The organism is Collinsella sp. AF39-11AT (assembly GCF_003474585.1).
Classification (GTDB): domain Bacteria; phylum Actinomycetota; class Coriobacteriia; order Coriobacteriales; family Coriobacteriaceae; genus Collinsella.
This window is the reverse complement of record NZ_QROG01000005.1, coordinates 74,114-119,721: the sequence shown is the minus strand read 5'-3', so window position 1 is coordinate 119,721 and position 45,608 is coordinate 74,114. Positions and strand designations below refer to the sequence as shown.

Genomic DNA, 45,608 nt, shown 5'->3' with positions numbered 1-45,608 from the left:
AAACGCGGGGTCCGTTCAGGCTGTTGCGTTGAGATTGAAAATCAACCGACAACATATGCGACAAATCCGTGCTTGGGGGGGTGTTTGCCTAAGTTGTTCACGTTGACGCAGGTTAATGGGGTGTTGTAACGGGCGCCCGAGTAAATGCAGGCAAACCTCGGCTTTAATACGCAAAAGGATTTACGTGGTGCTTACGAATAATGTACAGAACTGGGAAATTAATTGCACAACATTTTGCGGGCGTGTGGGCATGGGCGTTGCATTGTGAAGATGCTCATCGCACACTAGGCACGCCCGGCTACAGATTAAACGCATTTTGAGGCGGCTTGTTGGACAACTACTGCAGACGGCAAACTTGAACAGGAAAGCAACTTGCAAATTTTGCAAAAATGCAGTTCAGGCCGTTAAAAATCATATGCAAATAAAAAAAGGCCACTCAATTGAGTGGCCTTACATTCACAATGGTGGAGACGAGGGGGATCGAACCCCTGACCTCTTGACTGCCAGTCAAGCGCTCTCCCAGCTGAGCTACGCCCCCGTGACGAGGTAGTAGTATAGGGGAAGACCTTCTTTGATGCAAGGACTTTTTTGGGTTGTTGGGGTGACTTACGGGATTTTTGGGACTGGCCTTAAAATTTCACCCTGGCCTTCGGCCAGTGCGCAATTTTAAGGCCAGTCCCAAAAATCCCTGCTCCGTCCCGATAAAACCCTCACGCGAATAGGAATCCGATTGCGGTTCCTTGGTGGACGGTTATGTTGGCTGTTGTTCTTACTATGTTGCTGATGCCCGTGTCCGCCAACAGGCCCAGGGGGCTGTGGTCTAGCTCCCATTCTAGGCCGTGTTCGCTTACCTTGGTGTTGGGGACAATGGCGATGATGGAGAATGTCTTGCCTTCGGCACCTTCGATAGCCCACGATTCGCCTCTGTGCAGAATGCGGGCCGTGGTCTCGTCCTCGACAATCCAGACGGGGGCCTCTTTGTAGCTGGCTAGTAGACCTAGGACGCTTAGGGCCATGTCCGGGCGGCCGCCCGTGGCGCAAGTCGCCACCACTTCGGCACCTGGCCAGCGGCGACGGACGGAATCGAGGGCCAGTGCTAAATCGGTATAGTCCTTGTACGGGTCGTGGCGCTCTACCTCAAAGGCTTCGGTGGCATCGACCAACGCACGACCCGCATCGCTCACCGTGTCGGCATCCCCCACATAAACGTCGCAGCCCAGACCGGCGCCCAGCAGCGCGTCGAGTCCGCGGTCCACGGCGACAACGTGATCGCACTCCCCTGCTAACCTACGCAATAGATCCTCGCTCGCCAACACGGGCGAGCCACAGACTATTAGTACTTTGCAAGCCACAGACCTCGCCTATCCCTCAAACGAAAGCACGCGAGCCAAATCCAGCTCCTCGTAGCTGTCGATAAAGATATCGCAGTTGGCGCGCATGTCGTCGCGCTTCATGCGGCCGTGCGGGTCATAAATACCCACACGTTTAAAGCCGGCGGTCCCAGAGCTCTTAAGGCCAAAGACCGCGTCCTCAAACACCCACGCGCGCTCAAACTTGCACCCATGGCGCTCCTCCAGGCGGCGCAGCGCCAGCTCGTACACATCGGGGAACTGCTTGGAACGTCCTGCCTCACCCGTCGTGTTAACAAACTCCATGTAAGCGTCGAGCCCGGCTCCAGCGAGCGCGGACTGCACCAGCGCGGCCGGCGTGGACGTGGCCACGCACATGGCAATACCGGCCTCCTGGGCCTGCTTCAAAAATGCAAGGAGACCCTCGCGTGGCGGCACCTTAGAATAGCCATCGATCAGAATGTCGCTCAGCTCGCGATACAGTTCCTCGCCATTCGCTCCAATGCCCCAGGTGTCGTGGTAGGCCTGGCACTCATCCTCGAGCGACAAATGCTCAAACTGGGCAAAATCGTCGACCGTCACGTCAATACCGTGGCGGTGCAATAACTCGGGCTGGGCATAGGCCCAAACGGGGGTGCTATTAACCAGTGTGCCGTCGCAATCGAAAATAAAAGCGACATTGTGAGCGGCGGTCTGGGACATAAACATACCTTTCGATGTCAAATGGTAAACAACCTGCTAAAAACGTTTTACCAAACGTTAATCTACTAGTCTAGAAACCCTATTTGATAAAACTGTCAAGAGTTTTACCATCGCAATTCTGCCAGTGGTATAAACATGGCGCTCGCCGATTAAACGCCGCCGCAAATCCACTTTTCTCCATAAAAGTAACGAACAGGTGTTATCGTATTTCGTGCCGAAAGTTCCACCGAGCACGCGAGGTGGAACGAATCATAGAACTATCGCCGTCCCCTCGATTCGTGCAGCCTTGGACCTTTCGCATCTAGTCACCAAGGCAACACGCTGCCGCGTCATGATGGGATCAAACGTGAGCGATACAAAGCTAAAGCCAGCAACCAAAAAGCCTGCTACCCGTAAAGCCGCCCCGCACGCACCGGAGCTCTCTAAGGACGATGTCTACCTGTTTGGCATTGGCATGTGGGAGCGCAGCTGGGAAAAGATGGGCGCGCACCCCGACACGCAGAACCGTACGCGCGGCTGGCGCTTTTGCGTTTGGGCGCCCGATGTAAAGAGCGTGCATGTCATTGGCGAATTTAACGACTGGGATGAAGAAGCCAACCCGTTGGTGCCCGTGCATACGAGCGCTATTTGGGAAGGCTTTATTCCTGGCGCCGAGCAGGGCCAACTCTATAAATATCTCATCGAGACCAACGAGGGCGAAAAGCTCTACAAGGCCGATCCGTATGCCTTTAAGGCCGAGTGCCCTCCGGGTACTGCGAGCGTGCTGTGGACACTCGACGGCTATAAGTGGAACGATGCCGCGTGGCTCAAGCGCCGCGCTGACCACAACCACATGTCGCAGCCGCTCAACATCTACGAGGTACATATCGGATCGTGGAAGCGCCACGGCGATACGCCGCAGGGCGAGCCGGACGAGTACGGCAACTACCCAGGCCCCATGGACCCCTTCCCCGCACAGCGCGGCGAGTTTTACACCTACGACGATCTGTCGGTAGAGCTCGTGGACTACGTGCGCGACATGGGCTACACGCATATCGAGGTCATGCCGCTCATGGAGCATCCCTTCGATGGCTCCTGGGGCTATCAGACGACCGGCTACTATGCCGCCACGTCGCGCTACGGCAACCCGCAGCAGCTCATGCACTTTATCGATGCGTGCCACGAGGCAGGCATTGGCGTGATCATGGACTGGGTACCCGGCGGTTTTTGCGCCGACTCCCACGGCCTTGCCACCTTTAACGGCCACATGCTGTTTGAGCACGAGATTCACCCCAACTGGGGAACGCACAAGTTTGACTTCGCCCGCGGCGAGGTCCGCTCCTTCCTGGTCTCCAACGTGCTGTATTGGCTCGAGAACTTCCATGTTGACGGCATTCGCATGGACGGCGTGTCCAGCATGCTGTACCTCAACTTTGGCATCGACGATCCCGGCCAAAAGAAGTTCAACAAATACGGTACCGAGGAGGACCTGGACGCCAGCGCGTTTATCCGCCAGGTCAACTGCGCCGTGGAGGCCCACTTCCCTGACGTGATGATGATGGCCGAGGAGTCCACCGCGTGGCCGCTCGTGACCTATCCGCCGCAGGACGGCGGCCTGGGCTTCCACTACAAGTGGGACATGGGCTGGATGAACGACACCCTGCACTACATGCAGACCGATTTTCCGTGGCGCCCCGGCAACCACGGGCTGCTCACGTTCTCCATCATGTACGCCTTTACCGAGAACTTTATTTGCCCGCTGAGCCACGACGAGGTCGTCCACGGCAAGTGCTCGCTCATCGGCCGCATGCCGGGCGACTGGTGGCGCCAGTTTGCCGGCCTGCGCACGCTGGCTTTCTACCAGATGACGCACCCCGGCGCCAAGCTCAACTTTATGGGCAACGAGATCGGCCAGTTTATTGAGTGGCGCTACTACGAGTCCATCCAGTGGTTCCTAACCGAGGAGTACGAGACCCACCGTCATCATCAGGCGTTTATCAAGGCGCTCAACCACCTGTACACCGCCGAGCCCGCCCTGTACGAGCGCGGCTACAACGACGACGGCTTTACCTGGATCGACGCGGACAACTCCAAGCAGTCCATCGTGAGCTTTGTGCGCCAGGGCGAGGACGTCGATGACGACCTGGTGATCCTGATCAACTTTGATCCGGCAAGCTACGAGAGCTTCCGTGTGGGCGTGCCGCGCGAGGGTGACTGGGAGGTCATCTTCGATTCCGACCGTCCCGAGTTCGGTGGCAGCGGATACGCCGGTGAGGAGCCCTACACCTGCTCGAGCGAGCCCTATCCCTGGAACGGGCAAATGGACTCCATCGAGATTAAGGTTCCCGGCCTGGCAGGCGTGGTGCTTAAGCGCCGTGGTCCCAGCAGCTACAAGCCGCCCGTGGTCGAGGAGCCCAAGAAGGCAACGCGCAAGCGTACGTCCTCGGTGAAGCCCAAGGCCGCGGTTGCTAAGAAGGCTCCGGCCAAGACGAAGGCGACCAAGCCCGCCGCCAAGGCTTCGGCCAAGTCCGCCACGGCCAAAAAGGCAGCCACTAAAAAGGCTGCTCCCAAGGCCAAGGCAGCCGCTGTTAAGGCTTCTGCCAAGAAAGCGTAACAAAGGCGTTACCACTGTAATTACCCGCCCCGCGGGGGCGTAGGATACAAGTCATAACCGTTCCGGGAGAAACATCCCCGGGGGAAAGGAACGTATGAATAAGATCTTCGACAACAAGCAGGAGTTTACCGAGCTCTATCGCGATGCCGTCATGAGCATCAGTGGCAAGAGCGTCGAGACCGCGAGCGACCTCGATCGCTTTAACGCCCTGGCCAAGCTCGTGGCCGAGAAGGCGCGCACCGTTGCCACCAAGAGTGACGCCCGCGTCACCGCCGAGGGCAAGAAGCGCGTGTACTACTTCTCGATCGAGTTTTTGATCGGCCGTCTGCTCGACAACTACCTGCTCAACTTTGGCGTGCGCGACATGGTCGCCGAGGCGCTCGACGACATGGGCTTCGACCTTTCCGTTATCGAGAACCAGGAGCCCGATCCGGCTCTGGGCAACGGTGGCCTGGGCCGTCTGGCCGCATGCTTCCTGGATTCCATGGCTGCCGAGGGCATTGCCGGCTACGGCAACGGCATGCGCTATCGCTACGGCCTGTTTAAGCAGGAGATCGTCAATGGCAGTCAGGTCGAGACCACCGACGAGTGGCTCACCCACGGCTATCCCTGGGAAGTCCGTCGTCAGGACAAGGCCGTGACCATCAAGTTTGGTGGCCATGTCGAGGGCTTTGAGGAGGACGGCCGCACGTTCTACCGCACGGTGGATACGCAGGACATCCTGGCTGTCCCCTACGATATCCCCGTGGTGGGCTATGCCGGCGAGACCGTCAACAAGCTGCGCGTCTGGGCTGCCGAGCCGGTCGAGGAGCACTTTGACCTGGAGGCCTTCAACCGCGGCGACTACGCCCTGGCCGACGCCGAGCGCGCCGAGGCCGAGGCCATCAGCGCCATCCTCTACCCCAACGACGCCGGCGAGCACGGCCGTCTGCTGCGCCTGAAGCAGGAGTACCTGTTTGTGTCGGCCGGCATCTACAGCCTGCTCGACACCTTTGAGAAGGAGCACGGCGAGAACTGGGAGCTGCTGCCGCAGTTTGTGGCCATCCACACCAACGATACGCACCCCGCCATGTGCGGCCCCGAGCTCATGCGCATCCTCATTGACGAGAAGAAGCTCGAGTGGGACGACGCCTGGAACATCGTGACGCAGGTCGTGAGCTACACCAACCACACCATCCTGCCCGAGGCTCTGGAGAAGTGGCCCATCGGCACGTTCTCCAAGCTCCTCCCCCGCGTGTACCAGATCATCGACGAGATCAGCCGTCGTTGGCACGAGTCGTTCGACACCACGCAGGAGGGCTGGCAGGAGCGTCTGCGCCAGACCGCCATTCTGTGGGACGGCGAGATTCGCATGGCCAACCTGTCTGTGATCTGCAGCCACAGCGTCAACGGCGTGGCAAAGATCCACTCCGACATCATCAAGAACATCGTGCTCAAGGACTTCTATGCCCTGACGCCCGAGAAGTTCAACAACAAGACCAACGGCATCTCGCACCGTCGCTTCTTTGCCGAGGCCAACCCCACCTACGCCAAGCTCGTGACCGAGGCCATTGGCGACGGCTGGCTCAAGGACGCCTTTGAGCTGGAGAAGCTCAAAGAGTTCCAGAACGACACCGAGTTCCTGAAGGCCGTGGGTGCCTCCAAGCGCGCTAACAAGGAGCGCCTGGCCGCCTACGTTAAGGCCGAGACCGGTCTGGTCATTGACCCCAACACCGTCTTCGATGTTCAGGTTAAGCGCTTCCATGCCTACAAGCGCCAGCTCATGAATATCATGAAGGTGATGGACATCTACAACCGTCGCATCGCCGATTCCAACTTCCACGTGACGCCGACGACCTTCATCTTTAGCGGCAAGGCCGCCTCGAGCTACACCTTTGCCAAGGAGACCATCCGCCTCATTAACTCCGTGGCCGACGTCATCAACAACGATGCCCGCGTCAATGAGGTCATGAAGGTCTGCTTTATCCCCAACTTCCGCGTGAGCAACGCCCAGCTCATCTACCCCGCCGCCGAGATCTCGGAGCAGATCTCCACGGCCGGCAAGGAGGCCTCGGGCACGTCCAACATGAAGCTCATGATGAACGGCGCCATTACGCTGGGTACCCTTGACGGCGCCAACATCGAGATCGCCGATCTGGCCGGCCGCGAGAACGAGGCCATCTTTGGCCTGACCGCCCCCGAGGTCGAGCAGCTTTGGGCATCCAACAGCTACTTTGCGTGGGATACCCTCAACGGCGACCGCGAGCGTCTGGGCCGCGTGATGAACGAGCTCAAGGACAACACGTTTGCGGGTCTTTCGGGCAACTTCGAGAGCATCTACAACGAGCTCATGAACAACAACGACCCCGACCTAGTCATGGCTGACTTCCGTAGCTACGTGGATGCATGGGAGAACCTCACGGGCAGCTACGGCGACCAGGAGACCTGGAACCGCAAGGCCCTGCTCAACACCGCCTCGAGTGGCTGGTTCTCGTCCGACCGCACCATTCGCGAGTATCGCGACGAGATCTGGCACGCATAAAGCGCGCGAGCTCCCTTTGCCGCACGGCATTACTCGACGGGCGTGACAGTGTGCCGCGCCCGTCGCTAATGGGTTAGGAACATGGATGACAGAAGGAGAAATCGATGAGTAAGAAAGAATGCATCGCGATGCTCCTCGCAGGAGGACAGGGCAGCCGATTGGGGGCACTCACCCAAAAGATCGCCAAGCCGGCGGTTAGCTTTGGTGGCAAGTTCCGCATTATCGACTTTTCGCTGTCCAACTGCTCCAACTCGGGCATCGACACGGTGGGCGTTCTGACGCAGTACCGTCCCTACCTGCTGCATGCCTACGTGGGCTCCGGCGAGGCGTGGGATCTGGACAGCCGCGACGGCGGCGTGTCGATCCTGCCGCCGTACGAGACGCAGACCGGCGGCGCCTGGTATGCGGGCACGGCCGACGCCATTACGCAGAACCTCGACTACATCAAGGCGAACGACCCCAAGTACGTTCTGATTCTTTCGGGCGATCACCTGTATCGCATGGACTACCGCAAGATGCTCAAGACGCACATTGAGAACAACGCCGACCTCACGGTGAGCGTTATGCCCGTGCCGTGGGAGGAGGCCAGCCGCTTTGGCATCCTGACCACCGACCCCGAGGACGGCCGCATCACCAAGTTCACCGAGAAGCCCGAGAAACCCGATTCGAACCTTGCGTCCATGGGCATCTACATCTTCTCGGCCGACGTGCTGATCGAGGCGCTCGAGGAGGACGCTCAGGACCAGCGCTCGAGCCACGACTTTGGCAAGGACATCATCCCCAAGCTGCTCGGCGAGAACAAGCGCCTGTACAGCTACGAGTTCCACGGCTTTTGGAAGGACGTCGGCACTATCGCCAGCTTCCACGAGACCTCGATGGACCTGCTGGGCAACAACCCCGAGTTCGATCTGTTTGACAAGAACTTCCCCATTATGTCCAACATCACCACGCGTCCGCCGCACTACATTGGCCCGGACGGCCGTCTGGACGACTGCCTAGTCTCCAACGGCTGCAAGATCTACGGCACCGCTCGCCACTCGATCCTTTCGACCGATGTCATCATCGAGGAGCGCGCCGTGGTCGAGGACTCCGTGCTGCTGCCGGGTGCGCACGTTAAGAGCGGCGCGCACATCTGCCGCGCTATTTTGGGCGAGAACTCCACGGTCGAAGAGGGCGTGAAGCTCGGCTCTGTCGATACCACCAAGGATACGGCCGTCGTTGGAAATGACGTCGTTATCGGGAAGGGGGAATGATCCGATGATCAATCGCAAGGCCATCGGTTATATCACCGCTAACTACTCTTCGACCTACGGCAGCGTCCTGCTCAAGGACCGCCCCATCGCGTCCGTTCCGTTTTTGGGCCGCTACCGCCTGATCGACTTCCCGCTGTCCAACATGATGAATGCCGGCATTAAGACCGTCGGCGTCGTCATGCCGGGTAACTACCGCTCGCTGATCGACCATGTGGGCTCGGGTAAGGACTGGGGCCTGGACCGCAAGAAGGGCGGCCTGTTCATGGTGCCCGGCAACGCGTATGGCACCACCAAGGGCGGCATGCGCTTCCTGCTGCGCGACATCATCTCCAACAAGACGCTGTTCCAGCGCTCGGAGAATCCCTATGTCGTGATGATGGGCACCAACATCATCTTTAACATGGACCTCAACACCATCATCGAAGCGCACGAGAACTCCGGTGCCCAGATGACCGTGGTGTACTGCAAGGCCACGCGCAATGTCGAGGACGAGACCAAACTCGAGATTAACGAGAACGGCCGCCTGACGGGCGTGAGCGCCGGCGTCGCGTACGGCGACAACGCCTCCATGGACTGCTGCATCGTCAACCGCGAGACGCTCCTCGAGATCATCGACCACTACCAGGCCGCCGACTATCTGGACCTGCTCGAGGCACTCCAGGGCGACTTTGGCAACATCGACGTGTGCAGCTACGAGTACAAGGGCGAGGTCGTGGGCGTGTTTAGCGAGAAGTCGCTGTATCGCCGTAGCATGGACCTGCTCGACCAGACCGTGGCCGACCAGCTCTTTGACCCCGAGCGCCCGATCCTGACCAAGGCTCACGACGTGCCGCCTTCGCGCTATGCGACCGGCAGCCACGCGTGCAACTCGATCATCTCGGCCGGCTGCATCATCAAGGGCACCGTGCGCAACTCGATCCTGTCGCGCGGCGTTGTGGTCGAGGAAGGCGCTTCGGTCACCAATTCGATCATCAACCAGAGCTGCATCATCAAGAGCGGCGCCCGCGTTGAGAACGCCATTCTGGACAAAAACAACGTGGTTCCCACCAACACCGAGCTTCGCGGCACGCCCGAGAACATCCTGGTGCTGGGCAAGGCTCCGTTAACTTGCGACACCACCATCGTACGTTAACGTTGGCACCGCAACATCGCTCGTAACATGTAGAATAGCCGCCCGGTTTGTGCCAGGCGGCTATTCTCGAATTGCAACATGGGAGACAATATGGCAGATTCCAGCAAAAAGATGCAGATCGTGTTTGCCTCGGCCGAGTGCGCACCGTTTGTGAAGACCGGTGGCCTGGGCGACGTGGCGGGCTCGCTGCCTGCGGCGCTTGTGCGCGCCGGCGCCGAGGTCATCGTCATGGTGCCCAAGTACGCCACCATCAAGGACGAGTACAAGGCGCAGATGGAGCACTTCTCCGACTTTTACGTGAGCTTGGGCTGGCGCAACGAGTACTGCGGGCTCGAGAAGCTCGAGCACGACGGCGTCACCTATATGTTCATCGACAACGAGCGCTACTTTGCGCGCGACTATCCGTACGGCTTCTTTGACGACGGCGAGCGCTTTGCGTTCTTCTCCAAGGCCATCACCGAGAGCCTGCAGCACTTGCCCGCCGGCTTTGAGTGCGACATCCTGCACTGCAACGACTGGCAGACGGCACTGGCGCCCGTGTTTTTGCGCGAGTTCTACCAGGGCCTGCCGCTGTACGACCGCGTAAAGACCGTGTTCTCGATCCACAACGTGGCGTTCCAGGGCCAGTTTAGCGACACCGTGATGGAGGACATCCTGGGCGTGGCGCATATTCCGGCGGCCGCCTCGCAGCTGCGTTGCGACGCCTGCAGCATCAACTACATGCTGGGCGCGCTGCGCTATGCCGATGCCATCACCACGGTGAGCCCCACCTATGCCAACGAGATCCAGACGCCCGAATTTGGCGAGGGCCTGGACGGTGTGCTGCGCGAGCGCTCCTATGCGCTACAGGGCATTTTGAACGGCATTGACGTGGCAGGCTTTGACCCGGCGACCGAAAAGCGCATTGCCGCCAACTACACCGTCGAGGACCGTTCCGGCAAGGCCGTGTGCAAGGCCAAGCTGCAGGAAGAGCTGGGGCTCGAGGTTCGCGACGACCGTCCGCTCATGGTGATGGTCACGCGCCTGACGCGCCAAAAGGGCATGGACCTGGTCATGTACGCACTCGACCGCATCCTGGCCGGCGGCGTGCAGGTGGCCGTGCTGGGTACCGGCGACCGCGACTACGAGGACGGTCTGCGCTACTTCCAGGACAAGTACCCCGGCACCATGGCCGCGCGCATCGAGTTCGATCCGGCGCTGTCGCAGCGCATGTATGCCGCCGCCGACATGTTCCTGATGCCTTCGAAGTTTGAGCCCTGTGGCCTGTCGCAGATCATCGCCATGCGCTACGGTACGCTGCCCATCGTGCGCGAGACCGGTGGCCTGAAGGACACCGTGATCCCGTATAACGAGTTTACCGGCGAGGGCACGGGCTTCTCGTTTAGCAACTTTAACGGCGACGAGATGGGCGACGCCGTGTTCCGCGCGGCACGCCTGTTCTGGGACAACCGTGACGCCTGGAACCAACTGGTCACGCAGGCCATGAGCCAGGACTTTAGCTGGACGCGCTCGGCCGACAAGTATCTGGATCTGTACTTCTTTATGCACCCGGAGATCAAGAGGCCGGCGGCGGTTGTCGACGAGCCTGTGGTTGTGGCTGAGAAGGCTGAGGCCGAGCCCGAGCCCCAGGCCGAGGTTGTGGCCAAGCCCGAGCCTAAGGCTGAGGAGAAGCCGGTTGAGGCTAAATCTGAGGTGAAGGTTGAGACAGCTCCCGAGGCTGCTCCCGAGGCTGAGGCTAAGCCGGCTGCGAAGCCTGCTGCCAAGAAGACCACGACGCGCAAGACGACGGCCAAGAAGGCTACGACAACCAAGGCCGCTGCCACCAAGACCACCGCTGCCAAGGCAACTACCGCCAAGGCAACGACTACGCGCAAGCGCACGACCGCCGCTGCCAAGAAGGCCGCCGAGGCCGAGGCTGCTCCCGAGGTAAAGGCCGAGACCGCCGAGACCAAGCCGGCCAAGAAGACTCCGGCCAAGACTGCAGCCAAGAAGACGACCGCGACCAAGACCACGACCGCCAAGAAGGCCACGGTCACAAAGTCGACCAAAACCAAGGCTGCCGCAAAGCCGGCCGCCAAGGTCGAGGAGACGCCTGCCGAGTCCAAGGCCGAGGCAGCTGTCGAGGCCAAGCCGGCCGCCAAAACCACAACGCGCAAGCGCGCTACGACGACGGTCAAAAAGGCCACGGCCAAGACCGCTGCTCCCAAGGCAGAGGCTAAGGCCGAGGAAAAGCCCGCAGTAAAGGCCGAGCCGACTCCGAAGGCCGCTGAGGTCAAGACCGCTCCGAAGGCTACGGCAAAGACCGAGCCCGCCAAGGAGGTCTCGGTCTCCCCCGCCGCTCCCACTGAGGAAAAGGCTCCTACCAAGAAGACCTCCGTCCGCAAGGCAACGGCCGCCCGCAAGCGCCGCTAATCCGGACGATTAAAACTTAATCCTCAACGCAAAAGAGGGCGCTCAACCAGGCGTCCTCTTTTGCGTTGAACTTCTCTATTAAAAAGAGGGCTGGTTTACTACGACAAAATGGCTCCGGCCGACCACGGCTGGTAATCTACGAAATTGGCAACGCCTCTACCTGCGGTTTTAATATCACCAAAATGACCGTAGTTGAGATCATTCAATTTATCGTAGTAAACCGGGGTACTTTTGTTTGGCTACAAATAGTATCGGTATAGGCATTTTTGAATATCGCGATAATTTGAATGGTAAAACGATTTTCTAGGACAACCGTTCGCCGATGGTAAACGGATGTTGTTTATACAGCCTGTGTACAACAGATATACTTACATCCTGTGCGTAAAGCCCATGGCCCGCAGGCCGTGATTCTATTGAACTGGACCGTATTATGAGATTGATTCACAACAGCCGTCTGTCGCAGTTTCGTACTCCGTTTGGCGCTGTGACCACAGGAACTTCCGTTTCGCTCTCGGTGATTTTGGAGGATGCCGACCCCAACCAGGCAACGCTCACCCTGCGCACCTGGGTCGATGAAATCGGTGAGTCCCTGTATCCCATGACGCACGAGGGCGACGGCATATTTACCGTAGAGCTTGAGTGCACTGAGCCCTGTCTTATCTGGTACAGCTTTATCTGCAACATCGAGGGCCAGCCTGTGGTACGCCTGGGTGCACCGCAGGGTCGCACCGGTGGCGAGGGTGTGACCTACAACTACGCCGAGGTTCCGTCCTTCCAGATTACCGTCTACAAGCACCGAGAGAACCGTCCCACTTGGTACGAGCGCGGTATGGTCTACCAGATCTTCCCCGACCGCTATGCACGCGACGAAAACTGGCGCGAACGCACGCTTGCCGAAGTTGAAAAACCGCGCAACGGAATCCAGCGCCGCATGGTCGAGGACTGGAACGAACCGCCCGAGTACGAGCGTGCCGAAGACGGCTCCATCAAGACCTGGGATTTTTACGGCGGCTCGCTCAAGGGTATCCAAAATGACCTGCCCCGCATTGCCGAGCTAGGCTTTACGGCCATCTACCTCAACCCCATCTTTGAGGCCGCGAGTAACCACCGCTACGACACGGCCGACTACACCAAGATCGACCCGATCCTGGGCACCGAGCAGGACTTTACCGAGCTGTGCAAGGCAGCCGAGAAGCTGGGCATCTCCATCATCCTGGACGGCGTCTTCAACCACACGGGCGACGATTCGATCTACTTTAACCGCTACGGCAATTATCCCGGCGTCGGTGCTTGGCAAAGCGAGGACTCGCCGTGGCGCGATGCGTTTTACTTCCATGAAGACGGTTCGTATGACTGCTGGTGGGGCGTGGGCAACATGCCCGCCATCAACGAGAGCTCCGAACTGGTGCGCGAGCGGCTCCTGGGCAAGGACGGCGTGATCCGCAAATGGCTGCGCGCCGGTGCCCATGGTTGGCGCCTGGACGTGGCCGACGAGCTTTCGGACGACTTCCTGGCCCAGATCAAGAAGGCGGTACTTGCCGAAAAGCCCGACGCACTGTTGCTCGGCGAAGTCTGGGAAGACGCCTCCAACAAGATTAGCTACGGCCATCTGCGCCGCTACCTGCAGGGCTCCGAGCTGGACTCTGCCATGGATTACCCCTTCCGCGACATGGTCATCGGCTTTTTGATGGGCTACAAGAACGCCTACGAGGCCGCCGAGGATATCGAGACCCTGCGCGAGAACTACCCGAGCGAGGCATTGTCCTGCGCGCTCAATCTGCTTTCGAGCCACGACCGCCCGCGTATCATCTCGGTGCTCGGCGGTGGCCCCGACGAGTCGCAGCTGCCCGAGAGCGAGCGCAGCAAGTGGCGCCTGGACGAGAACGCGATGGGACTGGCCAAGAGCCGCTTTTGGCTCGCCACGCTTATGCAGATGACGTTCCCCGGCGTGCCTTCGATCTACTACGGCGACGAGTACGGCCTTGAGGGTCTGACCGATCCGGGCAATCGCCGCACGCTGCCGACCAAGGACCAACTGCACGACTTCGACACGCTGGCTATTGTCAAGAACGCCTCCGCCATGCGCCGCGCCCTGCCGTTTATGATCGATGGCGAGATCAAGGCCTTTGCGCTCAATGATGAGGTGCTTGCTTACAACCGTACGGACAAGGACGGCGAGTCTGCGACGGTTATCATCAACCGCAGCCTGCGCAACTCGCACCGCGTAACGATTCCGGCGCTCGGCGAATGTGCGAGTGACGTGATTAGTGGCCACGAATGCGAAATCCACAACGGTACCGTCACACTCGATCTGTATCCGCTGGGTTCGTCGATCATCTATCACCATGCCGAGCAGCGTCTGCAAGAGCCGCTCGATCACGGCGCGGGTGTCGTTTGTCATATCACCTCGGTACCGACTGACGATGGCAAGCCGGGTACGATCGGCGTGCCCACGCGTCGCTTTATCGACCATCTGGCCGCCATGGGCATGCGCTACTGGCAGGTTCTTCCCGTCAACCCGACGGACTTCTTCCGCTCCCCTTACGCTGGGCCTTCGGCCTTTGCAGGCAATATTGACCTGCTGCCCGAAAGCCAAGAGGAGCTGGCGGCCGACTTTGAGACTTGGAAGGCCCGTGGCGGCGAGGATGCAGACCCGCTCTACACGGCATTTAAGCATCGCAACGCCGATTGGCTCGAGAAGTACTGCGTCTACATGGCCGTCAAGAAGTACTTTGAAGGCGAATCGCGTCATGATTGGCCGGCAGATGTCGCACGCTACAACGAGCATCTAATCGACGACAAGCGCTTCCACGACGAGGCCGAGCATCAGGCGTACATGCAGTACCGCTTTGACCTGGCTTGGTGCGAGCTCATGAACTATGCGCACAAGAAGGGCATCGAGGTCATCGGCGATATCCCGATGTATGTCTCGGACGATTCGGCCGACGCGTGGAGCGAGCCCGAAAACTTCTGGCTGTCCGATACCGGCAAGGCAATCGAGATCTCCGGTGCGCCGCCCGACAATTTTGCGCCCGAGGGCCAGGTGTGGGGCAACCCCACCTTCCGTTGGGATCACATGAAGGAGAACGGCTACCGCTGGTGGATGGACCGTCTGCGTCGCGCGTTCTCGCTCTACGACCGTGTGCGCCTGGATCACTTCCTGGGCTTCCACAGCTACTTTAGCATTCCCGCGGGTAAGGCCTGCGCCGACGGGCGTTGGCTGGCAGGCCCGGGCAAGGACCTGTTCCAGACCGCCTATGACGAGCTGGGGCCGCTCAACTTTATCGCCGAGGACCTGGGCTACCTGACGCCCGGCGTTCGCGCCATGGCTTCGACTTGCGGCTTCCCCGGTATGGACGTACTGGAGTTTAGCGATTACGACGTTCGTTGCGGCGTGCACCCTACGCCCGGCAAGATCCTGTACACATCGACGCATGACACGTCGACGCTCGCGGGTTGGTGCACGCGCTCCTTTGCGGGCGGCGACGAGCCGAGCGGTGTTGAGGTGGCAGCCAAGCTGATGAGCGACGCGCTGACAAGCGACGCTCCACTGGTGATGATGCCGCTGCAGGATGTCCTGGGGCTGGGCGACGACGCGCGCATGAACGTACCGGGCGTGGCCACGGGCAACTGGACCTGGCAGGCTGACGAGGCCGACGTTGCGGCCGCCGAGAGCAAAACCGCACAGCTCCTGCGCAACACGCATAGATTCTGGGGCGAAGCGTGATAAAACGCCCGATATAGGGTACAGTTACAGACGTTTGAATTATTGCGGGCAGAGTAATCTGCCCGCTTTGTGCTGAAAAGGAAGTATTATGGCGCGCTACGATTACAAGTGCTCGAGCTGCGGCAACGTGTTTGAGGTTGAGCATCCCATGTCCGAGACCCCCGAGGTCGTGTGCCCCAACTGCGGCGCTCCGGCCGCCAAGACGTTCTCGGCCAGCGGCATCAAGTTTGAGGGCAGCGGCTTCTACAACACCGACCAGCGAAGCGGCGGCTCCAGCACCAGCGCCACGAGTGGCTGCTGCGCCAACTGCCCGCACAGCCACTAGAAACCAATCAGCCCCGCGATCAACACCGATCGCGGGGCTATTTCTTTGCGCAATGGGTAGCTAATTATCAGGCCAGGTTTCCTTATGAATTGCGGTGAAATAAGGACAGTTTGGCAGGTAGAAGCCGCTATTCAATCCCTATTTCACCGCAAATTAGTAGTTAGTTGTGGATCAGGCGAGCGCAGAAGTGGCCGTCGTAGGAGTCGGCGTTTACGGGGACGCTTTGGAAGAGGCCACGGTCGTTTTGACGGACGGCTACCAGTTTCTTGGCCTGCTCGAAATCGGGGAGTTGCAGAATCTGCGCCTCGGAGAGCGGCTCCAGGCTAAAGTCCGCACCCTCGGGCGACGCCAAGAACGCATCCACAACCTGCGTGTTCTCCTCATCAAAGACCGAGCACGTCGCATAGATGAGCTCGCCGCCGGCAGCCACACGCGCAGCGGCTTCCTTGAGCATCGTCAGCTGCAGCTTGGGTAGCTCAACCGTCACATCCTTTTCGGTCAGGCGCCACGGGATCTCGGGATGACGGCGCATGGTGCCGGTGCCAGAGCACGGCGCATCGATAAAGACCGTGTCGAACTTAACCGGCTCGCCAAGCATGGCATCAAACGATGTGAGCACCTCATCAAGCTCGCAAGCATCACCCGAAACCGTGCGAACGCCCTGAATACCAGCCTTATGCAGGCGAGCGAGATTCAAATCGCACTTGCGATCATGCAGATCGAGCGCCGTATGCTGACGCTCATAGCCCGTACGCTTGGCCTGGCACATCATCACATAGGTCTTGGTGCCACGACCGGCACCAATCTCAAGGCAGCTACCAGGGCGCGTGGCAGCTGTGGCGATAAGTTGCGCGTTGAGATCAGATGCCACCGCGGCAGCACGTTCAAACGCACCCGAAGCAACGGTAACCTGGGCATCAACCGGGGCATGGCAACCCGGGAACACGGGTGCCACAAGCTGCGAGATATACGGATCGGGATTAGTCGCAAAGGCGTTCTCATGCAGGGCCAGCGGCGCGGGGGCCAGATTGCCGGCAAAGTTAAGCGCACCCTCTGGCGTGTCAAACGACGCCATAATGCGAGCGCACAGCCAGCGAGGAAGACCCATCAGACGCGACAGACGAACCAAGCGTCGCTCAGACTCATCCACATCGGACGCAGTAGCAAAGTCCTCAACATTGTCTGAAACCTTATGGAGTACAGCATTGGCCAAGCCAGCGGCGGACTTAGCACCGCAGCGAACCAGCTCAACTCCCTGACTTACGGCAACGCGGCCAGGCGTATGCAGGTAGAGCATCTCGAAGGCCGAGATACGAAGCGCCATGCGCACACGCGGAGCGACCTTTTTGGGCTTATCGAGAAACTGGTCGAGCAGCTCGTCCAAAATACCCTGCGTGGCGGCAACACCCAGCGCCAAGCGGGCGGCAAAAGCGGAATCGCGCTGGTCAATGGCCCTGGCGGAAGCACGGGACAAGAGCACGTCGCGCGCGTACATGCCGCGGCGATCGGCCTCCATCAGCACATCGAGCGCAAGCTTGCGCGCGGGAGACAGCTTGCTCATGACAAAACACCCCACGAAAGATCGGCACCCTGCAGGCCAGCAGCCCAAGCAGAAGCGGCCATAGCACGCTTGCCATCAGGCTTAACCTCGAGCAACTCAACCGAGCCATCGGAAAGGCCAAGGTAAACACGCTTAGCCTGAATGGCGACGAGCCCCTCACCAAGCGACACATCAGCCGGCGCAGCGTCGAGCACGCGCACGGTCTTGCCGGCAATCACGCAACGAGCAGGCGCGGTATCGGACGAGGCCAGCACATGACGCACGCAATCAAGCGCCGCCATGTGCGGATCCAGACGCATCTCTTGCTTGGAGATCTTGGCAGCATGGGTAACGAGCGCCTCATCCTGTTCAGTCCACACGGCGGTGCCATCGGCAAGAGAAGGAAACGTATCGGCAAGCAGTTTGCCGCCCAGCTCGCCAAGCTCCGTAGTCAGTGCCTCGGCATGCTTGCCTGCAACCGACGTAGACGCCTGGGCGCAATAAGCGCCGGTATCCACGCCATGCCCAATGCGCATAATGGAAACGCCAACAACCTCATCACCAGCAAGAATGGCACGCTGAATAGGAGCAGCCCCACGCCAACGAGGCAGCAAGGACGCATGAACATTCACAATGCCGAGCGGTGCCATATGCAGCACCTCATCGGGCAAAATGCAGCCATAGGCAGCCACACAGAAAATATCAGCCTGGGCAGCCTGGAGCACCTCAACAACCTCAGGCGTCATACGATTCGCCTCAATGACCGGCAACCCCAGCTCCAGCGCCTTAGCCTTAACAGGAGACGGCTCCAGCTTCTTACCACGCCCACGAACAGCATCAGGACGAGTAACAACAAGCGCAATCTCATTCCCAGCCTCAACAAGCGAAGTCAAAGAAGGCACAGCAAAATCAGGCGTACCCATAAACACAATACGCATAAAAGTTAGTCTCCTCTCAATAACGAGCCGAGACGGCTACAAAAAAGCGTTCCTGGTCGCAAGCGCGCCCAGCCGCAAGAATAGTTCAACAGAAACAAATATACCCAAAAACAAAGAAAGAGCCGCATAAAAGCAGCCCTCCCAAGAAAGCACCTATCAGCGAAGACGCCCCTCCCTGGCCCGACGGCACCCGGGCGAAACGAAGAGCGACAACGTAGTCCCTGGGATGGGGCCCACACATATCGTCCCGCGCGCAGTTTCGCAGCAAAGCGAGAATGTTTGAGCACGGGATGATATGTGTGGGCCCCATCCCAGGGACGGACAATTAACCTACTCCGTCTCGCCCGGTCGAGCGCCGCGGGCCAGGGCGTCCTGGTACTCCTTGACGGCCTTGAGCCTCTGCATGGGCTTCAGTCGCTCGAACATAGTGTTGCCATGCAGGTGATCGATCTCGTGCTGCAGGCACACGCAGAACAGGTCGCCCGTAGCCTCGTAGCGAATCAGGTTTGCGTCCAAGTCGTACGCCTCTACGACGACATGGTCGGGACGCTCGATCTCGCAGCTAATGCCAGGGATGGACAGGCAGCCCTCGCTAAACGGCACCAGATGGTCACTCTGCTCAACAATGACAGGGTTGATGAGCACGTACGGGTCGTAGTCGTTCTTGTCGCTGTAGTCGCAGTCAATGGTGACGAGCTGAATAAGCTCGCCGATCTGCGGAGCAGCCAGGCCGCAACCGCCGTTGTCGAACATCATCTTCTTCATCTTCTCGGCAAGCGCCTCGATCGCTGGGGTGATCTCCTCGATCACGGCGCACTCCTGACGCAGGCGAGGGTCGGGCGACAGTACGATTCCGTTGGCTTCCATGGCCATCCTTTCGGGTTGTTACATCAAATCATAGGCATCGACGTCAACGCTCACGCTCACGCCGCGCACAGAGCCCACCTCTTTGAGGCAGGCGTCGATATCATCAGAGACATGGTACCCCACAGGCGACTTCACAAGCAGATGGAAGCGGTAACGGTCCTTGGCTCTCTCGATTACACACGAAGCCGGGCCCAGCACCTGGGGCACGGCGCTCCCCGCCCGCAAAAAGTCGGGCGCGGCGGCATGCCAGCGGCGCTTAAGAAGCTTTGCAATGCGCCCGATATAATCCTGCGCATCGTCGCGGCTTGCCGACCACACCAAAATGTTAACCAGGCGCACGAACGGCGGATACAGTGCGTCGCGGCGCTGGTCCAGGTCGTAGTCGGTAAAGATCGAGCGATCGTGCTCGGCGACGGCGCGAATGACCGGATCCTCGGGCAGATACGTCTGGATGATGACCTCGCCAGGGCGGTCGCCGCGACCGGCGCGACCGGCGACCTGCTCAAGCAAATCGTAGGCGCGCTCCCCTGCGCGGAAATCCGGCAGCTTGAGGGCGAAGTCAGCATTGACCACACCCACGAGCGTGACCTCGGGAAAGTCGAGGCCTTTGGCGATCATCTGGGTGCCCAGCAACACGGCGCAATCGGCAGCATCGAACTGCTCGAGCAGCTTTTTGTGCGCATCCTTGCCGCGCGTGGAATCGGCATCCATGCGGATGATGGCGACGTCCTCGGGCAGCATCTGGTGCAGTGCGTCCTCGATCTGCTGCGTGCCCAGCCCCATTTTTGCCAGGTAGCGACTGCCACATTTGGGGCAACGACTCGTGGGCGCGGGATACGGCTGCACGCGCCAGGAGGATCCGCATGTGTGACATTGCAGCGTGTGCGTGCGCTCGTGATACGTAAGCGCGGTGGAGCAGTGGTTGCAGGTGGGAACGCAGCCGCACTCGCGACACATCAGGAACGGCGCAAAGCCACGGCGGTTATGCAGCAGCACGGCCTTCTCGCGGTGCTCTACAACGCGCTCCAAACCTTCCATCAGCGGTTTAGAGAACATTGAACGGCTACCGTGCGAAAACTCGCGGCGCAGGTCGGCAATGCGGACCTCGGGCAGCACGGCGTGTCCCGGGCGCTCGGGCATCTCGACGCGCGTCCAAGTGGTGCCGTTATACGTTCCACGGCGGCAGTGGTCGAGGGCCTCGGCCGAGGGCGTGGCGGAGCCCAACACGAGCGGGCAGCGGTAGCGCCGCGCCATCTCGGCCGCCACCTCGCGCGCGTGGTAGCGCGGACTGGACCCCTGCTTGTAGCTGGTCTCGTGCTCCTCGTCAATGATGATGAGGCCCAGGTCGCCAAGCGGGCAAAAGAGCGCCGAACGTGCGCCGACGACCACGCGGGCCGCACCGCTGGCAACCATATCCCACTGGTCCAGGCGCTCGCCGGCCGAAAGCCGCGAATGGAACACGGCGACCGTCTCGCCAAAGCGCGAACGGAAGCGGCCGACGGTCTGGGCCGTCAGCGAAATCTCGGGCACCAGCACGCAGGCCGAGCGACCGGCTGCGAGCACGCGCTCGATGGCGGAGAGGTAAACCTCGGTTTTGCCGGAGCCGGTGACGCCGTCGACCAGCACCACGTCGCCATGAGCGTCCAGACGGGCGCGCTCAATCTGCGCGAGTGCCTGTTGCTGGCCACTGGTAAGGGAGACCGGCGCTTTGCCGCTTGCCGAGGACAGCGTGGTCTGCTCGCCGCAGCCACGCCAGGCGCGGCGCTCTTCCACCACCACAACGCCGCGTTTTTCGAGCGCCTTGATGGTCGCCGACATGCTGTTATAGAGAAGGTTGAGGTCGCGCGTCGTGACCGGTCCGCACTGGAGCGCCTCGATGAGTTGGCGCTGGCGGACCGCGGTCTTGGGTGGCGTGTAGTCAAAGCCTTCGGGCGTAAGCATCACCCAGCGGTTTTGGATGGGTTTGACGGCTGGACGTTCAACCGTCCACACGCCGTCGTCGCCCTTGACCACACGCGGGCTGCCGCCCGGTGGCAAAAACAGGCGCAGGCACTCGGAAAGCGTCGCGACATACTCGCGGCTCATCCAGCGCGCAATGCGTGCAGCCTCGGCGGTAAAGAGCGGTTTGCTGAGGATGGCTTCGACAGGCTTGATGCGCGAAAGGTCAAGGGCGTTGTTGCCCGGCAGATCGCCCAGATCAGGCGCAATGTCGACGACATAGCCCGCGGCGGCACGGTTACCAAAGTGGACCAGGACCGTGGATCCGATCTGGACCTCGTTGGCAAGGGACTCGGGGATGCCGTAAGCAAACGGTTCCGACAGCGCACGGGTGGGGATGTCGAGGACCACGCTCGCGTAGGCGGCAGGGGGCTCGGACGAAGGCTTAGACTGAGCCGAGGCAGCGGCAGGCTTGGGCTTCACCGGAGCTTCCTCCGGTTCCGGCAAACCAAACAGCGACAGTTGTTGAGCCATACACCACCTCTAACGAACGGACCTGAAAGGGGTGGGACAAAATAATCAGTAGAGTTTGTCCCATGGCCGATACGAGTGTCGAGCTCGTTGCGTCACTCGAACATGGGACAAACACTACTGATTATTTTGTCCCAGCAACCCACTCATCGGTACAGAAACAAGAGCCCCGCTCGGGTGAACGGGGCTCGGATACATGCATTTGCGCGTCTACTACAGCGCCATCGTGCGAGCGCGGTCGATACGCGCCAGGCAGTCGTCGCGGCCGACGAGCGCCATGGTCTCGCCCAGCGGAGGGCTAACCATGTTGCCGCAGACGGCGACGCGCACGGCCTGGAACACCACGCGCTTCTTGAGGTCCATCTGCTCGGGCAGCGGCTCAAGCGCGGCGTCGATGGCCCCGGCAGTCCACTTGTCCACGCCCTCGAGCGCAGCCTTGGCGACATCCAGAATGGCGCCCATGCCTTCCTTAGCCAGGCCCTTGTTAACGGATTTCTCGTCATACTCGAGCGTCTCGGCCGTAGCAAAGATGGGAGCGGCGACGGTCACGGCGTCGGTCGGCATCTTGGTGCGCGGCTTGACGATGGCGGCAAGCGCATCAATCCAGTCCTCGCCGTACTCGACGTTGCCCTCGATGAGACCCGCCTCGTGCAGCTTGGGGACCATGATCTCATCGGCAAACTGCGCGTCGGACATGCCGTTGATGTACTCGGCATTGACCCAATCGAGCTTCTTGGGATCGAAGGTCGCCGGGTTCTTGGAGATGCGGTCGAGCGAGAACTTGCTGGCTAGGACATCGCGCGGGATGATCGTGGTCTCGCCGTCGAGCGACCAGCCGAGCAGCGCCAGGTAGTTGACGAAGGCGTCGGAAAGGTAACCGGCGTCGCGGTACTCCTCCACCGAAGTTGCGCCGTGGCGCTTGGAGAGCTTCTTACCGTCGGCGCCCAGGATCATGGAGATGTGGGCGAACGTGGGCACGGGCGCGCCGAGGGCCTCGTAGACCATGACCTGGCGCGGGGTGTTGGACAGGTGGTCGTCGCCGCGGATGACATGGGTGATCTTCATCATGGCGTCGTCGACGACGGTCGCGAAGTTGTACGTGGGCGTGCCATCGGAGCGGAAGATGACAAAGTCGTCGAGCTCCTTGGCGTCGAAGGTCACCTCGCCGTGGACGGCATCGTGGATGACGACGTCGCCGCGGTCCACGGGCACCTTGATGCGCAGGACGTAGGACTCGCCGGCCTCGATGCGGCGGCGGGCCTCCTCGGGATCAAGATCGCGGCAACGACGCTGATAGCCCTGGAAGGGGTCCTTGCGCTCCTGCGCGGCCTTGCGGTCGGCGTCGAGCTGCTCCTTGGTGCAGAAGCAGGGATAGGCCTTGCCCTCGTCCCAAAGTTTCTGGGCGGCCTGCTTGTACAGGTCCAGGCGCTCGGTCTGGGCATAGGGGCCAAAGTCTCCGCCCACCTCGGGACCCTCGTCCCAGTCCAGGCCCAGCCAACGCATGGCGCGCAGGATGATCTGCGTGTTCTCGTCGGTAGAGCGGGTGGGATCGGTGTCGTCAATGCGCAGGATGAACGTGCCGCCGTTAGCACGGGCGAAAGCCCAGTTATAGATAGCGGTGCGGGCGCCGCCGATGTGCAGCTTGCCCGTCGGTGAGGGTGCAAAGCGGACGCGAACGTCTGATGCCATGGAAATCTCCTCGATTGCAGGATGGATGTCTAACCGCACCAGTATAAAGCAACAAAGCAACCTCCGCACAAAGGGCACCGACCCACTCATTGGGGACAGACTTAAATGAGTAGGTGCGGAAAGGGTGTGAATGTTTGATTTACGCGCTATGATGTGCCCTTGCATAGAGAGCCCGGCGGAATGGTAACGGTCGCCGGAACACGTTTTTGAAAGGACAATCATGTCAGAAGAACTTCGTTCCATTCCACCCCAACACGGGTCCTTTGTTTTTACGTCGGAGTCGGTGACCGAAGGTCATCCCGATAAGATCGCTGACCAGATCAGTGACGCCGTCCTCGACGCAATCCTCGCCAAAGAAATAGAGCTCCAGGAGCAGGGCTACATCGCCCCCAACGGCGTGCCTGCCAACGTGGAGAACGTCCGCTGCGCCTGCGAGACCCTCGTGACCACCGGCACCATCATCGTTGCCGGCGAAATTCGCACCCAGGCCTACGTCGACGTACAGGAAATCGCCCGCGGCGTTATCCGCCGCATTGGCTACAACCGTGCCAAGTTCGGTTTTGACTGCGACACCTGCGGCGTTATGAGCCTCATCCACGAGCAGTCGCCCGATATCGCCCAGGGCGTTGACGAGTCCTTCGAGACCCAGACCGGCGCTACCACCGACCCGATCGACCTGATCGGCGCCGGCGACCAGGGCATGATGTTCGGTTATGCCTCCAACGAGACCAAGACCCTCATGCCCATGCCGCACTACCTGGCAAGCCGCCTGGCCGAGCGCCTGGCTGCCGTGCGCCATGACGGAACCCTGCCCTACCTGCGCCCCGACGGCAAGACCCAGGTCACGGTGCGCTACGAGGAAGGCAAGCCCGTGGAGGTCACGACCATCGTCATCTCCACGCAGCACGCCGCCGAGATTGAGGACATGGGCAAGATCAAGGCCGACCTCATCGAACACGTCATCACCCCGGTCATGGCCGCCGAGAACATGCCGTGGGACAACGCGGAGATCTACGTGAACCCCACCGGTCGCTTTGTCGTGGGCGGCCCCATGGGCGACACGGGCCTCACCGGCCGCAAGATCATCGTCGACACCTACGGCGGCTACGGCCGTCACGGCGGTGGCGCCTTTAGCGGCAAGGACTGCACCAAGGTCGACCGTTCCGCCGCGTATGCCGCGCGCTGGGTCGCCAAGAACGTGGTCGCCGCCGGTCTGGCCGACCGCTGTGAAGTCGAGCTCGCCTACGCCATCGGCGTTTCCAAGCCCCTCTCAATCATGGTCGACACCTTCGGTACCGCGCATGTTGCCGAGGACAAGATCGTCGAGGCCGTCGAGAAGACCTTCGACCTGCGCCCGGGCGCAATCATCCGCGACCTGGACCTGCGTCGACCGATCTACGAGAAGACGGCAGCCTACGGCCACTTCGGCCGCGAAGACGCCGACTTCACCTGGGAGAATACCGACCGAGTCGAAGAACTCAAAGCAGCCTGCGGCCTGTAAGCTAGCGGCAAAAGCTACAGCCAAATCGAAACGCACCAAAAGAGGTACCGGACCAACCGGTACCTCTTTTTTATTAACCGGTGGTGAAGATGAGCCGACCTGGGACGCAGAATAGGTCACCAGCTCATGAATTTTGCAGCACGAGCGCCTCTACCATGTATCCTTAGTCCCGAGGGGCGGGGCATAAGGTCGATCGCGAGTTCCGCACGAGCCGGAGAGCACTTAATGTGCTCTCCGTGCGAGTCAGGACTGTCCGAGCAGGCGACCTTATGCCCCGCCCCTCGGGACGACGGGATAGAACAGGAGCGCATATGGCAGGCAAGCCACAAACACTAGCTACGACCTCGGCATTCGAGATCTTGGGCCCCGTCATGGTCGGCCCCAGCTCATCGCACACCGCCGGCGCCCTGCGCTGCGCACAAGTTGCCGCCAGCCTGCTGGAAGGCCGCATCACCAAAGTCACCTTTGGCCTGTGGAACTCCTTCGCCCACACCTACCGCGGCCACGGCACCGACCGCGCTCTCGTCGCGGGCATTCTGGGCCTCGACACCGATGACGAGAACATCAAGCAGGCCTTCGACCTCGCACGCGAGCAGGGCCTCGACTACCACTTTGAAATTAAGGGCGACGACGCCTCCATCCATCCCAACACCGTCGACATCGACATGGCCGACGATACGGGCGCCACGGTGCAGGTCCGCGGCGAGAGCCTCGGCGGCGGCAAGATGCGCATCAGCCGCATCAACGGCGTCGGCGTCGATATCTCGGGCATGTATTCCACGCTCTTCGTGGCCCACCAGGACGTCCCCGGTGTGCTCGCCGCGCTCACGAACCTGCTCGCCTACGCACATGTAAACATCGCTTTCTGCCGCACCTACCGCACCGAGGTGGGCGGCCAGGCATACTCCGTCTTTGAAACCGATGGCGCCCCCGACGACACCGTCATCCCCATGCTGCGCAAGCTCGACAATGTAAACTACGCCACCTTTATCGAGCTCCCGGGCTCGGCCTCGTCGCTCTCCCCCGGCGTTTCGGCCAAGGAAATCTTTGACGATGGTGCGCAGTTGCTCGACGCCTGCGCCGAACTCGGCCTCAACATCGGCGCCGTCATGGCCGTTCGCGAGGCGCGCCTGACCGGCGAGGCCCACGCCGTCGCCGCCATGCGCCGCGTGCTCGACGTCATGCGCGAGGAGACCACGGCCCCCATCGCCAATCCTCAGCGCTCGCTCGGCGGGCTTATCGGCGGCGAGGCCAAGCTCGTTGATGCCACCGGCCGCAACGACTTGAGCGTAAGCCTGATGGGCGCCGTCCAGACCGATGCCGTGGCCCGCGCCATGGCCGTCCTTGAGCGCTCCGCCACAATGGGAGTGATCGTCGCCGCCCCCACGGCCGGCTCCGCAGGCGTCGTGCCCGGCTGCGTGCTGGCGCTCGCCGACCATCTGCAACTGGACGATGAGCAAGTCATGGACGCCCTCTACTGCGCCGCCGCCATCGGCCTCAACCTCACCACGAGCGCCTGCGTCGCCGGCGCCGAGGGCGGATGCCAAGCCGAGGTGGGAAGCGCGGCCGCCATGGCCGCCGCCGCGCTGGTGCAGATGCTCGGAGGCACGCCTGAGCAGGCACTCGACGCCAGCTCCATCGCCCTGAGCAACCTGCTGGGCCTGGTCTGCGACCCGGTGGGCGGCCTCGTGGAGGTGCCGTGCCAAAACCGCAATGCCATCGGCGTGGCCGCGGCATTTAGCTCGGCGCAGCTTGCACTTGCCGGTATCAAGAGCCTGGTGCCGTTTGACCAGATGGCGCACGTCATGCTCTCCGTGGGCCACGCGTTGCCGGCCACGCTGCGCGAGACGGCAAAGGGTGGCATCGCGCAGGCTCCGGCCGCACTTTCGGCCTGTGCAAAATGCGGTGAGTGCGGATAGCGACAAAGAAAGACTCGAAGGTGGGACAAATGTCCCACCTCTTTTGAATGCCACCGTTTCCATACCACAAACAACTGGGTAATCGCTATAATGCAAGCCCAGTAAAAACACGATGAGCCGCAAGGCGAAATCCGAAGGATATGCATACGATGTCGCAAAACGATCGAACTCAACTGATTCCCGATCCGCAGCAGCCGAGCAGGCACACCGGCGGCGTTCAGTCGCCGCGTCCTATCGCGCCGAGCCGCGGTCAGCAGCGAGGTGCGGCAAACGTTTCCCAACGTCCGAACAAGCAGCATCAGCAGCGCCAGGCAAATGGCAATGCGCCCAAGCAGCCCCCCACGCACGCTCGAGGCGATCGCGGCCCCGCACGCAAACCCGCCGAGAACAATAAGTCGGGCAAAAAGACGACGCTCTTTGTCGTTCTGGGTCTTATCGTCATTGTCTATATCGTAGGCGTTGTAGCGTTTTCGCAGGTAGCCTACCCCAACACCACTATCGCCGGCGTCGATGTCTCGTTCTCCAACGCTTCGTCTGCCGCCACCAAGGTCAACTCGGCTTGGAAGCACTATAAGCTCACCGTGACAGGCGATGATTTTAGCTGGACCTATCAGCCCGAGTCCGATGAGCCCATTGTCGACGGCGAAGCTGCCGCAAAAGAGATTATCAGCCGCAACGAAGCCATTGTATGGCCGGTTCGCCTTGTAGAATCCTTAAGCGGCAAGACCAAAACAACCGCTAGCTCCAACGAAGTCGATCTTGATCAAGACGTCGACCTGTCCATGCTCTCCGACACCTTTGACCAAAAGCAGTTTGAGAAGGATCTGGGCGCCGCCATCGACGAGTTTAACGAGGGGCGTTCGGGCGCGTTCGAGGCCAATAGCTCCTATGACGAGCAGGCCGGCAAGTTTACCGTCGAGAAGGCGCGCTCCAACGAAAAACTCAACCGCGAGCATGTCATTAAGTATGCCGAGCTCGAGCTTGCCTCGCTGGCCGAGACCGTAGATCTTTCCAAGCTCGGCAACGATGCCTATGAGCCGCTCAATGGAACGCTGACCGATGATCAGATTCAGGCCGCATGCGATGCCGCCAACAACTTCTTGGGCGTCAACGTGACCCTCAAGCTCAACGGCGAGGATGCCGGCAAGGTTGATGGCAGCTCCGTATTGCAGTGGATCAGCTTTGCCGATCCGGCCAACCCCACGCTCGATACGTCGCAGATCAGCAGTTGGGCAGCCGAGCTCGCCAACGGCTTTAATACCGTGGGCTCCACTCGCTGGTGGACGCGCGCCGATGGCAAGCAGTGTGCCGTCGAAGGCGGTGACTTTGGTTGGTCCATCGACAGCAGCTCGCTCGCCAAGCAGGTCGAGGACGCCATTAACAACAAGCAGACCGGCGAAATCGAGATCAAGTACTCCCAGAAGGCCGACACCTTTACCGCAAAGGGAGAGCCCGACTGGAAGGCGTATATCGACGTCGATCTGTCCGAGCAGCACGCGCGCTACTATGACGAGAACGGTAATATCGTTTGGGAGGCCAACTTTATTTCTGGCAAGCCGGGAGAGGACGCCACCCCCGAGGGCGTATGGCAGATCAACAGCAACAATGGCGCCAGCAAGCTTATCGGTGCCAAGGACCCCGAGACCGGCAAGCCCAAATACGAGAGCCCGGTAAGCTACTGGATGCCGTTCGAGGGCAATATGGTCGGATTCCACGACGCCACCTGGCAAAACGATTCGAGTTTCGATAACGCCGAATCGTACAAGTGGTGCGGTAGCCACGGTTGTATCAACCTGCGTCTGGCCGATGCCAAGTCGCTCCACGAGCGCATCAAAGTCGGCCTCTGCGTGGTCGTGCACTCGTAACGCAGCTAACGTCTACAACAAGTAAACAGCACGGCGACAAAACTTACAGTACCGTCATCCGCAACTTCTATACGCCCGCCCATCGCGACGGGCGTATATACTTATCGGAGCCATATCGATAAAGGAGACGCTATGTCCAAGGTCCCCACGATCAATCCGGGTCCTGACGATTCCGATCGCATGCCCCAAGATGCCACCGAGACCCTGCCGATTATCAGCGCTGCAGACACCAAGCAGCCCCAAACGAGTCTCGACGATTCGACCGATATCTCCGATGAAGAAGCCTATGCAAAGCTCAAGGCAAAGCGTGCTGAGCGTCGGCGCAAAAAGCTCATCCGACGCGGTATCGCCGTCGGTGTCGTTGTTGCCATCGCACTCATTGCCATCATCGCAACGCTGGTCATCAACGCGCAACCCGCAGGCACCAACGGACCGGTGACCGACATGGTCACCGAAGGCACGTTTACCACCACAGTCGAAGCCAAGGGGCAGCTTAAGCCCATCTCGGCATCGGTCGTCTCCCCTTCTGTCGACGGTACGGTTGAAAAGATCAACATGCAGGCCGGACAGAGCGTCAACGAGGGCGACGTACTCATGACCATTAAGAACGACGCGCTCGATAGCGCTGTTTCCGAGGCGCAGCGCGCGGTCGCGGCCGCCCAGGAAGACCTGAACAATGCAAAGGTGGCACTCGCGGCCGCACAGGCCGCACCGACAACGGACAGTGACGGATCGACCGGTCCATCGGACGCAAACGCCAACGCAAATGCCGTCTCGACCGCCCAGCGCAACCTCGCCTCGGCCCAGGCAGCGCTGGAACAGGCAACTGCAAAGGCGGCCGAGCGCACCGTAAAGGCCCCCAGCTCGGGCAGCATCGTGGAGCTCAACGCCAAGGTGGGCGCCACGGTAACAGGCGGCATGATCATGGGCGAAAGCGATACAAGCGGCGGCAAGCAGTGCATGCAGATTGCCGACCTGTCCAAGATGAAGGTGACCGTGCAGGTGGGCGAAAAGGATATCGCCAAGATCGCCGTGGGCCAGAGCGCCAACGTGACCTATCCAGCGTTTCCCGATATCGTGAGCCAGGGAACGGTCACGGCCATCGCCTCGGTGGCAAACTCCGACTCCAACTCCGGCGGCGGCAGCGTAACCTTTAACGTCGACATCCTCATCGAAGCACCCGACAGTCGCCTTAAGCCGGGTATGACTGCTGAGGTCTCGGTAGTGACCGAGAAGCTCGACGACGTGGTTATGGTGCCGACCATGGCGCTGATGACCGAAGATGGCGAGCACTATTACGTCAATCTGGCCACCGATTCGGAAGGCAAGAAGACGCGCCGCGTGAAGGTGACCGTCGTGACGCAAAACGACAACGAGGCTGTAGTCGGTAAGACGCAGGTCAAGCGCGACGACCAGGGCAACGAGATCAACCCAGACGTCCCGGTTACCAAGTTACGCGACGGCGACACCATTGTGACGGATACCGGCACAGGCATGACGGCAGACGGCGGCGACAATATGTCTGCCGACGAGGGCAAGTAATGCGTCCCGTCATCGACATCCGCAACGTGCACCGCATCTTTGAGAGCGAGGCCGGTTGCGCCCACATCCTGCACAACGTGAGCCTGGCGGTGAACCCCGGTGAGTTCGTCGCCATCACCGGCCCCTCGGGCTCGGGCAAGTCGACGCTCATGAACATCCTGGGCTGCCTGGACAAGCCGACGGCGGGTGATTATTTCCTGCAAGGGCTCAACGTCGCCGAGCTCGACGATGATGAGCTCACCGAGGTGCGCGCGCTGAGCATCGGCTTTGTCTTTCAGAGTTTTAACTTGCTGCCGCGTCTGACGGTGATCGAAAACGTCATGCTGCCGCTGTCCTACACCAATGTGCCGCGTAGCCAGCGCGAGATGCGCGCCGTGCACGCGCTGCAAGCCGTCACATTGCCGGTCGACCATTGGGACCACCGCATATCGGAACTCTCGGGCGGACAGATGCAGCGCGTCGCCATCGCGCGCGCCCTCGTCAACGACCCGCCCATCATTTTGGCCGACGAGCCAACGGGAAATCTAGACTCGACAACCGGGGCGCTCGTCATGGAAACCTTCCACAAGCTCCAGAAACGCGGCAAGACCATCGTACTCATCACGCATGACCCCGGCATCGCCGCCGAGGCCGATCGAGCCGTAACCATCCGTGACGGGCGAATCCATGACGGCGCATATGTCGCGCATACACCGAATACGTTACGCGGGGCCGTCAAAAACCTGCCCGCGATTTCTGCAACCACCAATCAGCCGAAAGGAGCGAAGGCATGAGCACCCGCGATCTTGTCCAAGAAGCCCTTCACTCGCTCGAGGCCAACAAGGGGCGCAGCCTGCTCACCATCCTGGGTATTGTCATCGGCATCGCCTCAGTTATCGCCATGACTTCGCTCATCGGCGGAATCCAAAACAGCCTGGTCAACAGTCTGGGCCTCAATGCGGCGCGCATGGTGCAAATCTATTCGTCGCAAGAACTCACCGAGTCGGACATCGAAAAGCTTCAAAAACTGGTGCCGCAGATAGAGCAGATCGGCATTGTCGACAGCGGGTATACCGAATACAAGACCGGCGATAAAAGCTATACCGTCATGGCACAGGGTGTCGATAGCGACATGCTCGACGCCGTGGGAGCCAGCAAGCTCGTTGCGGGGCGCACCTATTCCCAGGCCGAGTCCCAATCAGGCTCGCGCGTGGCGCTCATCAGCCGTGGCGGCGCCGATCAGCTTTACGGCAACGAACAGGACGCGGTGGGCAAGACTATTAAGGTCTCCAACGGCGAGGTGCAGATTGTAGGCGTGATTGATGGCGGCAGCGACTCCATGGGCTCGCTCACGCTGTATATGCCACGCGAAACCATCGCCGGGCTGTTTGGCGACGAGAATCCTTCATTCCCCAGCGTGACGGCACTTGCCGCCGAGGGCACAGACATGGACGAGCTCTGCAAGACCATCGAGTCTAAGGTGCGCGCGATGAAGGGCATCTCGGAGGATGATGAGTACGACAGCGTATCGGCGACCTCCATGAAAAGCGCCATCGATGCACTCAACTCGTTTATGGGCGCCTTCTCGCTCATCATGGGCGCTGTCGCCAGTATCTCACTGCTTGTCGGCGGAATCGGCATTATGAATATGATGCTTACCAACGTGACTGAGCGCATCCGCGAGATCGGTATTCGCCGTGCCTTGGGCGCCAGTCGCCGCGATATCACCGCGCAGTTTTTGGCCGAGTCCTCGGCGCTGTGCGTCACCGGTGGCCTGCTGGGTGTCCTGATTGGCTATCTGCTGGCCTGGAGCCTCGCGATGTTTGCCGCAGGATCAGGGGTTCTCAACGAGCTCGGTGCCAGTGGGGAGATCACACCGAGCTTTTCAATCGCCACGGTGCTGCTGGCCTTCGGCGTCTCCGTCGGCATCGGCGTAATCTTTGGCTTCTACCCCGCTCGCCGCGCGGCAAAGCTCAACCCGGTGGAGTGCCTACGCTACCAGTAAGCCACCACCAGCTACCAGTAAGCCACCACCAACAAGTTGCGGTGAATTAGGAACCGAATATGCTATCTAGCAGCAAAAACAGACACTATTTCACCGCAACTTATTGAAGGACTGTTTGCGCCAGTTCTGGGCGTCGTCCTCGAGCTATTGATGGATGACGGGCTTGTACGGGTCGAGCTTGCACGGGGCGCTCCTCCTCGCGGGCGGGAGGGCGCGCAGGCGCGGCAAGCGCCTAGCGCGCGAACTCCCGTAAGAGCGCGTCTTCCACTTCCCGAAGCGAAAGGGCCCCGCCTCCCTCGGCGGGACGGGTGACCACGATGCAGCGCGCTCCCACGTCGCGCGCGGAGGCGAGCTTCTCGGCCGTGCCGCCTACGGTTCCCGAGTCCTTGGTCACAAGCCACTGGGCGCCCACCTGCCGAAGCATCGCCTCGTTGAGCTCGCGGGTGAAGGGCCCCTGCATGCCGATGACGTGCGACGGCGAAAACCCCGCGTCGATGCACTTCGTTATAGCACCGGGCAGCGGGAGCACGCGCACGAAGAAGCGCTCCGCGAAATCGGCGACGCGCGTGTAGGGAGCAAGCTCCTTGCTCCCCGTCGTGAGAAGAGCGCGACCCGGGTTCTCGGAGAGAAAGCGCGCCGCGCAGGCGATCGACGCGACCGACACGACGCCTTTGGGCAGCGCCTCGACCGGGCGCGCAAGGCGCAGGCATCGTGCACCCACGGCGAGCGAAGCGGCCCGGATGTTGCCGCTTGCGAGCGTAGCGAAGGGGTGCGTGGCGTCGACGACGATGCGCGCGCCGGAAAGCTCGCGCTCCATGTCGGCCTCGTCGAGCCTGCCCGCATGCACCTCGATGCCCGGAAGCTCGCCCAAAAGTTCGCCTCCGTACTCTGTTGCCGCGTAGGCACGGGCGGGGATGCCCGCCCCGCTCGCCCATTCGCACAGAAGGCGGCCCTCGGTGGTGCCGGCGAAGATGCGCAGCGCCGGCGCGGATGCGGGAGCCGTCACTTCGGGCCGCCTGTGCGCGTGATCTGGTAGAGCAGCGCGTTCATAATGGCAGCCGCCACGGTCGAGCCGCCCTTGCGACCCCTCGCGACGATGGCCGGCACGCGTCGTGCGAGTAGCTCCTCTTTCGCCTCGACCACGTTCACAAACCCGACCGGCACCCCAACGACGAGCGCGGGCGCGATCTTCCCCGCGTCCATGAGCTCGGCGAGGCGCAGAAGTGCTGTGGGAGCGTTGCCGACGGCCACGATGAGCGGACCCTCGATGCCGCAAGCTTTGTCCATGCTCGCAACGGCGCGAGTCGTGCCCGCGGCGCGCGCAGCCGCGGCGACATCAGGGTCGGCCATGTAGCACACGGCCTTGCAGCCGAGCTTCGCGAGCGCGGGCTTGCTTATGCCTGCGAGCGCCATGTTCGTGTCGGTGAGCACCGTGGCCCCTGCACGCAGAGCGTCGAGCGCACAGTGCGCAGCGTCATGGGTGAACACGAGGGAATCGGCGTACGAGAAGTCGGCAGTGGTGTGGATGACGCGTTTAACGACGGGCCCTTCGAGCGGCGGGAACGTGCGGCTGCCGAGCTCTTCGGTGATGATCTCGAAGCTGCGCCGCTCGATGTCGCCGGGCGCCATCTCCTTGGAATCCATCTAGTACTCCACTCCTTCCCTTGCACATATCCCCTGAGAGTAGGGGTGTTTCTCGCACCGCATCTCGGTTATGTAGTCGGCCTTCTCCACGATTTTGCGGGAAGGCGCGCGCCCGGTGAGCGCTACTTCGACGCCACGCGCGGACATATCGAGCGCGCGGTCCACGAGCGCCTCGTCGACAAGCCCCTTCGAAAGCGCGTCGAGCGCCTCGTCGAGCACGAGCAGCCCCTCCTGAGCGCCCTCGAGCTCGGCGAGCGCGGAAGCGAGGTTCCCATCGTGCAGCTCGCACGTCGCGGCAAGATCTTCCGACGTCATCGACCAGGTAAACTTGTCCGACACCTTCCCCGCGAACACGGGCACGCCGAAATGCTCGGCGAGCAGGCGCGCCTCCCCGCTTTCGCCGTCTTTCAGGAACTGCACGACGACGACGCGGCGGCCTGCGGCGAGCATGCGAAGGGCGAGGCCCATCGCCGCCGTGGTCTTGCCTTTGCCGTCGCCATGATACACGTGGATCATACGCCCTCCTCGATAATGCGGTAGACATACTCCATGTCAAGCGCCCCGCGCACGACGTCGGCCAGGCGGTCGAACTCGCGCGCACGGTGATCGGCTGCGGACGCTGCGCCCGCAGCACCCACGACGCTCTCGGGCAGGCCGCGCATGCGCGCGAGCGAGCGCGCGAGAGCGAGCGCCACCCCCGGTTCGTCGAACAGGCCGTGGAGATAGGTTCCGAACACGTTTCCGCAGGCCGCGCCTTCTGGTTTGCCGCCAATCGTGCCCGCAGGGGCGCAGAGGACGGTCGTTTCGCCGTCGTGAATCTCGTACCCGCGCGCCGTCATGCCGTTCCACACCGAGAACGCGCCTTGGGCGCCCGTGATGCGCAGCTCCGACTGGGCGAGGCGCTTTTCCTCCTTGAACACCGTACTTGCAGGGATGAGCCCGAGCCCGCGCGCGGTGCCAGCGCCTTCCCTGCCGTGCGGGTCGGAAAGCTCGTCTCCCAAAAGCTGGTAGCCTCCGCATATGCCGAGCACCGGCGTGCCCGCGCCCGAAAGCGCGCGTACACAGGCTCCGATGCCGCTAGCCGCAAGCCAGCGCGCGTCGTCGAGCGTGGTCTTCGAGCCGGGAAGCACCACCAGGTCGGGTCGGCCCAGATCGGTCGTCGAGGAAACGTAGCGCACGCCCACGCCGGGCACGCGCGAAAGCGGGTCGAAGTCGGTGAAGTTCGACAGATGCGGAAGACGCACGACGGCGACGTCGATGACGCCGCGCGCCTCGCGGGCAGATAGGCGCGGCGCGAGCGAGTCCTCGTCGTCCAGGTCGAGCGTAAGATACGGCACGACCCCCACGACGGGAACCCCGCACATCTTCTCGAGCGGGGCCAAACCCGGGCGCAGGATTTCCACATCGCCGCGGAACTTGTTCACCACAAGCCCCCGCAAAAGCGCGCGGTCCTCGGGCGCAAGGAGCGCGACCGTGCCGTAGAGCTGGGCAAACACCCCGCCCGGGTCGATGTCGCCCGCGAGCAGCACGGGGGAGGACACGGCGCGCGCGAGCCCCATGTTGACGATGTCGTTTTCGGCAAGGTTGATTTCGGCGGGGCTGCCGGCGCCCTCGATGACGATGACGTCGTTTTCCTCCGCGAGCGAATCGAACGCCTCCAAAATCTGCGGCATGAGCGCCTTCTTTCGCGCGAAGTAGTCCCTCGCAGCGAAGGCTCCCTGCGCCTTGCCGGCCACGATGAGCTGGCTTCGGTGGCCGCTTTCGGGCTTGAGCAGGATGGGGTTCATGCGCACGTCGGGCGCGATGCCGCACGCCTCGGCCTGCATAATCTGGGCGCGCCCCATCTCGAGCCCGTCGGCCGTGACACCGCTGTTGAGTGCCATGTTCTGGCTCTTGAAGGGAGTCACGCGCAGGCCGTCCTGCGAAAGTACGCGGCACAGCCCAGCCGCAAGCAGGCTCTTCCCCGCGTTCGACATGGTGCCCTGGATCATGATGGGCTTCGCCCTACCCACGGGTATCGACCTCCTTCGCCGAGCCTCGGCCATCCGCGCCCGCCATAGCGCCGCTGCAAGAAGCGCCGCCCCGTTCGTCGGGTTCGCCTTCGCCCGATGCGCCTTCCGCCCGAAGCGCACGGCTGAACGCCATCGCAAGCCGGGCATTCTCCTTGCGCGTGCGCACCGCGACGCGGCACCAGAAACGGGACAGTACCGAAAACGAGTCGCACGTGCGGACCAAAACCCCCTGTTTATACAGGCGCTCGGGGATGTCTTTCGCCGGCGTGCGGACTAAAAGGAAGTTCGCATCCGACGGCACGACGGAAAGCCCGAGCGAGGAGAGCTCATGGGAAAGCCAAGCTCGCTCGCCCGCCAATACATCGCGCGTGCGCGAGACGTATTCAACGTCCTCCAGGGCGGCGATGCCCGCGGCCTCGGCGACCGAGGAGACGGGCCACGCCTGCCCCGCCCGGCGAATCCCCTCGATGAGTTGGGCGTTTCCGCTGATCAGATATCCCAACCGCAACCCCGCCATTCCGTAGAGCTTGGTGAACGCGGAGAGCACGGCCACATGGCGCGAACACGCGGCGCGTGCGGCCACGCTCCTTTCGCGGGCGTCGGGCGCAAATCCGAGAAAGCACTCGTCCACGACGAGCAGCGCGCCCACCTGCTCGCAGCGGCAGGCCGCAGCATCGATCACACGGGGGTCGACGAGGCGCCCCGTCGGGTTGTTCGGATTGCAGAGGTACGCCACGTCTCTCGGCCCCTCGATCGCGCGGGCGAAGGAGGCAGGCACGTCGAAGTCGTCCGCTTCGGAGAGCGGGAACTCCTGCACGCATGCGCCGTAGTACGATGCCGCCTCCGCATATTCAGAGAACGTCGGCGCGCACACGACGAGGCGTTTCGAGCGCACCGCCGCGGCGAGCCGCCAGATGATGTCGGACGCGCCCGCGCCGCAGACGATAGTATCTTCGGGAATGCCCTGGTCGCGCGCTAGCGCGCGACCGAGGGCGAGGCTTTCCCTATCGGGGTAGGCGTCGATTCGAGAAAGCGCCTTGCAAGCTGCGGCGACGGCGCGCGGCGAGGGGCCTGCCGGATTCACGTTCACCGAGAAGTCAATGAGGTCGGAGGCACCCCCTTCGCAAGCGATGCCGAGCGATTGCGCGCTGCCCCCATGCGTGCGGGCGCGCAGGATTCCCCCGGCAGCCCGGGGCGCGGCGTGGTCTTTCCTCATGCCATCGCCCCCACGGCGAGCACGACCGCCGCGCGCGCGGCGCCGAAGACGACGAGCGCGCATACGGACGCGGCGAGCATGAGCCTTGTCGCCCGGGCGATGTCGCCCCACTCGATTTCGCGGGACGCGTCGCCTATCGTCGGTTTCTCAACGAGCTTGCCGAAATACACCGCGGGTCCTGCCAGGCGCAGTCCGAGCGCACCCGCGCACGCCGACTCGGTCTGCGCCGCGTTCGGGCTCGCATGGCGACGCCTGTCGCGGCGCCAGATGCGCGCCGCCCCGCGCGCGTCGAGCCCGACGATCGGGCACACGGCGATCATGAACAGGGCCGATAACCGCGAGGGAATCCAGTTCACCGCATCGTCGAGGCGCGCCGAGGCGCAGCCGAAGTCGATGTAGCGCTCGTTTTTGTAGCCCACCATGCTGTCGAGCGTGTTCACCGCCTTGTACGCCATGCCCAAAGGCGCACCCCCGATCATAAGGTAGAAAAGCGGCGCGATGACGCCGTCGCTCGCGTTCTCCGCCACCGTTTCCACGGCGGCGCGCGCGACGCCCTGCTCGTCGAGAACAGACGTGTCGCGTCCCACGATGAGCCCGACAGCTTCACGCGCCGCGACAAGGCCGCCCCTCGAGAACGCACGGGCCACGGCCAGGCTCTGGCGGCGCAGCTCGCATGCCGCGAGAATCTGATAGCTCGCCCATGCCTCGGCCACGAAGCGCAGGCCGGAGTGAACCATGCCGCAAAGATGCAGGATTCCCCAGGTCAAAAGCCCACACGCAAGCGGAAGCGCCACGGCGAGCACAAGTCCTGCGGCGCGCGTGCCCGCGGACGTTTGCGGGAATGCGCGCCGCAGGCGGCCTTCGGCACACGTGATCGCGCGCCCCATGGCGACGACGGGATGGGGAAGCCAGCGCGGGTCGCCGAAGGCAAGGTCGGTCGCGAACCCGGCGGCGACGGCAAGAATCGTCATCACCGGGCATCGCCCCCCGAAGCGGGGCGAACGTCGCGAAGGCAGCGCCCATCCCAGGTGGCGGCCCATGCGCCGCCCGGCTCGGTATGCACGTCGAAGTATCCAATTTTCGGGACAGCTAGCTCGGAGAGCAATGCTTTCACGGTACCCGCGTGAACGACGAAGACGGCGCGCCCACTCCCCTGGACGCGCTCCGATTCGCACGCCTCCCGAAACGCCGCGACGACGCGGCGGGTGAAATCGCTCTTGCCCTCGCCATGCGGGCAGCGCGTCTCGCACCAGGAGTCTACCCAAGCGCGGTAGCGCGCATCCTCTTTAAGCTCGGCGGCGCTTCGCCCCTCGAAGTCGCCGAAATCCATCTCGCGCAGACCGGGGCACGCAATAAACTCCGCGTTCGGGAAGAGGATGCGCGCCGTCTGGTCGGTGCGGGCCATGCCGCTCGTGATAACACGGAACACGTCACGATAGCACGCGAGGTCGCGCAAAGCGCGCTCACCCGCGCTCGACAGGGGCTCGTCGGTGCCCGCCCCGCTGTAGCGATGGTCTTCCGTGCCCGCCGTGGCACCATGGCGCACGAAGACGACTTCCAAAGGCGCGCCCGCACCCTGCGCCCCTCGAGGCGCATCGACAAGGTTTCCTTTGATGACCTGGGGTATCCCGCACGTCATGTGCACGACGACATCGGCGCGCGCAGCGAGCGCGCATCCCAGGCGCCCCGCGCGCTCGCGCCATTGGGCGTCTTCCGCACGCATAGGGATGACCCCCGAGCCGACCAAGGACAGAATCACTACGTCGAAGCCGATCAGCCGCTCGAGCGCCCGGTCAGCGTCGAGCGCGCGTACGAGTTCCTCAGCACGGTAAGCGACACGGCCGGCAAAAGCCGCGGGCACGCCGCCCTCCGCAAACTGCGCCGCGTCGACGAAATCGTCCGCCGCGAACCCGAGCTTTTCGCGCACGAAGGTCCTCTTCCCCGAATGCGCGCCACCTACCACGAGCATCATAGGAGCATGCCCCCCGCCACCAGCATGGCAAGCATCGCGAGCTCGGCCCATTGCAGAAACCATCCGGCCAAATCCCCCGTCACCCCGCCGAAGCGGGACAGGGCAACATGGCGGTACCACGCGAGCGCCAAAAGCCCCGCCACAGCCATAAGGGCGCCGACGGCCTGAGCGCACGCGACCATCCCTGCAGCCGAAGCCGCAGCGAAAGCGCAAAGCGGCACGACGATCGCCGCGCGCTTCTTCGCAGGCGAGAGCCCCGCGGCCATGCCGTCCGCCCGCGCGGCAGGCCAGCATTCAACGGCGAGCCCCGAAAGCGAGCGGGAGAACACGAGAGAGCACAGAAGCGCGAGGAACGCCCCCGCCGTAAGCGACAGCGCGGTGAAAAGGGAAAACTGCAGAATAAGGTACACAACAACACCGATGACCCCGAAGGCGCCCGCTCGCGGGTCGTGCATGATCTCGAGCTTTCGCTCGCGCGGGGCCCAACTTGCAAGCGCATCGGAGGTGTCGCAGAGCCCGTCTAGGTGGATGCCTCCCGTCACCGCCACAGGCAGCGCCACGAGCACGGCCGCGACGATGGTCGCGGGCACGCCGAGCAAGTTCGCCACGTACCCCCACGCCGTCATGAGGAAGCCTTCCGCAAGGCCCACCAGGGGAAACGCGGCAAGCGCATGGGTTGACCCGAAATCGGTCCAGGCCGATTTCGGGACGGGGATGCGCGAGAACGTTCCGAACGCCGCGCCGATTGCCTCTACTATCTTCACCTTGTAGGTCCTTCGCCTTTCATCCACACGGGAATCCCGCATACCACTTCGACTGCGCGGTCGGCCAGCGCCGCCACACCCGCGTTCACGCGCGCGAGCGCGCGCCTCCATGCCTCGGTCCCTTCATCGTAGCGCATCCCATCGGCGAACACGTCGACGGTGACCACCACCGTATACGCAGCGGCCTGAGCGAGCCGTTCAATGCCTCCGAGCACCTCGCGCGCCGCAGCGTCGGGGTCACGCGGGGACAAGCCGCCTTCCGCGAAGAGCTCGTTCGCAACCAGGTTGCCCACGTCCTCCAAAAGAAGCGTGCAGCCGCGCGGAAGCCCGGGCACTGCGGCGCCCACGTCACGCGTGCACTCGAGGGTAGAAAACCCCTTGCCCTCGCGCAGCGCCCGATGGCGCGCGATGCGGCGGGCGCCCTCTTCCCCGAAGGGCTCCATCGTTGCCAGGTACACGCGGGGGCCGTCGTGCCCGAGGCACAGGGACTCGGCGTAGGCGCTCTTGCCGCTCGCGGCGGCGCCGATGACGAGTGTCACCGTCATTTCCCGGCCTCGAAATGCTCGTAAGCAGCCATGCCAGTCGCCGTGAACGTCTTCCCATCCCGGTACACGCGCAACGCCGAATCCAGAAGGGGCAGATACGCCATGGCGCCCGCGCCCTCACCCAAGTGCATGCCTGCGTCGAGTGGTGCCTTTATGCCGAGCTCGCGAAGGAGCTCCTGGCTTGCGGGTTCGCTTGATGCGTGGGTGCCCACGAGGTAGCCCAAGGCGTTGGGGCACAGGCGCGCCGCGCACAGGGCCGCCGTGCAGGATATGACCCCGTCGAGGAGCGCCGGCGCCTTCGAGGCCGCGGCCCCCAGGTAGAAGCCACACATCGCCGCGATGTCGAAGCCGCCCACCTTCGAGAGCACGTCGATCGGGTCGGCGGGATCGGGCGAGTTCGCGTCGATAGCGCGCTCGACCACGTCGCGCTTGCGCGCGAGCGATGCGTCCGAGAGCCCCGCGCCGCGCCCGACGAGGCTCCGCGCGTCCGCCCGGATGAGCACTGCGGCCACCGCCGCCGAGGTGGTCGTGTTGCCGATGCCCATCTCGCCCGAGGCCAGAAGGCGCACGCCGGCGCGGGCAAGCCCGCACGCGACGGCGATTCCGACCTCGATCGCGCGCACGGCCCCATCGCGAGACATAGCGGAGCCGAGAGCGATGTTGCCGCTCCCCCGCCGCACGTTCGCGCGCACCATGCGCGCGTCTTCTATGCCCCGGGCCATACCCACGTCGACGGGCACTACCTCGGCACCCGCGAACGCCGCCATGCGGCAGGCGCTCGCGGCCCCCTCGCACATGTTGCGCGCGACGGCTCGCGTCACATCTTGCCCGCTTTGCGACACGCCTTCGGCAACGACCCCGTTGTCGGAGAAGAATACCGCGAGCGCACGGGGAAACTCGGCCACCTCGGCGCTCCCCTGAGCTGCGGCGATACACGCGACGGCGTCTTCAAAGTCGCCCAATCCCCCCAAGGGGTGCGCGATGGAGTCCCACGCGGCGTACGCGGCGGCACGGGCGCACTCGTCTGCGGGCTCGATCCGGGAGAGCGCGGCTTCGAGCACGGCGCCCGGCGCCGACGAGAACGCGCGCTCGACTTCCTCGCGGATGCAGGCAAGCGCGGTTTCGGTTGCTTCAGCCATGCCGCCTCCTCTCTGCGAACGACGCTGCGGCAGACGCGAACGCGCGCGCAACGTCGGGGTTCGCAGGATAGTACACATGCGGGAAGCCCGCCACCAGGGACGGGGTGGTCGTCATGCACGGCCAGCCCTTGTCGCGCCGGGGCTTCTGCGCCCAAAAGTCGCCGCCCGGGCAGGTGGACTGCCAGTAGTGGAACTCGTGCGCGCGGATGCGTGTGCCGCGCGGCCCGTAGAGCCCGTCGCGTTGGGAAGTAAGCTCCACGTACCCGAAATGGGACAGCCTTCCCCTGTTCTCGCTTGCGCCCTCAAGGGCGCCCGCAACAGGCCAGCGCCGCCCCTCGCTATCGGCGATTTCGCGCTGCAGGTAAAGAAACCCACCGCATTCGGCGACCGTCGGCATGCCGGATTCCACCGCGCGCCGCACCGCCTCGCGCATCGGCGCGTTCTCGGAGAGCTGCCGCGCATGGAGCTCCGGGTAGCCGCCCCCCAGATAGAGGGCGCTTGTCCCCCGGGGCAACTCGCTATCACACAGGGGGCTGAAAAAGGCCAGCTCGCAACCCAGATCCTCGAGCGCGCGCAGGTTCTCCTCGTAGTAGAACGAGAACGCCTCGTCACGCGCGACGGCGACGATGGGCCGCGCTCCCGCGATCGGCTCCAACCGGTAAGGTTCCTCGCGGATATCGGGTGCCGTCGCCGCTATTTCGAGCAAGCGGTCGACGTCGACGCTCTTTTCCACCAGCTCGGCCATCTTGTCGATGCGCGCGGAGAGCTGCTCGACCTCGTCGGCGGTCACAAGCCCCAGATGCCGGCTTTCGAGCGAGAACGCCTCGTCGGCGGGGATATTCCCCAAAACCGCGACGCCCGTGTGCTTCTCGATCGCAGGCGCCGCGTAGGCGCAGGCAGCGGCGCTCGTCTTGTTCAGCACGACGCCGCGCACGTTCGCACAAGGCAGGAACTCGGCGATGCCGCGGATTACGGCGGCGAGCGATAAAGACGCCCCGCGCCCGTTCACCACTAAAACGACCGGCGTTTCCGTGTCGCGCGCAACCTGATAGCTGCTCGCGTCGGCCACGCCGGGCGCCATGCCGTCATAGAAGCCCATGACCCCCTCGAGCACCGCGACATCCGCGCCCGCGGCGCCGCATGCGAGCAGTGCGCGCAGCGTCGGGGCGTCGGTGAAGAAGCCGTCTAAATTGCCCGAGCGCGCACCCACGACGCGGCGATGAAAGAGCGGGTCAATGTAGTCGGGGCCGCATTTGAAGGCCGCGCATGCAAGGCCGCGGCGCGCGAGCGCGCGCAGGAGCGCGCACGTTACGACCGTCTTGCCGCTCCCGCTCGAGGGCGCAGCGACCATGAAGCGCGGGATGGACGTGCTCACCGGGCGCCGCCTTCCCCACCTGCGGCGCTGCAGTTAGCAAGCGAGACCACCTCAACGGATGGGTTCCCCTCGACAGAGGGGTCCTCCCCGACAGGCGACTCAGCAAGCGCGCCGACTTCGGCAAGCTCCTCGGCATCCGCGCCCGCACCACGCGCGCTGACGAGGAACACGGGGTTTTGCGCCTTCATAAGATGGTGCGAGCCTACAGCCTCGGCACGGGCGGCCGACACCTGGCACGCCTCGAACCCCTTAAAGCGCGAACCCGAGAGGAGCGCGAACGCCTCGGTGAGCGTCTCAACGGTGACGCATGGCACGCACAGGCGAACCTGCGAGTTCTTCTCGAGCGCCGCCTCCACGATGGAGGGAAGCTCGCCCGCGCTCCCGCCGACGAACACGGCGTCGGGGACGGGCAGTTTCGCGAGCGCTTCGGGGGCGACACCGGGGACCGCATGCACGTTGCCGCACCCGAATGCATCCGCGTTCTCTCGGATGAGCCGCACGCCGGTCGCGTTGCGCTCGACCGCCCATACCGACCCCGCTCGCGCGACGAGCGCCGCCTCGATCGAAACGCTCCCCGTGCCGGCGCCGACATCCCACACGGTGTCGGTCGCGGTAAGGCGCAGCTTCGCGAGCGCGACGGCGCGCACCTCCTGCTTGGTCATGGGAACGTCGCCGCGGATGAAGAGCTCGTCGGGAATGCCCGAGGAAGCGTACGGCCAGCGGGAGCTCGCGGCGCGGGATGCGCCCGCAGAGTCCGCCGCGAAAGAAGCCGCCGCGGGCGCAGACGCGCCGGCCGGCGTCTCGGAGGCTGCGCTAGAGCCCGCAGGCGAACCGGCGCAGCCTGCGAACTCGATAAGCATCACGTTCAAGTCGTCGAACGTCTGACCTGCGATTTCACTTGCGGTCGCGCAGGTGATGCGCTCGTCGGGGTACGACAGGCGCTCGGCCACCGTCACGCGCGCGTCCCCGAAGCCAGCCTGCACAAGCTCGCCCGAAAGCCGCGAGGGGTCTTCCCCGCCCGACGTGGCGAGGAAGAGCTCACCTGCGCGCTCGGCCTCGGCCACGATGTCGCACGCCACGCCGTGAGCGCTCGCGAAGCGCCAATCCTGCCATGGACGCGCGAGGCGCGCGGCGAGATACGACGCTGAGCTTATGCCGGGAATGACGCGCACGTCCACCTGCGCGTCGCCGGAGAGCGCCTCCACCAGGCGGCGCGCGCCGCTGAACAGCCCCACATCGCCCGTCATCACGACCACGGCGCGCTGCCACGACGCCGCATCGGTGAGCGCGGCGACGATGTCCGCCGTCTTCACGAGCTCGCATCTCACCACGTCGGGCGGCACGTCGATGCTGACAAGCGCGCGATGAGCGCCGATGACCACGTCGGCGATGTCAATCGCGTCGAGCGCCGCGCGCGAGAGCAAGTCGGGGTTTCCGGGCCCCGCCCCGATGATCGTTACCTTTCGCATGGAATCTCCCGATACCCGCGCGGCGTGACCATACGGCCGCCTACGCGCTTCGTGTCCGCGTTGCCGACGAACACGGTGGTGAACATGTCGGCGTCGAACTCCCCCAGCTCGGAGAGCCTGCACATGCCCGACTGCTGCCCCTCGCGCCCGATGTTGCGTACCCAGCCGCAGAGCGTGTCGGGGGCCTTCCATTCGAGCATAATCTTCGCCGCGCGCGAGAGCCTGTCGGCGCGCTTTCTGCTGCGCGGGTTGTACAAACAGATGCAGAAGTCGGCGCTCGCCACGGCGGCGAGCCTGCGCTCGATGACCTCCCACGGCGTGAGCAGGTCGGAGAGCGACACGACCGCGAAGTCGTGGGCAAGCGGGGCGCCGAGCACCGCCGACCCGCTCTGAGCCGCGGTGGCCCCGGCGATAACTTCCACGTCTACATCGGGGTAGTCCTCAGCAAGCTCCAGCACGGGGCTCGCCATGCCGTACACGCCCGCGTCACCGCTGCACACAAGCGCCACGGCTTCTCGGCACTGCGCGCGCGAAAGCGCCAGGCGGCACCGCTCGACCTCGTGCATCATCGGCGTCGCGAGATGCGCCGCGTCGGGCACGGCGGCGAGCGCGAGCTCCACGTATTTCGTATACCCCACAACGATGTCGGCCGCCTCGAGCGCGCGCCGAGCCGCAATCGTCATGCCGTCGGGGCCGCCCGGGCCGATCCCCACCACGAAGAGCTTTCCCATCACCGCTCCTTAAACGAAAGTTCGATAGTTACCTTGGAAAACGCGACGGTCACGCCGCCGTGAGCGAGCTTCGGGAAGATAAGTTTGCCCCCGCCCGCGAGCGCCGCGCGCTCGCACACATTGTCGACCCCCACCGTCGCGCGCACGAAATCAGATGGCGAAACGCTACCTTCGACCTGCGACAACTCCTCTGCGGAATACGTCGCAAGCGGAATCTTGCGCGCGCGGCAGAAGGCGAGCAGACCCTCCTCGTGCGCCTTCACGTCGATCGTCGCCGCCTCGCGCACGGCCGAAGGCGAGATACCCGCCTGCCCGCACGCGAGAAGAAACGCCTCCCCGATCGCTTCGGCGCACGCACCGCGACGGCACCCTATGCCCGCAACGATGCAGGGCACGACAAGGCGAAGCGGCTC

Annotated in this window: 34 protein-coding genes and 1 tRNA gene; 13 read left to right on the top strand and 22 right to left on the bottom strand. The window is 62.8% G+C overall.

Going from position 1 to position 45,608, the window contains the following annotated elements; translation table 11 throughout:
* Window positions 1-462: 462 nt before the first annotated feature.
* The 3 genes from DW037_RS03785 to DW037_RS03775 form a co-directional block, all read right to left on the bottom strand.
* Window positions 463-538 (bottom strand) — tRNA-Ala (locus tag DW037_RS03785).
* Between the two features lie 172 nt (window positions 539-710).
* Window positions 711-1,352 carry a thiamine diphosphokinase gene (locus DW037_RS03780; protein ID WP_117629357.1) on the bottom strand — a complete coding sequence of 214 codons (642 nt, stop codon included), beginning with the start codon at window positions 1,350-1,352 and terminating at the stop codon, window positions 711-713.
* Between the two features lie 9 nt (window positions 1,353-1,361).
* Window positions 1,362-2,051 (bottom strand): HAD family phosphatase, encoded by a 690-nt coding sequence (locus DW037_RS03775; RefSeq protein ID WP_117629402.1) that lies wholly within the window; start codon window positions 2,049-2,051, stop codon window positions 1,362-1,364.
* A gap of 454 nt (window positions 2,052-2,505) precedes the next feature.
* Here DW037_RS03775 and glgB point away from each other — a divergent pair, with 454 nt between their 5' ends.
* The 7 genes from glgB (at window position 2,506) to DW037_RS03740 (ending at window position 16,014) form a co-directional block, all read left to right on the top strand.
* Entirely contained in the window at window positions 2,506-4,644 is a 2,139-nt protein-coding gene (gene glgB / locus DW037_RS03770) for a 1,4-alpha-glucan branching protein GlgB (RefSeq protein ID WP_233505671.1), read from the top strand.
* A 94-nt stretch (window positions 4,645-4,738) separates the two neighbouring features.
* Window positions 4,739-7,165, top strand: a complete 2,427-nt coding sequence (locus DW037_RS03765) for a glycogen/starch/alpha-glucan phosphorylase (protein WP_118372842.1) — start codon at window positions 4,739-4,741, stop codon at window positions 7,163-7,165.
* 104 nt (window positions 7,166-7,269) lie between these two features.
* Window positions 7,270-8,418, top strand: a complete 1,149-nt coding sequence (locus DW037_RS03760) for a glucose-1-phosphate adenylyltransferase (protein WP_117629354.1) — start codon at window positions 7,270-7,272, stop codon at window positions 8,416-8,418.
* 4 nt (window positions 8,419-8,422) lie between these two features.
* Window positions 8,423-9,550 carry a glucose-1-phosphate adenylyltransferase subunit GlgD gene (gene glgD, locus DW037_RS03755; protein WP_117629353.1) on the top strand — a complete coding sequence of 376 codons (1,128 nt, stop codon included), beginning with the start codon at window positions 8,423-8,425 and terminating at the stop codon, window positions 9,548-9,550.
* Window positions 9,551-9,640: 90 nt separating this feature from the next.
* Window positions 9,641-11,962 (top strand): glycogen synthase GlgA, encoded by a 2,322-nt coding sequence (gene glgA, locus DW037_RS03750; RefSeq protein ID WP_199578297.1) that lies wholly within the window; start codon window positions 9,641-9,643, stop codon window positions 11,960-11,962.
* Window positions 11,963-12,392: 430 nt separating this feature from the next.
* Window positions 12,393-15,689, top strand: a complete 3,297-nt coding sequence (locus DW037_RS03745; protein ID WP_117629352.1) for a 4-alpha-glucanotransferase — start codon at window positions 12,393-12,395, stop codon at window positions 15,687-15,689.
* Window positions 15,690-15,777: 88 nt separating this feature from the next.
* On the top strand, window positions 15,778-16,014 hold the full coding sequence (locus DW037_RS03740; protein ID WP_117583493.1) for an FmdB family zinc ribbon protein: 237 nt from the start codon (window positions 15,778-15,780) through the stop codon (window positions 16,012-16,014).
* A 160-nt stretch (window positions 16,015-16,174) separates the two neighbouring features.
* Here the strand turns inward: DW037_RS03740 and DW037_RS03735 are convergent, their stop codons facing one another.
* The 5 genes from DW037_RS03735 to gltX all read right to left on the bottom strand — a co-directional run bounded on the left by DW037_RS03735 (window position 16,175) and on the right by gltX (window position 23,517).
* Entirely contained in the window at window positions 16,175-17,575 is a 1,401-nt protein-coding gene (locus DW037_RS03735) for an RsmB/NOP family class I SAM-dependent RNA methyltransferase (protein WP_117583492.1), read from the bottom strand.
* The gene (gene fmt / locus DW037_RS03730) at window positions 17,572-18,492 is read right to left on the bottom strand and encodes a methionyl-tRNA formyltransferase (RefSeq protein ID WP_117583491.1); all 921 of its coding nucleotides are present in this window, start codon (window positions 18,490-18,492) and stop codon (window positions 17,572-17,574) included. The genes DW037_RS03735 and fmt overlap by 4 nt, the downstream gene beginning before the upstream one ends.
* A 330-nt stretch (window positions 18,493-18,822) precedes the next feature.
* Complete coding sequence (gene def / locus DW037_RS03725) at window positions 18,823-19,359, bottom strand: peptide deformylase (RefSeq protein ID WP_117583490.1); 537 nt, start codon at window positions 19,357-19,359, stop codon at window positions 18,823-18,825.
* Between the two features lie 18 nt (window positions 19,360-19,377).
* Window positions 19,378-21,831, bottom strand: coding sequence for a primosomal protein N' (priA, locus tag DW037_RS03720; protein WP_117629351.1), 2,454 nt, complete (start codon window positions 21,829-21,831; stop codon window positions 19,378-19,380).
* 210 nt (window positions 21,832-22,041) lie between these two features.
* Window positions 22,042-23,517: a glutamate--tRNA ligase gene (gltX, locus tag DW037_RS03715; RefSeq protein ID WP_117629350.1), complete on the bottom strand. Its 1,476-nt coding sequence runs from the start codon at window positions 23,515-23,517 to the stop codon at window positions 22,042-22,044.
* 220 nt (window positions 23,518-23,737) lie between these two features.
* Between gltX and metK the strand changes: the two genes are divergently transcribed.
* The 6 genes from metK to DW037_RS03685 all read left to right on the top strand — a co-directional run bounded on the left by metK (window position 23,738) and on the right by DW037_RS03685 (window position 32,328).
* Window positions 23,738-25,018, top strand: a complete 1,281-nt coding sequence (gene metK / locus DW037_RS03710) for a methionine adenosyltransferase (RefSeq protein WP_117629349.1) — start codon at window positions 23,738-23,740, stop codon at window positions 25,016-25,018.
* 311 nt (window positions 25,019-25,329) lie between these two features.
* Entirely contained in the window at window positions 25,330-26,937 is a 1,608-nt protein-coding gene (sdaAA, locus tag DW037_RS03705) for an L-serine ammonia-lyase, iron-sulfur-dependent, subunit alpha (RefSeq protein WP_118372841.1), read from the top strand.
* 149 nt (window positions 26,938-27,086) lie between these two features.
* Window positions 27,087-28,802, top strand: coding sequence for a L,D-transpeptidase (locus DW037_RS03700; protein WP_158571931.1), 1,716 nt, complete (start codon window positions 27,087-27,089; stop codon window positions 28,800-28,802).
* Window positions 28,803-28,934: 132 nt separating this feature from the next.
* Entirely contained in the window at window positions 28,935-30,344 is a 1,410-nt protein-coding gene (locus DW037_RS03695; RefSeq protein WP_117629346.1) for an efflux RND transporter periplasmic adaptor subunit, read from the top strand.
* Window positions 30,344-31,117 (top strand): ABC transporter ATP-binding protein, encoded by a 774-nt coding sequence (locus tag DW037_RS03690; RefSeq protein ID WP_055250391.1) that lies wholly within the window; start codon window positions 30,344-30,346, stop codon window positions 31,115-31,117. Before DW037_RS03695 ends, DW037_RS03690 begins: the two co-directional genes overlap by 1 nt.
* Complete coding sequence (locus DW037_RS03685; RefSeq protein WP_117629345.1) at window positions 31,114-32,328, top strand: ABC transporter permease; 1,215 nt, start codon at window positions 31,114-31,116, stop codon at window positions 32,326-32,328. Before DW037_RS03690 ends, DW037_RS03685 begins: the two co-directional genes overlap by 4 nt.
* A 232-nt stretch (window positions 32,329-32,560) precedes the next feature.
* Here the strand turns inward: DW037_RS03685 and cobK are convergent, their stop codons facing one another.
* The 14 genes from cobK to DW037_RS10735 form a co-directional block, all read right to left on the bottom strand.
* Window positions 32,561-33,334, bottom strand: a complete 774-nt coding sequence (gene cobK, locus DW037_RS03680) for a precorrin-6A reductase (protein ID WP_117629344.1) — start codon at window positions 33,332-33,334, stop codon at window positions 32,561-32,563.
* The gene (locus tag DW037_RS03675; RefSeq protein ID WP_117629343.1) at window positions 33,331-33,972 is read right to left on the bottom strand and encodes a precorrin-8X methylmutase; all 642 of its coding nucleotides are present in this window, start codon (window positions 33,970-33,972) and stop codon (window positions 33,331-33,333) included. Before DW037_RS03675 ends, cobK begins: the two co-directional genes overlap by 4 nt.
* A complete protein-coding gene (locus DW037_RS03670) occupies window positions 33,973-34,488 on the bottom strand; it encodes a cob(I)yrinic acid a,c-diamide adenosyltransferase (RefSeq protein WP_118372839.1) in 516 nt (171 codons plus the stop codon).
* Window positions 34,485-35,984: a cobyric acid synthase gene (locus DW037_RS03665; RefSeq protein WP_233542239.1), complete on the bottom strand. Its 1,500-nt coding sequence runs from the start codon at window positions 35,982-35,984 to the stop codon at window positions 34,485-34,487. The genes DW037_RS03670 and DW037_RS03665 overlap by 4 nt, the downstream gene beginning before the upstream one ends.
* The gene (locus DW037_RS03660; protein ID WP_158571930.1) at window positions 35,977-37,200 is read right to left on the bottom strand and encodes a histidinol-phosphate transaminase; all 1,224 of its coding nucleotides are present in this window, start codon (window positions 37,198-37,200) and stop codon (window positions 35,977-35,979) included. Before DW037_RS03660 ends, DW037_RS03665 begins: the two co-directional genes overlap by 8 nt.
* Window positions 37,197-38,171, bottom strand: coding sequence for an adenosylcobinamide-phosphate synthase CbiB (gene cbiB, locus DW037_RS03655; protein ID WP_118372836.1), 975 nt, complete (start codon window positions 38,169-38,171; stop codon window positions 37,197-37,199). Before cbiB ends, DW037_RS03660 begins: the two co-directional genes overlap by 4 nt.
* On the bottom strand, window positions 38,171-39,127 hold the full coding sequence (locus DW037_RS03650; RefSeq protein WP_233542238.1) for a histidine phosphatase family protein: 957 nt from the start codon (window positions 39,125-39,127) through the stop codon (window positions 38,171-38,173). Before DW037_RS03650 ends, cbiB begins: the two co-directional genes overlap by 1 nt.
* A 41-nt stretch (window positions 39,128-39,168) precedes the next feature.
* The gene (gene cobS / locus DW037_RS03645) at window positions 39,169-39,936 is read right to left on the bottom strand and encodes an adenosylcobinamide-GDP ribazoletransferase (RefSeq protein WP_158559575.1); all 768 of its coding nucleotides are present in this window, start codon (window positions 39,934-39,936) and stop codon (window positions 39,169-39,171) included.
* Window positions 39,933-40,481 carry a bifunctional adenosylcobinamide kinase/adenosylcobinamide-phosphate guanylyltransferase gene (locus tag DW037_RS03640; protein ID WP_118372844.1) on the bottom strand — a complete coding sequence of 183 codons (549 nt, stop codon included), beginning with the start codon at window positions 40,479-40,481 and terminating at the stop codon, window positions 39,933-39,935. The genes cobS and DW037_RS03640 overlap by 4 nt, the downstream gene beginning before the upstream one ends.
* Window positions 40,478-41,620, bottom strand: coding sequence for a nicotinate-nucleotide--dimethylbenzimidazole phosphoribosyltransferase (locus DW037_RS03635; protein ID WP_118372834.1), 1,143 nt, complete (start codon window positions 41,618-41,620; stop codon window positions 40,478-40,480). The genes DW037_RS03640 and DW037_RS03635 overlap by 4 nt, the downstream gene beginning before the upstream one ends.
* Window positions 41,613-42,995, bottom strand: a complete 1,383-nt coding sequence (locus DW037_RS03630; RefSeq protein ID WP_233542236.1) for a cobyrinate a,c-diamide synthase — start codon at window positions 42,993-42,995, stop codon at window positions 41,613-41,615. The genes DW037_RS03635 and DW037_RS03630 overlap by 8 nt, the downstream gene beginning before the upstream one ends.
* A complete protein-coding gene (gene cbiE / locus DW037_RS03625; RefSeq protein WP_118372833.1) occupies window positions 42,992-44,464 on the bottom strand; it encodes a precorrin-6y C5,15-methyltransferase (decarboxylating) subunit CbiE in 1,473 nt (490 codons plus the stop codon). Before cbiE ends, DW037_RS03630 begins: the two co-directional genes overlap by 4 nt.
* Window positions 44,452-45,195, bottom strand: a complete 744-nt coding sequence (gene cobJ, locus DW037_RS03620) for a precorrin-3B C(17)-methyltransferase (RefSeq protein ID WP_117765626.1) — start codon at window positions 45,193-45,195, stop codon at window positions 44,452-44,454. The genes cbiE and cobJ overlap by 13 nt, the downstream gene beginning before the upstream one ends.
* The coding region (locus DW037_RS10735) for a cobalamin biosynthesis protein (protein WP_233542234.1) at window positions 45,195-45,608 on the bottom strand (414 nt) is incomplete at its 5' end. The genes cobJ and DW037_RS10735, both read right to left, overlap by 1 nt.

What these genes read in the sequence shown, in the direction of transcription:
- DW037_RS03775 (WP_117629402.1), bottom strand. Translation starts at nt 2,051, where the DNA reads ATGTCCCAGACCGCCGCTCACAATGTCGCTTTTATTTTCGATTGCGAC.
- glgB (WP_233505671.1), top strand. Translation starts at nt 2,506, where the DNA reads ATGTGGGAGCGCAGCTGGGAAAAGATGGGCGCGCACCCCGACACGCAG.
- DW037_RS03765 (WP_118372842.1), top strand. Translation starts at nt 4,739, where the DNA reads ATGAATAAGATCTTCGACAACAAGCAGGAGTTTACCGAGCTCTATCGC.
- DW037_RS03760 (WP_117629354.1), top strand. Translation starts at nt 7,270, where the DNA reads ATGAGTAAGAAAGAATGCATCGCGATGCTCCTCGCAGGAGGACAGGGC.
- glgD (WP_117629353.1), top strand. Translation starts at nt 8,423, where the DNA reads ATGATCAATCGCAAGGCCATCGGTTATATCACCGCTAACTACTCTTCG.
- glgA (WP_199578297.1), top strand. Translation starts at nt 9,641, where the DNA reads ATGGCAGATTCCAGCAAAAAGATGCAGATCGTGTTTGCCTCGGCCGAG.
- DW037_RS03745 (WP_117629352.1), top strand. Translation starts at nt 12,393, where the DNA reads ATGAGATTGATTCACAACAGCCGTCTGTCGCAGTTTCGTACTCCGTTT.
- DW037_RS03740 (WP_117583493.1), top strand. Translation starts at nt 15,778, where the DNA reads ATGGCGCGCTACGATTACAAGTGCTCGAGCTGCGGCAACGTGTTTGAG.
- DW037_RS03735 (WP_117583492.1), bottom strand. Translation starts at nt 17,575, where the DNA reads ATGAGCAAGCTGTCTCCCGCGCGCAAGCTTGCGCTCGATGTGCTGATG.
- fmt (WP_117583491.1), bottom strand. Translation starts at nt 18,492, where the DNA reads ATGCGTATTGTGTTTATGGGTACGCCTGATTTTGCTGTGCCTTCTTTG.
- def (WP_117583490.1), bottom strand. Translation starts at nt 19,359, where the DNA reads ATGGAAGCCAACGGAATCGTACTGTCGCCCGACCCTCGCCTGCGTCAG.
- priA (WP_117629351.1), bottom strand. Translation starts at nt 21,831, where the DNA reads ATGGCTCAACAACTGTCGCTGTTTGGTTTGCCGGAACCGGAGGAAGCT.
- gltX (WP_117629350.1), bottom strand. Translation starts at nt 23,517, where the DNA reads ATGGCATCAGACGTTCGCGTCCGCTTTGCACCCTCACCGACGGGCAAG.
- metK (WP_117629349.1), top strand. Translation starts at nt 23,738, where the DNA reads ATGTCAGAAGAACTTCGTTCCATTCCACCCCAACACGGGTCCTTTGTT.
- sdaAA (WP_118372841.1), top strand. Translation starts at nt 25,330, where the DNA reads ATGGCAGGCAAGCCACAAACACTAGCTACGACCTCGGCATTCGAGATC.
- DW037_RS03700 (WP_158571931.1), top strand. Translation starts at nt 27,087, where the DNA reads ATGTCGCAAAACGATCGAACTCAACTGATTCCCGATCCGCAGCAGCCG.
- DW037_RS03695 (WP_117629346.1), top strand. Translation starts at nt 28,935, where the DNA reads ATGTCCAAGGTCCCCACGATCAATCCGGGTCCTGACGATTCCGATCGC.
- DW037_RS03690 (WP_055250391.1), top strand. Translation starts at nt 30,344, where the DNA reads ATGCGTCCCGTCATCGACATCCGCAACGTGCACCGCATCTTTGAGAGC.
- DW037_RS03685 (WP_117629345.1), top strand. Translation starts at nt 31,114, where the DNA reads ATGAGCACCCGCGATCTTGTCCAAGAAGCCCTTCACTCGCTCGAGGCC.
- DW037_RS03675 (WP_117629343.1), bottom strand. Translation starts at nt 33,972, where the DNA reads ATGGATTCCAAGGAGATGGCGCCCGGCGACATCGAGCGGCGCAGCTTC.
- DW037_RS03670 (WP_118372839.1), bottom strand. Translation starts at nt 34,488, where the DNA reads ATGATCCACGTGTATCATGGCGACGGCAAAGGCAAGACCACGGCGGCG.
- DW037_RS03660 (WP_158571930.1), bottom strand. Translation starts at nt 37,200, where the DNA reads ATGAGGAAAGACCACGCCGCGCCCCGGGCTGCCGGGGGAATCCTGCGC.
- cbiB (WP_118372836.1), bottom strand. Translation starts at nt 38,171, where the DNA reads ATGACGATTCTTGCCGTCGCCGCCGGGTTCGCGACCGACCTTGCCTTC.
- DW037_RS03640 (WP_118372844.1), bottom strand. Translation starts at nt 40,481, where the DNA reads ATGACGGTGACACTCGTCATCGGCGCCGCCGCGAGCGGCAAGAGCGCC.
- DW037_RS03635 (WP_118372834.1), bottom strand. Translation starts at nt 41,620, where the DNA reads ATGGCTGAAGCAACCGAAACCGCGCTTGCCTGCATCCGCGAGGAAGTC.
- cbiE (WP_118372833.1), bottom strand. Translation starts at nt 44,464, where the DNA reads ATGCGAAAGGTAACGATCATCGGGGCGGGGCCCGGAAACCCCGACTTG.
- cobJ (WP_117765626.1), bottom strand. Translation starts at nt 45,195, where the DNA reads ATGGGAAAGCTCTTCGTGGTGGGGATCGGCCCGGGCGGCCCCGACGGC.